Here is a 46,525-nt window from a genome sequence, read left to right as displayed (position 1 = left end):
GGACCAACCGCCGGCGGGCCGCACCCCGCTTTGGAACACCCCCCCCCCCCCCCTTCCCTCCCCCCCCCCCCCCCCCCCCCCCCCCCCCCCCCCGCGGCCCCGGGCTGCGGGTGGTGCGGTCGTGCGCCTGCTGGTCGTACGGTCGTGCCGGTCGTCCGAGCTGAAGCCATCGCGGCCTCCCATCCGGTCCTTCGGTGTCCTGCTACGGCTCCCCCAAAGTCCCGCCCCACTCCAGCGAACAGCGGGTCGGGCCCGGCGTCCAGAGGGGTGCAGGGTGGTGCGCGCGCGTCGCGGTCGTGCGCCCCCTGCGGAGGCGGTGCCCGCGGCCGCGGGTGTGACACCGATTCGAAACCGGAGGGCCGCGCCCCGTACCATTCGGCCCATGGCTAAGGCACCCGTTCTCACCCCGCAGGCGGAGGACTTCCCCCGCTGGTACCAGGACCTCATCAACAAGGCCGAGCTGGCCGACAACGGTCCGGTGCGCGGCACCATGGTCATCCGGCCGTACGGCTACGGCCTGTGGGAGCGGATGCAGCAGGAGATGGACGCGCGCATCAAGAAGGCGGGCGCGCAGAACGCCTACTTCCCGATGTTCATCCCGCAGTCCTACCTGACCAAGGAAGCCGAGCACGTCGAGGGCTTCTCGCCCGAGCTCGCGGTCGTCACCCACGGCGGCGGCAAGCAGTTGGAGGAGCCGGTCGTGGTCCGGCCGACCTCCGAGACGATCATCAACGAGTACTTCTCCAAGTGGGTGCAGAGCCACCGCGACCTGCCCCTGCTGATCAACCAGTGGGCCAACGTGGTCCGCTGGGAGCTGCGCCCGCGCGTCTTCCTGCGCACCACCGAGTTCCTCTGGCAGGAGGGCCACACCGCCCACGCCACCTACGAGGACGCCCGCGCGTACGCGTCGATGATCCACACCCAGGTCTACGGCGACTTCATGACCAACGTGCTCGGCATCGACGTCGTGCTCGGCCGCAAGACCGCCAAGGAGCGCTTCGCCGGCGCCATCAACACCCTCACCCTGGAGGGCATGATGGGCGACGGCAAGGCGCTGCAGATGGGCACCAGCCACGAGCTGGGCCAGAACTTCGCCAAGGCGTTCAACACCACCTACCAGCTGCAGGGCGCCGAGCGCGAGTACGTCTGGCAGACCTCCTGGGGCGTCTCCACCCGCATGGTCGGCGGCCTGATCATGTCCCACGGCGACGACAACGGACTGCGGGTGCCGCCGCGCCTGGCCGCGGTCCAGGCCGTCGTGCTGGCCATCAAGGGCGACGACGCGGTCATCGCCAAGGTCCGCGAGATCGGTGCCGCGCTGGAGGCGGCCGGCATCCGGACCGTCGTCGACGACCGCACCGACACCCCGTTCGGCCGCCGCGCCGTCGACTGGGAGCTCAAGGGCATCCCGCTGCGCATCGAGGTCGGCCCGCGCGACCTCGAGAACGGCACCGCGATGCTGGCCCGCCGGATCCCGGGCGGCAAGGAGCCGGTCTCCATCGACGCCCTGGCGGCGCTCCTGCCGGGCATCCTGGAGGAGGACCAGGCGCTGCTGCTGCGCCAGTCCCGCGAGCGCCGCGAGGCCCGCACGGTGGACGTCAAGACCCTCGACGAGGCCGTCGAGGCCGCCGCGACCGGCTGGGGCCGGATCTCCTGGGCCGACCTCGGCCCCGAGGGCGAGGCCAAGCTCGCCGAGCAGGGAGTCACGGTGCGCTGCATCGTCGCGGCCGACGGTTCGGTGCCGCACGCGGACGACCAGGACGGCAATATCGCGATCGTCGCGCGTGCGTACTGATGCCCGTTAACGGCAAGTGATGACCGTCCGCGGCAACATTCGCCCGGAATGCGGGTGGGTAAGAATCCGGTAACTCTGCCGGACGATCACTGACCGCTCACATCCCTACTGGTCAGTCAACTGCCGGTATTAACGGAATAGCGGTACGGTGTACGGCCCGTGGCCCTGTCAACTTCGGCGGTCCACGGGCCGTACGTCCTGGGGGCGACAGCCCGCCCCCGGGGCGGAATTCAGGAGGCCCGCCGACTCTGCGACGGGCCGAAACCGGCAGGGGGTTGGTCTTGCGTCGGATCCGGAACGCGCAATTCGCGCACAGTCGCGCATTCCTGGGAGTTCCCTGGGAATTCCCGGAGAACAGGAACATGCGGAACATCCGCTCGCTCTGCATCGTTGGTCTAGCGTGAGCACGACACAGCCCCTCGTCCTCGCGGCCGAACTGGCCGCCGCCTGGAGCGACATCCAGGCCTACCACCAGGACCTCCCGGACCTGGCCTCTCCCGAGGCCCTGATCGGCGAGTCCTCCTCGGCCTGTGGCACGCGGCTCGGTTTCGAGCGGCTCCTCCACGAGGCTGCCCACGGCCTGGCCGCGGCCCGGGACATCCGGGACACCTCGCGCGCCGGCCGCTACCACAACCGGCGCTTCCTGATGCTCGCCTCCGAGCTCGGCCTGGCGCACCCGGTCGAGCCGCACGCGAGCAGCGGCTTCTCCCAGGTGACCATGCTCAAGGAGACGCAGGAGCGCTACGCCGAGACCATCGAGCGCCTGGACCGCGCCCTCGGCGCGCACCAGGAGGCGGTGGCCGGCGACGGCGCCAACCGTGCCTTCCGCGGCCCGGCCGCCCGGCACGGGTCCTCCGGTGGCGGCGTCCGGGTCAAGGCCGTCTGCGGCTGCGGCCGCAACGTCCGGGTCGTGCCGTCCGTGCTGGCGCAGGCGTCCATCGTCTGCGGCGCGTGCCAGCAGCCGTTCAAGATCGCGTAACCGGGCGGCCGGGACCGGTCGGCGACTGTGCGGGCAGTCGGCGCGGCCGGGCCGTCTGTGGTGTGAGGCTGTGGCTGACCGGGAGCGGGGGCTCCCGGTCGAGCCTGAGGGTGGTACGCCCCGGGCCCGGGCAGCTCCGTCCTCGGTGGCCGGGTGGCTCTGTCGGCGTCGGCGCTGGCCGAGCGGCTCTGTCGGCGCTGGCCGGGTGGTTCTGTCCGCGCTTGTCGGGCGGCTCTGTCCGCGCTGGTCGGGTGCTGGCCAGGCGCTCGCCGGGTGAAGACCGTTCCCGCCGGTATGGCAGAATGGACAGCTGAGTACTCGGCAGCCGGGCAGGACCCCTCTCTCCTACGGCTGGCGTGTCCCTTGAACGCCCCCGCCCCGCAACCCCACGCGGACGGCGAGGACGCTCACCCACGTCAACACCAGGAGAACCCACTCCCGTGGCAGTCAAGATCAAGCTGAAGCGTCTCGGCAAGATTCGCTCCCCGCACTACCGCATCGTCGTCGCCGACTCCCGCACCAAGCGTGACGGTCGCGCGATCGAGGAGATCGGCATCTACCAGCCGACCTACAACCCCTCGAAGATCGAGGTCGACAGCGACCGCGCCCAGTACTGGCTGTCCGTCGGCGCCCAGCCGACCGAGCCCGTGCTCGCCATCCTCAAGCTGACCGGCGACTGGCAGAAGTTCAAGGGCCTGCCGGCCCCGGCGCCGCTGAAGGTCGCCGAGCCGAAGGTCGAGGACTTCTCGCACCTGTTCGCCAAGGCCGTCGCCGGCTTCGAGGACGCCACCACCGGTGTCGCCATCACCCCGAAGGCCAAGAAGTCGGACAAGGCCGAGGCTGAGGCCGACGCCGCCGCCGAGGCCTGATCGTGATCGAGGACGCCCTCGACCACTTGGTGAAGGGCATCGTCGAGCACCCCGACGAGGTGCAGGTGCGCTCGCGCAACCTGCGTCGGGGCAACACCATCGAGGTGCGCGTGCACCCCGATGACCTCGGCAAGGTGATCGGCCGGGGCGGTCGCACGGCGCGCGCTCTGCGCACCGTGGTCGGCGCCCTCGGCGGTCGCAACGTCCGGGTCGACCTCGTCGACGTGGACAGCATTCGCTGACGCTGCTGCTCGTTCAGTTCAGCCGTCGGGCTTGAGGCCGACCGGGACGCATGTCGTCCCGGTCGGCCTTTTTTGCTGGCCGTCCCGGCTCCGGCCGGCCGTCCCAGCCCACTTCTCTCTGCTTTCCCGCTCAGCAACTCCAGGAGAACGATCACCGTGCAGCTCGTCGTCGGCAGGATCGGCCGCGCCCACGGCATCAGGGGGGACGTCAGTGTCGAGGTCCGCACCGACGAGCCGGAACTCCGGCTCGGCCCCGGTGCCGTCCTGCTCACCGACCCGGCCTCGACCGGACCGCTGACCGTCGAATCCGGCCGGGTGCACAGCGGCCGGCTGCTGCTGCGCTTCGTCGGCGTCAAGGACCGCAACGCGGCGGAGGCCCTGCGGGGCACCCTGCTCATCTCCGAGGTCGACCCGGAGGAGCGGCCCGACGACCCGGAGGAGTACTACGACCACCAGCTGATCGGCCTCGACGTGGTGCTGCTCGACGGCACCCCGGTCGGTGAGCTGACCGAGGTCGTCCACCTCCCGTACCAGGACCTGCTCACGGTGAAGAAGGCCGACGGCACGGAGGTGCTGGTCCCCTTCGTCCACCAGATCGTGCCGACCATCGACCTGGAGAACCAGCGGGCCGTGATCACCCCGCCGGCCGGACTGATCGACCCCGAGCAGGCCGAGGTCGTCGGCACGGCGGCGGAGGAGTCGGACGAGTCGGCTGCGGGGCCGGGGGAGCCGGACGAGTCGGACGGGTCGGCGGGGGAGCCGGGGGATTCGCGGTGACGTTCGAGGAGACCCCTCAGGGGTCCGGCGTGGACGCCGACCGGTACGCCGCTGCGGAGGTGCGGTCCGGGATGCGGATCGACGTCGTCTCGATCTTCCCCGAGTACCTGGAACCGCTGAACATCTCGCTGGTCGGCAAGGCCCGCGCCCGCGGCCAGCTGGACGTGCACGTCCACGACCTGCGCGACTGGACCCACGACGTGCACCGCACGGTGGACGACAGCCCGTACGGCGGCGGCCCCGGCATGGTGATGAAGCCCGAGCCGTGGGGCGAGGCGCTGGACGCGGTGGTGGCCGGCGGGCCCGAGGGTGAGGTGCCCACGCTGGTCGTGCCCACCCCGAGCGGGCGCCCGTTCACCCAGGAACTCGCCCAGGAGCTGGCCGGCCGCCCCTGGCTGGCGTTCACGCCCGCGCGGTACGAGGGCATCGACCGCCGGGTGATCGAGGAGGCGGCCACCCGGATGCCGGTGGTCGAGGCCTCGATCGGCGACTACGTGCTGGCGGGCGGCGAGGTCGCGGTGCTGGTGATGGTCGAAGCGATCGCCCGGCTGCTGCCCGGTGTGCTCGGCAACGCCGAGTCCCACCGGGACGACTCCTTCGCCCCCGGCGCGATGGCCGACCTGTTGGAGGGCCCGGTCTTCACCAAGCCCGCCGAGTGGCGCGGCCGGACCGTGCCCGAGGTGCTGCTCAGCGGCAACCACGGCAAGATCGCCCGCTGGCGCCGGGAGCAGGCCTTCGCCCGCACTCTGGCCAACCGGCCCGACCTGGTCGAGCGCTGGCGGTACGGCTCCTTCGACAAGAAGGACCGCGAGGCGCTCAGCATCCTCGGACTGGCCTGGGACGAGGAACTCGGCCGATTTCGGTCCGTGGCCGGTGGTGTGGAAGAATAGGCGACTGCTGTCTGTCGCTGGCTCCCTCCCGTAGGGGCACGTGGACCGGCGCCCCCGCCACGGGGGGATCGCCGTCAGCCGAAGCGGCCCGCAGCAGACCCCATTGTGACGACATTCCGTGGGCGGCCCGTGGCGCCTGCGATGGAGAGCAACATGAGCAACAAGCTCGCTGCTGTCGACGCGGCCTCGCTGCGCACCGACATCCCGGCCTTCCGCGCCGGTGACACCCTGAAGGTCCACGTCCGGGTCATCGAGGGCAACCGCTCCCGTGTCCAGGTCTTCCAGGGCATCGTCATCCGCCGCCACGGCTCCGGCATCGGTGAGACCTTCACCGTTCGCAAGGTCAGCTTCAACGTCGGCGTGGAGCGCACCTTCCCGGTGCACACCCCGGTCGTCGAGAAGATCGAGGTCGTGACCCGCGGTGCGGTTCGCCGCGCCAAGCTGTACTACCTGCGTGACCTCCGCGGCAAGGCCGCGAAGATCAAGGAGAAGCGCGACCGCTGATCCACCGGCCCCCGGCCACGCCGGGGGATCGGAGCGCTCTGAAGGGCCAGGCGGCCGCAAGGTAAGCTCAGCCCCCGATGAGCACGCACGAACCACCCGCGGACCGCGACGGCAGTCCCGCACCCTCCGGTGCGGACTCGCTGTCGCGGTCCGCGGTCGTTTCCGCGGTCGTTCCCGGGCCCGATCAGGACCGGCCTGCGGTGGCGGCAGCTGGCGCCGGCGCGCTCGTTGCCGTCGGACCGGACGAAGACGAGCAGGCGCACGAGGGCGCGGAGCCCGGCGATGGCGAGGAGCCCGGCGAGGGCGCGGAGCCGGAGGAGCCCGGCCGCTCGCGCTCGCGGGACCTGTTGCTGCTGGTCGGGATCTGCCTCGGGGCCCTGCTGCTGGTGAACGCCTTCGTCGCCCGCCCCTTCACCGTGCCCTCCCGTTCGATGGAGGACACCCTGCGGCCCGGTGACCGGTTGATCGCCAACCAGCTGGCCTACGCCTTCGGCGGCCACCCCCGGCGGGGCGACGTCGTGGTGTTCGACGGGACGGGCTCCTTCCTCCCGGAGGCGGCCGAGCAGCCCGGCTTCTGGGACACCGTGCGGTCGCTCGGCCGGGACCTCGGACTGGCCCCGGCCGGGAACACGGTCTACGTCAAGCGCGTGATCGGCGTCGGTGGGGACCGGGTGACGAGCACCGGCCCCGGCAGGCCGATCACCGTCAACGGCGTCCCGGTGGACGAAGCCTCCTACCTGGCGCCCGGCGACGAGCCGTCCGCGGTGGCCTTCGACATCGTGGTGCCGACCGGCAAGCTGTTCGTGCTGGGCGACCACCGGAGCGCCTCCCGGGACTCGCGCGACCACCTCGGCGAGCCCGGCGGCGGCTTCGTGCCCGAGGACAAGGTGATCGGCCGGGCGGACTGGGTGGTCTTCCCGTTCTCCCGCTGGACCAGCCTCGACCGGCCCGCAGCCTTCACCGCGATTGCGGGGACGGGTGGTCATGGGGACCAGGGGTAGGGGGCGGGTCGCCGACCATCCGGCCCCGGAGCCCGGGGACGGCGGACCGGACGGTGCCGGGTCGGGCCCGGTGGCGCCGGTCCGCGGCCGGGCCGAGCGCCGGCGCAGCGCGCGACGCGCGGCCCGTCGGCGCAAGCGCTCGCTGCTGCGCGAGTTCCCGCTGATCATCCTGGTGGCCCTGCTGGTGGCGCTGGTGTTGAAGACCTTCCTGATCCAGGTGTTCGTGATCCCCTCGGGCTCGATGGAGCAGACCATCCAGGTCGGCGATCGGGTGCTGGTGGACAAGTTGACCCCCTGGTTCGGCAGTGAGCCGCAGCGCGGCGACGTCGTGGTGTTCAAGGACCCGGGCGGCTGGCTCGAGGACGATCGCAAGCCGTCCGACGACGGTCCGGTCCTGGGGACGGCCAAGCGCGTGCTCACCTTCGTCGGGCTGTTGCCGTCCGACAACGAGCAGGACTTGATCAAGCGCGTCATCGGCGTCGGCGGGGACACCGTCGAGTGCTGCGACGCGCAGGGGCGGCTGAGTGTCAACGGCACCGCGGTGGAGGAGCCGTACCTGGCACCGGGCAACCCGCCGTCCCGGCAGCCCTTCAAGGTGACGGTGCCTAAGGGACGGCTGTGGGTCATGGGTGACCACCGGGACGTCTCCGCCGACTCCCGCTTCCACATGGGCAATCCGGGCCAGGGGACCATTCCGCTGAGCGGTGTGGTCGGTCGCGCGTTCGTGATCGCCTGGCCGCTGGACCGCTTCCATCAACTCGATGAGCCGAGTTCACTCTCCTCTCTCGCCGGGGCTCCGCAGCCCGGCGGAACTGCGCCGAAGTCGATGGGTGTTGGGCCGGTTCCTCTGGAACCTCCGCTCGTTATGGGTGTGTTGGGCATCCTTCCGCTCGTCGTTCGCCGACCGGGACGGTCTCCTGAGTGAGCCGCTCCCGACGGTGAACGGCCGGACCGCGCGTGTGGAACCGCGACCCGGATGCCCGGGAGTGATAGAGAAGTGCAGGTGCGGCCGGGATCCCCGGCTGTGCGCCGAGGCCGCGTTGGTGTCGAGGGAGCCCGTTGCGGGCAGCCCTGATGCGTTCATGGTCGTGGCGAGCGTGGTGCCCGCTGTGCGGCACTCTGAGCGCGGGCGCGCGGGCGTCCGCACAGCAGGGAGGAGACGTTGTGGGGGATTTGGTGATCGGCGCCCGCGCGGGCGCCGGGGAACCCGAGGGCTCAGGCGGTGGCCGGGTGACCCGGTCCGCCGACTCCTCGGCGCCGTCGCCCGCGGTCGACGACTCGACCGCCAAGACCGCCGACGGGCATGGCACCGGAGCGGAGGACTCCTCGGAGCCCCAGCGGCCGGGGACCGAGCCGGCGGACGAGTCGGAGGCTCCGGCCAAGCCGCGCAAGCAGCGCTCCTTCCTGAAGGAGTTGCCGATCCTGGTCGGCATCGCGCTGATCCTCGCGCTGGTGATCAAGACCTTCTTCGTCCAGGCGTTCTCCATTCCGTCGGAGTCGATGCAGAACACGCTGCAGGTCGGCGACCGCGTCCTGGTGGACAAGCTGACGCCCTGGTTCGGCGCCGAGCCCGAGCGTGGTGAGGTCGTGGTGTTCCACGACCCGGGCGGCTGGCTGAACGACGAGCCGACCCAGCAGAGCGGCAACTCCTTCGTCCGCGGCGTCCAGGACGTGCTCAGCTTCGTCGGGCTGATGCCCTCCGCCAACGAGAAGGACCTGATCAAGCGGGTCATCGCGGTCGGCGGGGACACCGTCGAGTGCAAGGGTGACGGGCCGGTCAAGGTCAACGGTGTCGCGCTCAACGAGCCGTACGTCTACCAGGGCAACACCCCCTGCGGGACCCAGCCCTTCGGTCCGGTGAAGGTGCCCAAGGGCCGGATCTGGGTGATGGGCGACCACCGCGCCGACTCGCTGGACTCGCGCTTCCACATGGACCAGCCGGGCGGCGGGACGGTGCCGGTGGACAACGTCATCGGGCGCGCCTTCGTGGTGGCCTGGCCGATCGACCACTGGTCCACGCTGCCGGTGCCCGACACCTACGACCAGAAGGGCCTGGCGGCGGCGGCCTTGCCGGCGGCGCCTCCGGTGGCCGGTGCCGTGGGTGCCGTCGCCCTGCTTCCGCTGGTGCGTCGGGTGCGGACCCGGACGGAGCGCCGGAAGGAGTCCTGACCTCCACGGGGTCCTCGCCGGCTCTTGCGCGGGCCGTGGTACCGACGAGTAGTCTGCTCGGACGTGCCACGGCCCGTCGGCGTTCCCGGCCGAGCCACCGGCGTGCCAGTGGTGTCCTCCGGCCGGTTCTCCGGCCGGTCAGAGGTGGACGGTGTCGATGAGCAGTGTCGTGGAACACCCGGCCGACAGCCCGGCCGGGCCCGCCCGCCCCGGCCGAGGGCCCGCCGCGGTGCTGCAGGGCGTCGCGCTCGCGCTCGGGCTGGTGCTGATGATCGGCGGCTTCGCCCTCATCGCGGTCGACTACCGGCCGTACAAGATCCCCACCGCCTCGATGCACCCGACCCTCCGGGTGGGCGACACCGTCCTCGCCCGCAAGGTGGGCGGGGGCTCCATCGGCCGGGGTGACGTGGTGGTCTTCCGCGACCAGGCCTGGGGCGGGGAGCTCATGGTCAAGCGGGTGGTCGCGGTCGGCGGGGACACCGTCGCCAGCACCACCGGCGGCGACCAGCGGCTGACCGTCAACGGACAGCCGGTGGACGAGCCGTACCTCGCGGCCCAGGGCCGCCAGGGCGAGTCGTTCAGCGTGACGGTGCCGGAGGGCCGGCTGTTCCTGCTCGGCGACAACCGGATCGGCTCGCTCGACTCCCGCACCCACCTTGAGGTCGACGGCGGGACCGTCCCGGCCGCCGCGGTCGAGGCCAGGGTCGAGGCCACCCTGCAGCCCTTCGGCCGGATGGGCCTGCTCGACCGCACCACGGCCTTCGACTCCTTCGCGGGCCCGAAGGCCGGCTCGCCCGGGCCGCTGGAGCCGGCCGCCTACGCCAGCGTTGCGGGTGCGGCGCTGATCGTCGTGACCTCCGTGGTGGGCGGGGTGGCGGGCCTGGCCCGCCGGCTCCGCCGGGGGCGCAGCTCCTGAGCGGGGCCGTCGCCGGCCGAGCCGCTCTGGCGAACATCGCCCCGGGCGGACGCGCCGGGTGGCAGGATCGGTAACGCCACCGATGCGTACGGAAGGAGCGTGGAGCGCTGCCATGACAGCACAGCGTCGCAGGGCGGCGCGGATCCTGCTGCTGGACGGGCTGGACCGCATCCTCCTCTTCCTGGGGGCCGATCCGGCCGTGCCCGGAGTGACGTGGTGGTTCACGCCCGGGGGCGGCTTGGAGCCGGGGGAGGACGTGCGCGAGGCCGCCGAGCGGGAGCTCGCGGAGGAGACCGGTCTGCGGGGCGTGGACCTGGGGCCCTTGGTGGCGTACGGCACGGTGTCGTTCTCCTTTCAGGGACAGCGCTACGAGCAGGAGCAGTGGTTCCACCTGGCCCGGACCACGCGGACGGGGCTGGACCACTCGGGCATGGGCGACGACGAACACGCCCAGTTGCTCGCGGCGCGCTGGTGGACGGTCGAGGAACTGAGAGGGACCAGCGAGACGGTCTATCCGGCCGGACTGGCGGACTTCCTCGGGCGACTGCTGGTACAGGGCCCGCCGGTCGAACCGGTACGGCTCTGAGCGGGGGTGCGGTGGTCCACAATGGGTGGACGTGACAAGTTGAGGGGACGCCTGGATGAGTGCCGAAGATCTCGAGAAGTACGAGACCGAGATGGAGCTCAAGCTCTACCGGGAGTACCGGGACGTCGTCGGCCTGTTCAAGTACGTGATCGAGACCGAGCGACGGTTCTACCTCACCAATGACTACGAGCTGCAGGTGCACTCGGTCCAGGGCGAGGTGTTCTTCGAGGTGTCGATGGCGGATGCGTGGGTCTGGGACATGTACCGGCCGGCCCGGTTCGTCCGCAAGGTCCGGGTGCTGACCTTCAAGGACGTGAACATCGAGGAACTCGCGAAGAGCGATCTGGAGCTGCCCTCGGACGAGTCCGGCTTCGGGAACTGACGTTGGACGACTCCGTCCCGCGTTGTCCAGCGGGATTTCGCGCGAAGGGGGCTTCTCACCCCTGCGGGTGACAAAAGTTATCCACAGGCCCGAGTTATCCACAGGGGAACGGAATTCCCCGGCGCCGTCGCCCACGGTGGTGCAGCCTCCTCGGCGGAGGTGGTCACCGTGCAGAACACCATCGTGCAGGACCAGGCCGTACCGAACGCGGCCGCAGCCGGGACGAACACCGGCAGGAGCCCGGCGCGCAGCACCAACAACGGGCTCGGCCGCTACGGGGAGCGGGTCGCCGCCCGCTGGCTCGCGGAGGCCGGGCTCCGCATCCTCGACCGCAACTGGCGCTGTGCCGAGGGCGAGCTGGACATCGTCGCCCTGGACGGCGACACGGTGGCGGTCTGCGAGGTGAAGACCCGCTCCGAGCGGGGCTTCCAACAGCCCAGCGAGGCCATCGACCGGGTCAAGGCCGCCCGGCTCCAGCGCCTGGCCGAGCGGTGGATGGCCGAACGATGGCCCGGTCACTTCGCCCGGCTCGCCGGGCCCGGGTACGACCCCGGGCCGGCCGATCCGCAATGGCCTCCCGCCCCACCGGGCGGGGTGCGGATCGACCTGGTGGCCGTGGTCAACCGGGCACGGGGTGCGGCCCTGGTCGACCACCTGCGGGGAGTGGTCTGAGATGGCCTTCGCCCGAACCTGTTCCGTCGCCCTGGTCGGGGTCGACGGAGTGATCGTCGAGGTGCAGGCCGATCTGGAGCCCGGGGTGGCCGCGTTCACCCTGGTCGGTCTGCCCGACAAGGCACTCAGCGAGGCCCGCGACCGGGTCCGCGCCGCGGTGTGCAACAGCGGCGAGCCCTGGCCGCAGCGCAAGCTGACCGTCGGCCTCAGCCCCGCCTCGGTGCCCAAGAGCGGCAGCGGTTTCGACCTGGCGGTGGCCTGCGCCGTGCTGGCCGCCGCCGAGCGGCTCGACCCGTCGTCCATCGCGGACCTGCTGCTCATCGGCGAGCTGGGGTTGGACGGCCGGGTGCGGCCCGTCCGCGGGGTGCTGCCGTCGGTGCTGGCCGCCGCCGACGCCGGGTACAAGCGGGTCGTGGTCGCCGACCAGACCGCACCCGAGGCCTCGCTCGTCCCCGGAGTGACGGTGATCGGCGTCCGGAGCCTGCGCCAGCTGGTCGCCATCCTGACCGGCGCGACGGAGCCGGAGGAGCCGCCCGACCCCGTCGCAGGCAGGCCGGATCCGCTGATGGCCGGCCTGATGCTGCCCAGCGCCAGCGTGCGGGGCCTGCCGAACGACCGGGCGTTCCGGCTCGACATGGCGGACGTGGCCGGCCAGTACGAGGCCCGGCGGGCGCTGGAGATCGCCGCCGCCGGAGGGCACCACCTCTACTTGAAGGGCCCTCCCGGTGCCGGCAAGACGATGCTGGCGGAGCGGCTGCCCTCGCTGCTCCCGCCACTGACCCAGAAGGAGGCCCTGGAAGTCACCGCCGTCCACTCGGTGGCGGGCCTGCTCCCGGCCGGGCGCCCACTGATCGACACCGCGCCCTACTGCGCCCCGCACCACTCCACCACGATGCCCGCGATCGTCGGCGGCGGCAGCGGCCTGCCGAGACCGGGTGCGGTCTCGCTGGCCCATCGGGGCGTGCTCTTCCTGGACGAGGCGCCGGAATTCCCCGTCCGGGTGCTCGACGCGCTGCGCCAGCCGCTCGAATCGGGCGAGGTGGTGATCGCCCGATCGGCCGGATCGCTCCGCCTCCCGGCCCGCTTCCTCCTCTGCCTGGCCGCCAACCCCTGCCCGTGCGGCCGGTACTCACGGCGAGGCGAAGGCTGCGAGTGCACGCCCGCGATGGTCAGCCGGTACCAGGGGCGGCTCTCCGGCCCGCTGCTGGACCGGGTCGACCTCCAGGTCCAGGTCGCCCCGGTGACCAGGGCCGAGCTGATGGAACGGGACGTCACGGCGGAGAGCACCGAGACCGTCGCGGCCCGGGTGCTGGCCGCGCGGGAGAGGGCGGCCGCCCGACTGGAGCACACGCCCTGGCGGACCAACGCGGAGGTACCGGGCCATGAACTGCGCACCCGGTGGCAGCTCGGACCGGGCGCACTGAACGACGTCGCGCGCCAGTTGGAACGCGGGCTGCTGACCGCCCGGGGCCTGGACCGGGTGCTCCGGGTCGCCTGGACGGTCGCCGATCTGGCCGGCCGTGACCGGCCGGACCGGCAGGACGTGCGAACCGCCCTGGTCATGCGCACCGGGGTCGAGCAGGGGCTGCCACTGGCCGAACGCCCCTTCGGCCGGCTCGGGGGCATCCCGGCCCAGCGCCGGAGCGGCCCGGACGACTGGCCACCCAAACCGGAGCAAGCACCGGCCGACGAGGAGGACGCGGCGTGAACCAGCTGTTGGGGAACCCCCAAAGACCCCGTGCCGACAAGCCCTGCACCGCAGTCGCTCCGGACCCGGCAGGGCTACCGCTCACCGCAGCCTCACCGGACGCGGCAGTCCCACCGGGCACGGCAGAGCAACCGGGCTCCGCAGCCCCGCCGCGTATCGCAGCCCCGCCCGGCGGCACGGCCGCAGCCGATTCCGAGCGCCTCGCCCGGGTCCTGCTCACCCGGCTCAGTGAACCGGGGGACGCCGTGGTCGGCCGCTGGCTCGGGCAACTGCCCGCTGCCGAGGTGGTCCGGGCAATCCGGGCGGGCACCGTTCCCGAGCACCCCGGGCTGGACGCCGCCCGGCTGGCCGCCTACCAGGCACGGCTCCCGGGCCTCGACCCGGCGGACGACCTGAAACGGGTACGAGCCGTCGGTGGGCGCTTCATCATTCCGGGGGATAAGGAGTGGCCGAGTCAACTGGACGACCTGGGCGACGGACGCCCGATCGGGCTGTGGACCACCGGAACCGGTTCGCTCCGGTTGCTCGCCCTGCGCTCGGTCGCGGTGGTGGGCTCACGGGCGTGCACCGCCTACGGCGCCCACGTCGCGGGGGAGCTGTCCGCCCAACTGGCCGAGCGAGGTTGGGTGGTGGTCTCCGGAGCCGCCTACGGGATCGACGCGGCCGCCCACCGCGGGGCGCTCGCCGTCGGTGGGATGACCATCGGTGTTCTCGCCTGCGGGGTCGACGTGGCCTATCCGAAGGGGAACACCGAGCTGATCCGGCGGATCGGTGTCCAGGGCCTGTTGGTCAGCGAACTCCCACCGGGGGAGCACCCGAACCGCTTCCGCTTCGTCCTCCGCAATCGGGTCATCGCGGCCCTCACCCGGGGCACGGTGGTGGTCGAGGCGGCGGTGCGCAGCGGCGCGCTGAGCACCGCCAGACGGGCGCGGGACCTCAACCGCCACACCATGGGCGTCGCCGGTCCGGTCACCTCGGAGCTCTCCGCCGGGGTGCACGCCCTGATCCGCAGCGGCAGCGCCACGCTGGTCACCGACGCGGCCGAGATCACCGAGCTGATCGGTGCGATCGGGGACGACCTGGCGCCGCAGCGCAGCGGGCCGGTGCTGCCACGGGACTTGCTGGAGCCCGCGGTGGCCCGGGTCCTGGAGGCCGTCCCGGCCACGGCGGAGGGGGCCCCGGTCGAGCGGCTGGCCCGCCAGTCCGGCCTGCCGCCCGACGAAGTCCTGCAGCGGCTCTACGAGTTGGGCGCCCTCGGCTACGTGGAGCGGCACGGTGCGCACTGGCGCGTGGTGCGGAGAAGGAGGTGACCGGCAAGGTGGGGAACGCGCGTGCGCCCAGAAAGGGCGTACCGGGACGGACCGGCTGACCTGCTGATCCGGTTCTTCCGTTCGTGTGGCCGGATCCGGTGGACGAACGCCACCGGATCGGGGGACGACCGAGTGGCGGTAGCGCTTTGCAGTGAGTCGGTGACGCTACGCTCCACATGCCTTCCCTATCAGCACATGACTCGGCAGAACGGCGCAGACCAACGTATGCCCACACACATTCCCGGACACAGAGTGACCGGTGGCGCCCGGTCCTCGGGAGGGCCGCGGACCGAGCGGCGACCCGCGACCGAGTTCCCGTCCAAGCCGGCGGGAACGATGGGAGGCCTGTCGCGCCAGGGCGGCCGGCCGGCGGTGGTACCGGGCCAGCCCGCGGACGCGGCCCGCGGCACCGAGCCGACCCACGACGACGGGACGGCCGGTGAGTCGGGCGCGCCGGGCGGCGTACCCGCCGACCGCGAGCCCCGCCCGCCCGACAGCGCTCCCTCCCCGGAGGTCGCGCCCCCGTCGGAGGACGCCACGCCCCCTCCGGACGCCGCGCCCCCACCGGACGCGGCGCCGCCGCCGGGCGCCGCCTCCCCGCCCGGCACCACGGGGCGCAGCGCGCTCGAAGAGCTGTGGCACTCCTACAAGGAGACCGGCGACCAGCGGCTGCGCGAGCAGCTGATCCTGCACTACTCGCCGCTCGTCAAGTACGTCGCCGGCCGGGTCGGGGTCGGTCTGCCCTCCAACGTCGAGCAGGCCGACTTCGTCTCCTCCGGGGTCTTCGGGCTGATCGACGCGATCGAGAAGTTCGACATCGACCGTGCGATCAAGTTCGAGACCTACGCGATCAGCCGCATCCGCGGCGCGATCATCGACGAGCTGCGCGCGCTGGACTGGATCCCGCGCTCGGTGCGGCAGAAGGCGAAGGCCGTCGAACGGACGTACGCGACGCTGGAGGCCCGGCTGCGCCGGACGCCGCACGAGCCCGAGGTCGCGGCCGAGATGGGCATCGCGATCGAGGACCTGCACGCGATCTTCAGCCAGCTGTCGCTCGCCAACGTGGTGGCCCTGGACGAGCTGCTGCACCCCGTGGGCGAGGGCGGCGACCGGCTGAGCCTGATGGACACCCTGGAGGACCACGGCGCGGACGACCCGGTCGAGGTGGCCGAGGACCGCGAGCTGCGCAGACTGCTGGCCCAGGCGGTCAACACCCTCCCGGAGCGGGAGAAGACCGTGGTGACGCTCTACTACTACGAAGGCCTCACCCTCGCCGAGATCGGACAGGTGCTCGGCGTGACGGAGAGCCGGGTGAGCCAGATCCACACCAAGTCCGTCCTCCAACTGCGCGCCAAGCTCTCGGACATCCGGTAACGCACACCGGGACCGGCCGGCGGCCCCGCGCCGCGGTCGAACGCGGCGGCACCGTACCGGCCGCGGGTACGGCTCCGTACAGTTGGTGCGTGCCGAAGATCCGAGCGGCCACGGTGGCCGAACACCGCCAGCTGCAGCGGGCAGCCCTCCTCGACGCTGCCCGCACCCTGCTCACCGAGGGTGGCATGGAGGCGCTGACCTTCCCCGCGCTCGCGTCGCGCACCGGGCTGGCGCGGTCCTCGGTCTACGAGTACTTCCGCTCCCGCGCCGCCGTGGTGGAGGCGCTCTGCGAGGTGGACTTCCCGCTGTGGGCGGCCGAGATCGAGGCTGGGATGGCGAGCTGCGACACCGCCGCCGGGCGGATCGAGGCGTATGTCCGGGGCCAGCTGGCGTTGGCCGCCGACCCGAGGCATCGCGCGGTCGTCACCATCTCGGCCTTGGAACTCGACGAGGCCGCCCGCGAGCGCATCCGAGCGGCGCACGGCCGACTCGTCGGCCTGGTCGTCCAGGCGCTGGAGGAACTCGGTCACGAGCGGCCCCGGCTGGCCGCGGCGCTGCTGCAAGGGGTCGTGGAGGCGGCCGTCCGCCGGGCCGAGCGGCCGGGTGGAGAGCGCCCGGGTTGCCCGGCTGAGGCCATCGAGACCTCCGAGGCCATCGCCGACGCCGCCGTCGCTCTGGCGCTGAACGGCCTCGCCCGGGCCTGAGCCGCTGGCCGCGCCTGAGCCGCGCTGCCCGTGCCTGAGCCGCTACCCGCGCTTGGGCCGCTCCTCGTGCTTCGGCCGCCGCCCGCGCCTGAGCGCTGTCTGCCTGAGCCGCATCCGTGCTCAGGCCCGCCGACGGGCCCGCCGGCCACGGCGGACCGCCGTCCACGCCGCCCAGCGGGAGCAGACGGGCCGCGCCGACGCCGAGCAGGGCCAGTGGATCGAGGTACCGGTGGCCGCGCAGCAGCCCCCAGTGGAGGCAGTCCCTGGCGCCGCAGTGCCGCCCGTCGGCGGTGAGCCGCCCGATCACCTGCCCGGCGGAGACCGCGGTGCCGACCGGGATGGTGCCGGTGACGGGCAGATAGGTGGTGCGGAGCGCGGGAGCCCCCGTGCCCAGATGGGAGACGGTCACCACCGGCCGCCCCGCCACCAGTCCGGAGAACAGGACCACCCCGGCGGCCGCCGCCCGTACCTCGGCCCCGGGGGCGGCGGCCAGGTCCACTCCTCGATGCCCCGCCGCCCAGGGCTTCGCCGGCGGCTCGAACCGCTCCAGCACTCCGCCCGGCCCACCCACCGGCCAGGCCCGAGCCGCGGCGCCGCCACCGGAAGCCGCACCAACGCCCTCACCGCCCCCGCCACCACCCCACCCCCCAGGGCCCCCAGCGCTCCCGGCACCCCCAGCGGCGAGGCCGACCGCCCCCGCACCCCCGGGACACCCGAGCACCATGGTCAGGGCCAGCGCCAGCACCACCGCCACCCCGGCGAGCGCGCCGACCACGGTGGGAACCCTTCGCACTCCCCAGCGCACCCCACCTCGCACCCAACCGCCCATCGCACCGCACGTCCCTCTCCGCACTCCATCGCACCCGGTCATGTCCCGAGGCTCCTGCCGCCCGCCCGCCCCCCACCACCCCGTTTCGGATTCCTGTGGACAAACCACCCCACCCCGTCCGCCGTCCCTCCAGCGGGTGTACGGACGCCGCCATCCGGTGTACGAGCGGCATGGGAGCACCGGTTCGCGGGCAGGCAGTCGGCCGAGAGCCCACCCGGTCCGCATGGCCCGCCCCGACCGTGCCACCGCCACGAACCCGGTTCGCCCGGCCCCTTCCCAGGTTTCTCCCAGGCCCTCCGCAGCCCGTCCACAGGCCCTGCGACGCTCGTGAAGTCGCTCGCCCCTCGGCGCTTCCCGTACACTTCACACGCGACCCGGTCCGCTGGGTCGACTTCGCACGCCCCGCCACCGGTGGTCGGACGCGGTTCTCCCGCAGCCCCGCCAGGTGCGAGTGCCGCTCGGTCCGCCGAGCCCGACCGGTCCCCGGACCGAGCGGGTGGAAGCGGCTCGGCACGTTCGGGGCGTCAGGCGTGGCTGTCACCTGACTGCCACGGACAAAACCGAGCCTGACCCGGCCGTAGGCGGTCGCCCGAGGGAAAACCCCGAGGGAACGCCGCAGCCGGGCCGTAACACCTGAGGAGCACGGCAATGGCCGTCGTCACGATGCGGGAGCTGCTGGAGAGCGGCGTCCACTTCGGTCACCAGACCCGCCGCTGGAACCCGAAGATGAAGCGCTTCATCATCACCGAGCGCAACGGCATCTACATCATCGACCTGCTGCAGTCGCTGAACTACATCGACCGCGCCTTCGAGTTCATCAAGGAGACCGTTGCCCACGGCGGCAGCGTCCTCTTCGTCGGCACGAAGAAGCAGGCCCAGGAGGCCATCGCCGAGCAGGCCACCCGCGTGGGCATGCCCTACGTGAACCAGCGCTGGCTCGGCGGCATGCTGACCAACTTCTCGACCGTCTACAAGCGTCTGCAGCGCCTCAAGGAGCTCGGCGAGCTGGACTTCTCGGACGTGGCCGGCTCCGGCCTCACCAAGAAGGAGCTCCTGGTCCTCCAGCGCGAGCACGACAAGCTGGAGAAGACCCTCGGCGGTATCCGCGACATGCAGCGCGTTCCCAGCGCCGTCTGGATCGTGGACACCAAGAAGGAGCACATCGCGGTCGGCGAGGCCCGGAAGCTCAACATCCCGGTCGTCGCCATCCTCGACACCAACTGTGACCCGGACGAGGTCGACTACAAGATCCCGGGCAACGACGACGCGATCCGCTCCGTCACCCTGCTGACCCGCGTGATCGCCGACGCCGTGGCCGAGGGTCTGAAGGCCCGCGCCGGTGTCGCCAAGGGCGACGCCAAGGCCGAGCCGGGCGCCGACCAGCCGCTGGCCGACTGGGAGAAGGACCTCATCGAGGGCGAGAAGAAGGCCGACGAGGCCGCCCCCGCCGCCGAGGCTGAGGCTCCCGCCGCCGAGGCTGAGGCCCCCGCCGCCGAGGCTGAGGCCGCCCCCGCCGACGAGGCGCCGGCCGAGCAGGCCTGACGTACCAAGGGTGAGGGGCACCGGCCGGTGATCAAGCCGGCGGGTGCCCCTCTCTCCCGCGCCGGGACCGAACCACCGGTCCCGGCGCCACCCCACGCAGACACGCGAGACGCGAGAAGAGATTCACACCATGGCGAACTTCACCGCCGCGGACGTCAAGAAGCTCCGTGAGCTCACCGGCGCCGGCATGATGGACTGCAAGAAGGCCCTGGACGAGGCCGAGGGCAACGTCGAGAAGGCCGTCGAGCTCCTGCGCATCAAGGGCCAGAAGGGCGTTGCCAAGCGCGAGGGCCGCGACGCCTCCAACGGCGCCGTCGCCGCGCTGATCGCCGAGGACAAGAAGTCCGGCGTCCTGGTCGAGCTGAACTGCGAGACCGACTTCGTCGCCAAGGGTGACAACTTCGTCAAGGTCGCCGACGCGATCGCCGCCCACGTCGCCAAGTCCGCCCCGGCCGACCTGGACGCCGCCCTGGCCTCCGAGATCGAGCCCGGCAAGACCGTCCAGCAGTTCGTGGACGAGGCCAACGCGACCCTGGGCGAGAAGATCGTCTTCCGTCGCTTCGCGCAGTTCGACGGTGACGGCTTCGTCGCGGTCTACCTGCACAAGACCAGCCCCGACCTGCCGCCGGCCGTGGGCGTCCTGGTCGAGCTGGACAAGGAGAACGCCGAGGTCGCCAAGGACGTCGCGCAGCACATCGCCGCCTTCGCGCCGAAGTTCCTGTCCCGCGACGAGATCCCGGCCGACGTCCTGGAGAGCGAGGCCCGCGTCGCCGAGGCCACCGCTCGCGAGGAGGGCAAGCCCGAGGCCGCTCTGGAGAAGATCGTCCAGGGCCGCGTCACCGGCTTCGTCAAGGAGAACGCCGCCCTGGAGCAGGCGTTCGCCAAGGACAACAAGAAGACCGTCGCCAAGGTCCTCGAGGAGAACGGCGTCACCCTCAAGCGCTTCGCCCGCTTCCGCGTCGGCGCCTGAGCCACGTTCCACCTGGTCCCCGGCCCCTTTAGGCTGGGAACCGCCCCCGCCCGCTGACCGGGGCGGGCGGAACGCCGAACGGGCTCACCCAGCGCCAACCGTCCATGGGCGGGCCGCTTCGGCACCATGAACGACGAGGAGGCCATTGCCGTGCAGGACACCGAACCGGTTCCCGCGGCAGTGGCCTCCTCGCGTGTACGCGCAGGCCGGGTACCCGCACACCCAGGCCTGTGAGCCAGCAGGTGCAAAAAGGAGAAGTCCATGCAGGAGACGCAGGAGACCGCGCAGGACCCCCAGGCGGGCTCGCGCCGCCGGGTGCTGCTCAAGCTGTCCGGTGAAGCCTTCGCCGGTGGCGGCGGGCTCGGCGTCGACCCGGACGTCGTGCACGCGATCGCCCGGGAGATCGCCACGGTCGTCCGCGCCGGCACCGAGGTCGCGGTGGTCATCGGCGGCGGCAACTTCTTCCGGGGCGCCGAGCTGCAGGTCCGCGGCATGGACCGGGCCCGCTCGGACTACATGGGCATGCTCGGCACCGTCATGAATTGCCTGGCGCTGCAGGACTTCCTGGTCAAGGAAGGCATCGAGACCCGGGTCCAGACCGCCATCACCATGGGCCAGGTCGCCGAGCCGTACCTGCCGCTGCGGGCCGTCCGGCACCTGGAGAAGGGCCGTGTGGTGATCTTCGGCGCCGGTATGGGCATGCCGTACTTCTCCACCGACACCACGGCCGTCCAGCGCGCCCTGGAGATCCACGCCGACGTCCTGCTGATGGGCAAGAACGGCGTGGACGGCGTCTACGACTCCGACCCGCGGACCAACCCCGACGCGGTGAAGTTCGACGCGCTGGAGTACTCCGAGGTCATCGCGCGCGACCTGAAGGTCGCCGACCTCACCGCGATCACGCTGTGCAAGGACAACAACCTCCCGATGCTGGTCTTCGAACTGCTGGCGGAGGGCAATATCGCGCGCGCGGTGAAGAGTGAGAAGATCGGCACACTCATCAGCCAGGATTCCGTCCGGGCCTGAGCAGCAACCAGCCGTACGGGACGGCGTCCGCCGCGACCGGCCCCGATGCCGACACCGGTCGGGACAACAGCAGATGAACCGGACAGGGAGACCACAGTGATCGAAGAGACCCTCCTCGAAGCCGAGGAGAAGATGGAGAAGGCCGTTTCCGTCGCCAAGGACGACCTCGCGGCCATCCGCACCGGCCGTGCGCACCCGGCGATGTTCGCCAAGATCGTCGCCGAGTACTACGGCACCGTGACGCCGATCAACCAGCTGGCCTCGTTCTCGGTGCCGGAGCCCCGGATGGCGGTCGTCTCGCCGTTCGACAAGACCGCCCTGAAGGCCATCGAGCAGGCGATCCGCGACTCCGACCTAGGCGTCAACCCGTCGAACGACGGCTCCATCATCCGGGTGGTGCTGCCCGAGCTGACCGAGGAACGCCGCCGGGAGTTCATCAAGATCGCCCGCACCAAGGGCGAGGACGCCAAGGTCTCGATCCGTTCGGTGCGCCGCAAGGCCAAGGACGCCATCGACAAGCTGGTGAAGGACGGCGAGGTCGGCGAGGACGACGGCCGTCGCGGTGAGAAGGAGCTCGACGACACCACGGCCAAGTACGTGGCCCAGGTCGACGAGCTGCTGAAGCACAAGGAAGCCGAGCTGCTCGAGGTCTGATGAACGACGCCCCTGACGCCCCTGGCTACTGGGGCCCGTCCGACCAGCAGTTCCAGCCCTACCGCCCGGCGCCGCAGCCGCAGGCACCCCGGCCGTCGGCCCAGCCGGCGCCGGGGTACGGCGAGCATCCGGCGCCGGCCCAGGGACAGCCCGTCCCGGGGCACGGCGCTCCCGGCTACAGCGCTCCGGGACACGGCACTCCGGGACACCCCGCCCGGCGACACCCCGGCCAGGCCCCCCACCGGGGCGCGCCGGGTGTGGTCCCGGGTGGCCCCGACCTCCGTTCGGATCACTCGCAGCAGCCTCCGGTGTACTGGGGCGGCGACGCGGAGGAGACTCAGGTCATGCCTCCCGTCCCGGCCGATCCCGGCCCGCACCCCGGTGCGCCCGCCCACGGTCTCGACAGCGGTCCTGGCAGTGGCCCCGACGGCGGTACGGCCCGCCGCCCCGCCCGGGGCCCGTCGGCGCCGTACGGGCCCACGGCCTCCGGGCAGCCCGCGACGCAGGGCCGGTCGGGCGGTGGCCCGCTGTTCCGGGACGAGCAGCCCGGGACGGTCCAGCCGGGTGTGACGGAGACGGTCGTGCTGCGCGCGATAGCCGACGACACCGCCCCTGCCCCCGGCGCCCAGCCGCACCCGGGGACTCCGGTGCATCCCGCGCCGCCGCAGAGTCACCGGCCGGCCGGGCAGCCCCCCTTCGTGCCGTCGTCCCACCCAGGGCAGGAGAGTCCCGTGGCCGCCCAGCCCGCCCCGCAGCCGGAGCCACGCAAGCAGCAGCGCGGTGGCCGTAACCTCCAGGCCGCCATAGGGGTGGGGGTCGGTCTCGGCGCGGTGATCGTCGCCTCGCTGTTCGTGGTGAAGGCACTGTTCCTGGTCGTCGTGATGGCCGCGGTCGCGGTCGGCGTCTGGGAGCTGACCAGCCGGCTCTCCGAGCGCAAGCAGATCAAGGCGCCGCTGGTCCCGCTGGTCGTGGGCGGCGTCGCCATGGTCGCCACCGGCTACTGGGCCGGCGTCCAGTGGGCCGCGGCCTCGCTCGCGCTGACCGGGCTGGCGGTGATGGTCTGGCGGATGGCCGAACCGCCCGAGAACTACCTGCGGGACATAACGGCAGGGGTGTTCACCGCCTTCTACGTGCCGTTCCTGGCCACTTTCGTGGCGATGATGCTGGCGGCCGACGACGGTCCCCAGCGGATCGTGCTCTTCCTGATCGTCACGATCTGCAGCGACACCGGCGCCTACGCCGTGGGCTACAAGTTCGGCCGCAACAAGCTGGCGCCGACGATCAGCCCGGGCAAGACCCGCGAGGGCCTGGCCGGCGGCATCGGCCTGTCGATGCTGGCGGGCGCCGTGCTGATGCAGCTGATCATCGACGACGGCAGCTGGTGGCAGGGCCTGATCCTGGGCGGCTGCGCGGCGGTCACCGCGACCCTGGGCGACCTGGGTGAGTCGATGATCAAGCGCGACCTCGGGATCAAGGACATGGGCACGCTGCTGCCCGGCCACGGCGGCATCATGGACCGGCTGGACTCGCTCCTGCCGACCGCCCCGGTGGTCTGGCTGCTGCTCGCCGCCTTCGTCGGCAGCTAGCACGAGCGCTCACCGTAGGGCCCCGGACGCCCGGCGTCCGGGGCCCTCACGCGTCTGCGACACTGGATGGACCATGCCTAAGCCCGGAGAACTCACGTTTGTCGCGCCGCGCGGCGCCAAGCCCCCGCGACACCTCGCCGACCTCAGCCCCGCCGAGCGCAAGGAGGCCGTCGCCGAGCTGGGCGAGCAGCCGTTCCGCGCCAAGCAGCTCTCCAACCACTACTTCGGCCGGATGTCGAACGACCCGGCGAGCTGGACGGACATCCCGGCCGCCAGCCGGGAGAAGCTCACCGAGAGCCTGCTGCCCGAGCTGATGTCGGTGGTGCGGCACGTCTCCTGCGATGACGACACCACCCGCAAGACGCTCTGGAAGCTCTTCGACGGCACCCTCGTCGAGTCGGTGCTGATGCGCTACCCGGACCGGGTCACCATGTGCATCAGCTCGCAGGCGGGCTGCGGCATGAACTGTCCGTTCTGCGCGACCGGCCAGGCCGGGCTGACCCGCAACCTGTCCACCGCCGAGATCGTCGAGCAGATCGCCGCCGGGATGCGCGCGCTCAAGGACGGCGAGATCCCGGGCGGCGAGGCGCGGCTGTCGAACGTGGTCTTCATGGGCATGGGCGAGCCGCTGGCCAACTACAACCGGGTGCTGGCCGCGATCCGCCGGCTGACCGACCCGGCTCCGGACGGCTTCGGGCTGTCCCAGCGCGGCATCACCGTCTCCACGGTCGGCCTCGTCCCGGCGATGAACCGGCTGGCGGACGAGGGCCTCAGCTGCCGCCTGGCGCTGTCGCTGCACGCCCCGGACGACGAGCTGCGCGACGAGCTGGTGCCGGTGAACACCCGGTGGAAGGTCGACGAGGTGCTGGACGCGGCCTGGAACTACGCGGAGAAGTCCGGTCGCCGGATCTCCATCGAGTACGCACTGATCAAGGACATCAACGACCAGGCCTGGCGCGCCGACCTGCTCGGCCGGCTGATCAAGAACCATCGGGTGCACGTCAACCTGATCCCGCTGAACCCGACCCCGGGCTCGAAGTGGACGGCCTCGCGGCCCGAGGACGAGCGCGAGTTCGTCCGCCGGCTCCAGGCGCACGGCGTGCCGACGACCGTCCGCGACACCCGCGGCCAGGAGATCGACGGCGCCTGCGGCCAGCTCGCCGCGGCCGGCTGAGCCCCACCGCGCGGAAACCCGCTACCGCAGTCCGGCCGCCGCCAGCGCGGCGGTCGCCCCGCCGGTCAGCAGCAGCGTGGTGCCGACCGCCAGGGTGCGCAGCGCGACCGCGCCGAACAGCAGCCGGGGCGAGGTGCCGAGGCGCAGCAGCGCGTCGGTGACCTCGCGGCGGTCGGTGCGGACCTCGGCCAGTCGGGACACCACCGCGGCGGCCGCACAGCCGAGCACCAGGCAGGCCTCGACGGCGGGCAGCGCGTCGGCGCTGTCGGGCGTGCCGATCCAGTAGCGGATGGTGGTGAGCACCAGCGCGACGACGAGGGTGAGGACGGCCAGCGGCGGGCCGAGGCGCCGGGCCTGGGCGGTGAGGCCGCGGCCGGCGAGCAGTCGCAGCGGGGTGGGCCGGCCGAGCGCGAGCAGTCGTCCGGTGCAGGCGAGCAGCGGCCCGGTGAGCAGCGCGAGGCCGAGTGCGCTGGCGGCCCAGCCGCCGAGGGCGGCGGTGCTGGTGCTGCCGAGTCCGGCGGGCAGGTGGATCGGGCGGCCGTCGGCGGCGGCGCCGGGGCGCAGCGCGATGAGTTCGAGCGCGGCGCCGATCACCACCAGGCCGATCGGCAGGGCGATCCGCCAGGCGCCGAAGCCGCTGGGGACATGGGCACGGCAGCCGGGCAGGGAGTCGGGGACGGGTACCGCGCAGGCGGCGGCGATGCCGGCGGTGAGCGGGACCAGGGCGAGCAAGGTGATGGGCGCGGCGGCCGGCAGCGGCACGCCCATGCCGAGGTCGGGGGCGAGCGAGGGCCCGGCGACATCGTTGCGCAGCACCAGGAAGAGCAGCAGGGTGAGCACGCTGCCGAGGGCGCAGGCGAGGGTGACCTCGCCGGCGATCAGGGTGCGGATCCGGCGGGAGCCGGCCCCGGCGGCGGCGAGGCCGGCGATCCTTTCGGGTCGGCGGGCGGGCACCGAGCGGGCGGCGACGGCCGCGAACCAGGCGACGGCGGCCAGCGGGGGCAGGCACCAGAGCAGCCGGACCAGCGCGCCGGTGTCGCCGAGCGGGTCGCTCAGCGCCCGGCCGAGGGAGCGCAGCAGGAAGGCGGCGACGACGGCGGCGGCCAGGGCGGTGAGCAGCCAGCGGCCGAGGTCGGGCACCCGGTAGCCCCGGGCCAGACGGAGGTAGAACACGTCGACTCTTTCAGCGGCTGGGCGTCGTCAGCGGCGGATGGCCGAGACGGCGGACGCGCCGGCCGTCCCCGGGGTGGCGGTGCCACGCGGGACGGGGGCGGCGGGGGCGGTGAGCCGTCCGTCGACGAGGGCGACGGCGCGGTCCGCGAACCGGACGAGCTCGGGGTCGTGGGTGGCCAGGACGAGGGTGAGCTGGTGCGATCGGGCCGCGCTGGTCAGTATCCGCAGGACCTGGTCGGCGGACTCGCGGTGCAGCGGGGCGGTGGGGTCGTCGGCGAAGACGACGGTCGGCAGGGGGGCGAGGGCGCGGGCCACGGCGATCCGCTGGCGCTGGCTCTGGACCAGCCGGTCGGGGCGGTGGCGGCCGATCTCGCCGACGTCGAGGCGCTCCAGCCACTCGTCGGCGGCGGTGTAGGCGGCCTTGTTGCCGGCCCCGGCGAGCAGCAGCGGCAGGGCGACGTTCTCGCGGGCGGTCAGTTCGGGCACGAGGTGCGGTTCCGAGCCGACGAAGCCGAAGCGCTCGCGGCGCAGCCGTTCGCGGCCGGCCCGGCCGAGGGTGTGCACGGGGGCGCTGTTGAACCAGACCTCGCCGTCGTCGACCGGGAGTTGGGCGGAGAGGCAGCCGAGCAGGGTGCTCTTGCCGGAGCCGCGCGGGCCGGTGACGGCGAGCACCTCGCCCTCGCGGACGCCGATCGAGATGCCGCGCAGCGCGGGGGTGCCGTAGTGGGACTTGACGATCCCTCGGGCCCACAGCACGTCGTTGTCAGGCGGTGCCGCTGACATGAGGTTCCATCCTGGGTGGCCGCAGGGATATGACAGTCGTCAGATTAGAACGACTGGGGCCTGGCGCGGTTGCGGCGCACTGGGCCATCACGGGCAAATCACCCGCATTCAGGCATGTTTGGTCCTGCGACTGTGATGTTCGTCGAGGGCGTGGCGGGAGTGGGAACGGCGAAGGGCGGCCCCGCGGGGAGCGGGGCCGCCCTTCGGCGGAGGGTGGGGAAGGAGGCTCAGGGGATCAGAGCTTCGCCCACGCGTCGGTGAGGCTGGTCCGCAGGATCTGCTCGATCTCGTCGAAGGTCGACTGGTCGGAGATCAGCGGCGGGGCCAGCTGGACGACCGGGTCGCCGCGGTCGTCGGCACGGCAGTACAGGCCGTTGTCGAACAGGGCCTTGGAGAGGAAGCCGTAGAGGACGCGCTCGGTCTCGTCCTCGTTGAAGGTCTCCTTGGTGACCTTGTCCTTCACGAGCTCGATGCCGTAGAAGTAGCCGTTGCCGCGGACGTCGCCGACGATCGGCAGGTCGCGCAGCTTGCTCAGGGTGCCCAGGAAGCGCGACTCGTTGTCGAGCACGTGCTGGTTCAGGCCCTCGCGCTCGAAGATGTCGAGGTTGGCGAGCGCCACGGCCGAGGAGACGGGGTGGCCGGCGAAGGTGTAGCCGTGCAGGAAGGTGTTGTCACCCTTGTAGAACGGCTCGGCGATGCGGTCCGAGATGATCGTGGCGCCGATCGGGGAGTAGCCCGAGGTCATGCCCTTGGCGCAGGTGATCATGTCCGGCACGTAGCCGAACTTGTCGGCGCCGAACATGGTGCCGAGGCGGCCGAAGGCGCAGATGACCTCGTCCGAGACCAGCAGCACGTCGTGGCGGTCGCAGATCTCGCGCAGGCGCTGGAAGTAGCCGGGCGGCGGCGGGAAGCAGCCACCGGCGTTCTGCACCGGCTCGACGAAGACGGCGGCGACGGTCTCGGGGCCCTCGAAGAGGATGGCCTCCTCGACCTGGTCGGCGCACCAGCGGCCGTACGCCTCGGGGTCGACGGTGCCGTCGGGGCCCTCGAGGTAGTGCGGGGCGCGGTAGATGTTGGTGTTCGGGGCCTTGTGGGTGCCCGGCACCAGCGGCTCGAACGGGGCCTTCAGGCCCGGCAGGCCGGTGATCGACAGCGCGCCCTGCGGGGTGCCGTGGTAGGCGATGGCGCGCGAGATGACCTTGTACTTGGTCGGCTTGCCGATCAGCTTGAAATACTGCTTGGCGAGCTTCCAGGCGGTCTCGACGGCCTCGCCGCCGCCGGTGGAGAAGAAGACCTTGTTCAGGTCGCCCGGGGCGTAGTTGGCCAGGCGCTCGGCCAGCTCGACGGCCTTGGGGTGCGCGTAGCTCCAGATCGGGAAGAACGCGAGTTCCTTGGCCTGCTTGGCGGCGACCTCGGCGAGCTCGGTGCGGCCGTGACCGGCCTGCACGACGAACAGGCCGGCCAGGCCGTCGATGTACTTCCGGCCCTTGTCGTCCCAGATGTACGTGCCCTCGCCCTTGACGATGGTCGGCACGGGGGAGTTCTCGTACGACGACATGCGGGTGAAGTGCATCCACAGGTGGTCGTAGGCGGTCTTGGAAAGGTCCTTCTGCGCCGGGTCGGCTGTCATCGGGTGCCCCAGGTGTAGGTCTGTTTCCGGAGCTTCAGATAAACGAAGCTCTCGGTGCTCCGCACGCCGGGAAGCGCGCGGATGCGCTTGTTGATCATTTCGAGCAGGTGCTCGTCGTCCTCGCAGACCAGTTCGGCCAGGAGGTCGAACGAGCCTGCGGTGCAGACGACGTAGTCGACCTCGTCGAGGGCGGCCAGCGCGTCGGCGACGGGCTCGATGTCACCCTCGACCCGGATGCCGACCATCGCCTGGCGGGTGAAGCCGACGGTGAGCGGGTCCGTGACGGCGACGATCTGCATCACGCCTTGGTCGAGCAGCTTCTGGACGCGCTGCCGCACGGCCGCCTCCGACAGGCCGACGGCCTTGCCGATGGCGGCGTACGGGCGTCGCCCGTCCTCCTGGAGCTGCTCGATGATCGCCTTGGAGGCGGCGTCGAGGGGAACGCTCGCGTTCCGGTCGCGGTTGGCCACGCCGCCACTGTGCCTGATCGTGCCCTCGTTCGCAAGCCTGGAAACTGCTGATTTCGTCGCGATCTTGGAAATCGCATACGGATTTCATCGTGTATCGCGGCCCAGGCTGTCGATCACGGCAGTCGTGCGGCTACTCTGGCACGGTACGCGCGCGCCCCCGCAGGACGGCGCGCGTTCCGCCACCAGTGGACCGCGCCGCTCCGGGCCCGGCCACTCGGCGCCCTTCGTCGGCCGGACCCGCCGACGTACCATGGCGCCGGAATCTGCAATGCCGCAGGCCCATCCCGAGGAGAGACCCGTGAGCGACCTTCGCACGCTGCGCAACTACATCAACGGTGAGCTCGTCGACGCGGCTGACGGCCGCACGCTCGACATCGTCGACCCGACCACCGGCGAGGTGTACGCGACGTCGCCGCTGTCCGGTGCCGCCGACGTGGACGCGGCCATGGCCGCGGCCGCCGCCGCGTTCCCGATCTGGCGCGACGCCACCCCGAGCACCCGGCAGAAGCTGCTGCTCAAGATCGCCGACGCGGTCGAGGCGCGGGCCGACGAGATCGTCGACGCCGAGGTGCGCAACACCGGCAAGCCCCGCGCGCTGACCCTCTCCGAGGAGATCGGCCCGATGGTGGACCAGATCCGCTTCTTCGCCGGTGCCGCCCGCCTGCTCGAAGGCAAGGCCGCCGGTGAGTACATGGACGGGATGACCTCGATCGTCCGCCGCGAGCCGGTCGGCGTCTGCGCCCAGGTCGCGCCGTGGAACTACCCGATGATGATGGCGGTGTGGAAGTTCGCCCCGGCCATCGCCGCGGGCAACACCGTGGTGCTGAAGCCCTCCGACACCACCCCGGCCTCCACCGTGCTGCTGGCCGAGATCATCGGCGGCATCCTCAAGGACATGGACCTGCCGGCCGGCGTCTTCAACGTCATCTGCGGTGACCGCGAGACCGGCCGCCTGATGGTCGAGCACAAGACCCCGGCGATGGCCTCCATCACCGGTTCGGTCCGGGCCGGCATCCAGGTCGCCGAGTCGGCCTCCAAGGACGTCAAGCGCGTCCACCTGGAGCTGGGCGGCAAGGCCCCGGTCGTGGTCTTCGACGACGCCGACATCGCCGAGGCCGTCGAGGGCATCTCGGTGGCGGGCTACTTCAACGCCGGCCAGGACTGCACCGCCGCCACCCGCGTGCTGGTGCACGAGTCGATCCACGACGCGTTCGTCGAGGCGCTGGCCAAGGCCGCCGCCGAGACCAAGACCGGTGGCGTGGACGACGAGGACGTGCTGTACGGCCCGCTGAACAACGCCAACCAGCTGAAGCAGGTCGCCGGCTTCATCGAGCGGCTGCCCGCCCACGCCAAGGTCGAGGCCGGCGGCCACCAGGTCGGCGACAAGGGCTACTTCTACGCCCCGACCGTCGTCTCGGGCCTGCGCCAGGACGACGAGATCATCCAGAACGAGGTCTTCGGCCCGGTCATCACCGTGCAGAAGTTCACCGACGAGGAGCAGGCCGTCGAGTACGCCAACGGCGTCGAGTACGCGCTGGCCTCCTCGGTGTGGACCAAGGACCACGCCCGCGCCATGCGGATGTCGCGCCGCCTGGACTTCGGCTGCGTCTGGATCAACACCCACATCCCGCTGGTCGCCGAGATGCCGCACGGCGGCTTCAAGAAGTCGGGCTACGGCAAGGACCTGTCGTCGTACGGCTTCGAGGACTACACCCGCGTGAAGCACGTCATGACGGCCATCTGAATCTCTGCCGAGCGCAGCACCACCGAGCGCAGTGCCGCCGAGCGCGGTACGAAGGCGGTCCGACGCTGACTCGGATCGTACGAACCGACCACAGGCCCGGGGCTTCTCCGCCCCGGGCCTCGTGTCTTTGCACCCTGTCGACGGATGGCGCGACCGACTGACAGGATGAACCTGCACTTCGCAGGTGACCCGCCCTAGCCTTACCGCCATGAGCATCCCCACCGCTGACTCAGCCGCCGGCCAGGCCGTCAAGGCCGCCGACCGCGCGCACGTCTTCCACTCGTGGTCCGCCCAGGCGCTGATCGACCCCCTCGCGGTGGCCGGTGCCGAGGGCTCGTACTTCTGGGACTACGACGGCAACCGCTACCTCGACTTCTCCTCGCAGCTGGTCAACACCAACATCGGCCACCAGCACCCGAAGGTGGTCGCCGCGATCCAGGAGCAGGCGGCGAAGCTCTGCACCCTCGCCCCCGGCTTCGCGGTCGAGGCGCGCAGCGAGGCAGCCCGGATGATCGCCGAGCGCACGCCCGGCGACCTGGACAAGATCTTCTTCACCAACGGCGGCGCCGAGGCCAACGAGAACGCCATCCGGCTGGCCCGGCTGCACACCGGCCGGCAGAAGGTCCTGTCCACCTACCGCTCGTACCACGGCGCCACCGCCAACGCGATCGCGCTCACCGGCGACCCCCGGCGCTGGGCCAACGAGACCGGTGTCTCCGGCGTGGTGCACTTCTGGGGCCCGTACCCCTACCGTTCCAACTTCCACGCCGAGAACGAGGCGCAGGAGTGCGAGCGCGCGCTGGAGCACCTGGAGCAGGTGATCGCGTTCGAGGGGCCGGGCACGGTCGCGGCGGTCATCCTGGAGACGGTGGTCGGCACCGCGGGCATCCTGATCCCGCCGGCGGGCTACCTGGCCGGGGTGCGGGAGATCTGCGACCGCTACGGCATCGTGTTCATCCTGGACGAGGTGATGGCCGGCTTCGGGCGCACCGGGGCGTGGTTCGCCGCCGACCACTGGGGCGTCACCCCGGACCTGCTGACCTTCGCCAAGGGCGTCAACTCCGGTTACGTGCCGCTGGGCGGCGTGGCGATCAGCGCCGAGATCGCGGCCACCTTCGCCGAGCGGCCCTTCCCCGGCGGGCTCACCTACTCCGGGCACCCGCTGGCCTGCGCCTCGGCCGTGGCCACCATCACCGCCATGGCGGAGGAGGGCATCGTCGAGAACGCCCGCCACATCGGCGAGACGGTGATCGGCCCCGGTCTGCGCGAGCTGGCCGAGCGGCACCCCTCGATCGGCGAGGTGCGCGGGCTGGGCGTGTTCTGGGCGCTCGACCTGGTGAAGGACCGGACGACCCGGGAGCCGCTCGTCCCGTACAACGCCGCCGGCGCCGCCAACGCGCCGATGGCCGAGCTGGCCGCCGCCTGCAAGCAGCGCGGGCTCTGGCCGTTCGTCAACATGAACCGCTTCCACGTCGTCCCGCCGTGCACCGTCACCGAGGAGGAGGCCAAGACGGGCCTCGCGGTGCTGGACGAGGTGCTGTCGCTCACCGACGCGCACACTGTCTGACGTACCTACCAGGACGGCCCCGGGCACCCGTGTCGTGCGTGCCCGGGGCCGTCCCACGCTCCGGAAGGCCCGCCATGCCCAGCAGCACCACCCAGACCCGCCGTTCGCCCAACCCGCGCTCGCTGCGCCGACGTTCCGTCCTCGGCGGGGCCGCACTGCTCGGGGCCGGCACGCTGACCGGCTGCGGAATCCCGTCCGCGTACGTCGCCGAGGACCGCCGCTCGGCGCCGGACCGCTCGGAGAGCGACAAGCGGCTCGCCTTCTCCAACTGGACGCAGTACATCGACACCGACGACCAGGGCGGACGCCCGACCCTGGACGGGTTCACCGCGAAGACCGGGATCGCGGTCACCTACACCGAGGACATCAACGACAACGACGAGTTCTTCGGCAAGATCAGCCCGGTGCTCACCCAGGGCGCCGACCCGGGCCGGGACCTGATGGTGATCAGCGACTGGATGGCCGGGCGGTACGTCTCGCTCGGCTGGGTGCAGGCCATGGACCGGGCCGACCTGCCCAACGTCACCGCCAACCTGGACCCGCAGCTCGCGAACCCGGCCTTCGACCCCGGGCGCCGGCGCAGTGTGCCCTGGCAGTCCGGGATCACCGGCATCGCGTACAACCGCAAGGCGCTCGGCCGGGAGATCAAGTCCACCGCCGACCTCTGGGCGCCCGACCTCAAGGGCCGGATCACGCTGTTCGCCGGACTGGACGAGGCGCTCGGGCTGCTGATGCTCTCCCAGGGCGCGGACATCGCCACGTTCGGCGACGACGACGCGAACAGGGCGATGGACCTGGTGCAGAAGATGGTCGACACCGGCCACATCCGCCGCTTCACCGGCAACGACTACACCAGCGACCTCGCCTCCGGTGCGGCGCTCGCCTGCCAGGCCTACTCCGGCGACGCCGTGCAACTCACCGCCGAGAACCCGGACATCGCCTTCGTGGTGCCCGAGGAGGGCGGCGAGCTGTGGGCGGAGAGCCTGATGATCCCCAACCGGGCCGTCCACAAGCGCAACGCCGAGCTGCTGATCGACTACTACTACCAGCCGGAGGTGGCCGCCGACCTCGCCGCGGCCGTCCAGTACATCTGCCCGGTGCCGGCCGCCCGTGAGGTGCTGGCGGCCAGCGGCGACAAGGACAAGGCCGAACTCGCCGAGAACCCGCTGGTGTTCCCGACCGAGGAGATGCGCGCCCGGCTGCGCACCATGCGCGACGTCACCTCGGCGGAGCGGCCCGTGCTGCACAAGGTCTGGGGGCGGATCACCGGGGTGTGAGGCCGGTGCCTCAGCGCCGGACGGCGTCCAGGGCGAGCAGGGCGACGTGCAGGGAGAGGCAGGACTCGACCTGGTCGAGGTCGACGCCGAGGATCCGCTCGACCTTGTGCAGCCGGTCGTAGAAGGACGGCCGGGACAGGTGCGCGGCATCGGCCGCCGCCGACTTGTTCCGGCCCTGCTCCAGGTAGATCCGCAGCATCTGCACCAACTGGCCGTTGTGTTCGGCGTCGTGGGCCAGCAGCGGGCCCAGCTCCCGTTCCACGTAGGTCTGCAGCCGGGCGTCGTCGCGCAGCAGGTGCAGCAGGCCGCGCAACCGGACGTCGGGCAGCCGGTAGTAGGAGGCGGTGCGGCCGCCGGGCGCGTCGTGCAGGGCGGCGTCGGCGACCTGGGTGGCCTCCAGCAGGGTGCGCCGGGCGTCGCGGACCGAGCCGACCGAGGAGCCGACCGCGACCACCGGCCCTGGTGCGTCGGCGCCCTCCCGGCCCGCCTCGGCGGACATCCGGCGCAGGGCGGCCGAGAAGGAGTCCAGCGAGGCGTGCTCGTCCTGCTGGGTGCCGAGCGCGATCAGCAGGCCCACGCCCTCGTCGTCCAGCGCGCCGACCAGCGCGGACAGCCGGCAGGCCCGAACGGCGTCGGCGGCCAGCTCGGTGAAGTCGCGCAGCCGGGCCTGGGCTTCCAGGGCGGCCGGGATCGGCCCGCGGCGCTGGCGCAGCACCACGCCGACCAGCCGGCGGCCCTCCAGCGGGACACCGAGCGCCTGGGCGCGCAGCGCCGCCTCGGAGACCGTCAGGGCGTGGGTCAGGATGCCGGAGAGCAAGGTGCGGTGGGTCTGCCGCTCCAGGCTCTCCCGGTCGCGCACCACCAGCCGGTTGAGCGCCAGCGCGGAGGCGCCGCGCTCCAGCAGCATGGCGTGCGGGTGGGGCTCGCCCCCGGGCAGCGGGCCCGGCTCCTGGAGCAGGACCAGCCGGCCCCAGTCCTGGCCCCGCGCGCCGACGGTGGTCACCAGCCAGCCGCTGCGCGGATCGTGGCCGGTGCGGCCGGGCGGGCGGACGCCGCGCGAGCGGCGCTCCCAGTCCTCCAGCAGCTCGGTCTCCGGGCGTCCGGCGGTGTCGTGGGCGAGCACCTGGTGGGCCAGGTTCTCCAGGACCACCGGCGCGCCCGCCATCCGGGCCACCTGGCGGATCACCTCGGGCGGCTCCGCGCCCTCCACGACCAGCTCGTTGAACACCTGGTGGACGGACTCGGAGACGCGCAGCTGCTCCAACTGGGCGTTGACCACCAGGGCGTGCACGGCCTCGGTGACGGCGACGAAGCGCACCTCGCGGCGGAGGGCGATCAGCGGCAGCCCGCGCTGCTCGGCGGCGTTCACCAGGGCGCGCGGCAGCGACTCGAAGTAGCGCCGGCCGAACTCGACCACCAGGCCGGCCACCCCGACCTCGTCCAGCTCCCGGACGTAGCGGGCCAGGCCCTCGCGCTGCTCCGGCAGGGCGATGCCGGTGGTCAGCACGAGCTCGCCGCCCTGGAGCATCCCGGCGACGTCGGGCAGCTCGCTCACGTGGACCCAGCGGACCGGCCGCTCCAGGCGGTCGGCGCCGGCCACCACCTGGGGCAGGCCGCGGCGCATCACCTCCAGGTCGAGTACGCGGGCGACGGTGGGGAGCATCGCGGGCCTCCATGGTCACGAGGGAGAGCTGAGCTGAAGGGAAGCGGGGGCGGTCGAGGGGACCGGATGGTCAGGGCCGCCGTGGCGGTCGAGGTGCCGGGCGAAGTCAAGGTGTCAGGTGAATGATCCATCCTCCCGACGACCTGTCGCCCTGTCGCGGTCCTTGCACCCTGTAAGGCGCTTCCACCGGCCGTTGGCGGAGTGACCCTTGTCACGCCCGGGCAGCAGCGGGCATGGTCAGCGGGTCAGCCGTGGCGGAAAGCCCATCCCGCACAGGAATCCGTCGCGTGACCAGAAAGCAACAGCGGAATCCCTTGCCCAGAACCCGCCGGACTGTCAGGATCGCGCAACCCCCAGTGATCGGCACGGCGGAGTCCGCTACCCGCGGAGCGCGATGTCGCCACGCGCAGTCGTACCACCGGCACTTGGAGGAACAGATGGACCTGACCGATTTCGGGGCGGGCGCGCAGTACATCGCGGGTCGCCTGACCCGGGGCGGCGGCGAGCCCTTCCAGGTCGTCAACCCCGCCGACGGCGGCGTGGTCGAGGAGGTGGCCCTGGCCACCCGCGCCGACGTGGACAGCGCCGTCGCCGCCGCGAAGGCGGCGCTGCCCGGCTGGGCCGGCGCCACCCCGGGTACGCGGTCCGAGGCGCTCACCCGGCTGGCCGCCGTACTGGCCGGGGCGGCGCCGGACCTCGCCCGGGTGGAGACCGCGCAGACGGGCAAGCCGGTCAAGCTGGCCACCGAGTTCGACGTCCCCGGCACCGTCGACAACGCCGCCTTCTTCGCCGGCGCCGCCCGCAACCTCGAGGGCAAGGCGGCCGGCGAGTACTCGGGCGACCACACGTCCTACGTACGGCGCGAGGCGATCGGCGTGGTCGGCTCGATCTCGCCGTGGAACTACCCGCTGCAGATGGCGGCCTGGAAGATCCTCCCGGCCGTCGCGGCGGGCAACACCATCGTCCTCAAGCCGGCCGAGCTGACCCCGCTGACCTCGCTGATGTTCGCCCGGGCCTGTACCGAGGCGGGCATTCCGGACGGTGTGGTCAACGTCGTCACCGGCGCCGGGCGCACGGCGGGCGAGCACCTGGTCGCCCACCCCGACGTCGCGATGGTCTCCTTCACCGGCTCCACCGCCGTCGGCAAGCGGGTCGCCGAGCTCGCCACCGCGAGCGTCAAGCGCACCCACCTCGAACTCGGCGGCAAGGCCCCCTTCGTGGTCTTCGACGACGCCGACCTGGACGCGGCGGTGCACGGCGCCGTCGCCGCCTCGCTGATCAACGGCGGGCAGGACTGCACCGCCGCCACCCGCGCCTATGTCCAGCGCCCGCTGTACGAGGCCTTCGTGGCCGGGGTGGCCGAGCTGTTCGCGGCGATCCGGATCGGCGACCCGCGCGACCCGCGGACCGACCTCGGCCCGCTGGTCTCCCACGCCCACCGGGACCGGGTGGCCGGCTTCGTGCAGCGCGCCCGCTCGTACGCCACCGTCGTCACCGGCGGTTCCGCGCCGGAGAAGGGCCACGACGGCACCGACCTCACCCGCGGCGCCTACTACGCGCCGACCCTGATCACCGGCGCGGCCCAGGACAGCGAGGTGGTCCAGGGCGAGATCTTCGGCCCGGTGCTGGTCGTGCTGCCCTTCGACGGCGACGAGGAGGGCCTGCGGCTGGCCAACGACACCCCCTACGGCCTGGCCGCCTCCGCCTGGACGAGCAACGTGCACCGCTCGCTGCGCGCCACCCGGGAGATCGCCGCCGGCTGCGTCTGGGTCAACGACCACATCCCGATCATCAGCGAGATGCCGCACGGCGGCTACAAGGCGTCCGGCTACGGCAAGGACATGTCCCAGTACTCGCTGGACGAGTACACCCAGGTCAAGCACGTCATGTTCGACACCACCGCGGTGGCCCGCAAGGACTGGCACCGCACCGTCTTCGGAGACAGATAACCCGGACCAGGGCGCTTCCCCCCCGCGCCCTCTTCCCCCAGGAGGCCCGTTCCATGGCGTTCAAGGCGTTCAACGAGCTCACCGACGGCCTGCCCGAACCGGTCCGCAGGGCCTGGGAACGCAGCCTGACCAGCGGCCGGGCCGCACTCGGCCGCCGCGCCCTGCTGCGCGCCGCCGCCCTCACCGCCGGAGCGGGCACCCTGGCCGCCTGCGGTATCCCGGCGGCTTCCCGGGCGACCGGCGATTCCACCGCGAACGCCGCCAAGGACCTCTCGGAGACCGAGAAGGAGGTGAACTTCTCCAACTGGCCGCTCTACGTGGACACCGACGAGAAGGACAAGGAGAAGCACGGCACCCTGGAGGCCTTCACCGCCGCCACCGGCATCAAGGTCAACTACAACGAGGACGTCAACGACAACGTCGAGTTCTTCGGCAAGATCAAGCCGCAGCTCGCCTCCGGCCAGGACACCGGCCGCGACCTGATGGTGCTCACGGACTGGATGGCCGCCCGGCTGATCCGGCTCGGCTGGGTGCAGAAGCTCGACCCGGCGAACGTGACCACCGCGATCACCAACGTCGAGCCGCGCTTCCGCGCCCCCGACTGGGACCCGGGCCGGCTCTACTCCTACCCCTGGGCCGGCATCCAGGTCGTCGTCGCGTACAACCGCAAGGCGACCAAGGGCAAGGAGGTCACCAGCGTCTCCCAGCTGCTGGACGACCCCGAGCTGAAGGGCCGGGTCACCTTCCTGTCGGAGATGCGCGACAGCATCGGGATGGTCCTGCTGGAGATGGGCAAGGACCCGGCGAAGTTCACCGCCGACGACTTCGACGCCGCGATCGCCCGGGTGCAGAAGGCGGTCGACAACAAGCAGATCCGTCGCTTCACCGGCAACGACTACGGCCAGGAGCTGTCCTCCGGTGACATCGCGGCCTGCGTCGCCTGGGGCGGCGACCTGATCCAACTGCGGGTGGACAATCCGGACATCGAATTCGTCATCCCGGGGCACGGCTTCATCACCTCGACCGACAACCTGCTGATTCCGGCGAAGGCCCAGCACAAGACGAACGCGGAAAAGCTGATCGACTTCTACTATCAGCCGAAGATCGCGGCGCAGCTGGTCGCGGGCATCGGCTACGTCTCCGCCGTCACGGGGATGAAGGACGAGCTCGCCTCCCTCGCCCCGGACACCGCGGCCAACCCGCTGGTCGTACCCACCCCCGAGATGGCGGCCAAGGCGCACGTGTTCCGCACGCTCACCGAGAGCGAGGAGAGCGACTTCGAGCAGAAGTTCTCCAAGCTCATCGGCGCCTGACCCCCACTCACGGCAGAGAACCCAGGAAGACACCCCATGACAGACCAGCTGCGCGACGCGGCCGGCGGCGACGTCCGCCTCACCGGCATCGGCAAGACCTACGGCTCCTTCACCGCCGTCCACCCCCTCGACCTGACCGTCCCCCAGGGCTCCTTCTTCGCCCTCCTCGGCGCCTCCGGCTGCGGCAAGACCACCACCCTGCGCATGATCGCCGGCCTGGAGGAGCCCACCAGCGGCACCGTCCTGATCGGCGGCCAGGACGTCACCGCCCTCCCCCCGTACAAGCGGCCGGTGAACACCGTCTTCCAGAGCTACGCGCTCTTCCCGCACCTGGACATCTACGAGAACGTCGCCTTCGGCCTGCGCCGGCGCGGGAAGAAGGACGTCAAGAAGCAGGTCGACGACATGCTGGAACTGGTCGAGCTCGGCCAGTACGCCCGGCGCAAGCCCCACCAGCTCTCCGGAGGTCAGCAGCAGCGCGTCGCGGTCGCCCGCGCGCTGATCAACCACCCCCAGGTGCTGCTGCTGGACGAGCCGCTCGGCGCCCTCGACCTCAAGCTGCGCCGCCAGATGCAGCTGGAGCTCAAGCGGATCCAGACCGAGGTCGGCATCACCTTCGTCCACGTCACCCACGACCAGGAGGAGGCCATGACCATGGCCGACACCATCGCGGTGATGAACGGCGGCCGGGTCGAGCAACTGGGCGCGCCCGCCGAGCTGTACGAGAACCCCGCCAGCACCTTCGTGGCCAACTTCCTCGGCCAGTCCAACCTGCTGCCCGCCGAGGTCACCGGCGGCGCGGGCGAGGACCTGCTGGTCACCGTGGCCGGCACCCGCCTCGCCGTGCCGAAGGCGCGCTGCGACACCGACGCCAAGCGGGTCCACCTGGGCGTGCGCCCGGAGAAGATCACCATCACCCACGGCTCCGAGACGGTGGCCGAAGGCCGCAACGCGCTGGCCGGCACCGTCGTCGACTCCAGCTTCATCGGCGTCTCCACCCAGTACCTGGTGCGCACCGACGGCGGCCAGGAGGTCACCGTCTTCGAGCAGAACATGGAGCGCGACGCCCGGATCGTCCCCGGCGCCGGCGTGCTGCTGCACTGGAACCCGGCGCACTCCTTCGCCCTGGACGCCTCGCAGGCGATCGACGCGGGCACCGCGGAGGAGGCCGCATGACCGCCGCCACCCCGGCCGCGCCGGCCCAGGCCGTACCCCCGGACCGCGCCACGGTGCCCCCGGCGGAGCCGAAGCCGAAGCGCAAGCTCACCCCGTACTGGCTGCTGCTGCCCGGCATCGCCTGGCTGGTCGTCTTCTTCGCCGTGCCGATGGTGTACCAGGCGTCCACCTCGCTGCAGACCGGCTCGCTCGAAGCGGGCTTCAAGGTCACCTGGCACGTCTCGACCTACTGGGACGCCCTGGACGAGTACAAGTGGCACTTCGTCCGCTCGTTCTCCTACGCGGCGATCGCCACCGTGCTCTGCCTGGCCATCGGCTACCCGCTCGCGTACACCATCGCCTTCAAGGCGAGCCGGCGCTGGCGCAACGTCATCCTGATCCTGGTGATCGCGCCGTTCTTCACCAGCTTCCTGATCCGCACGCTGGCCTGGAAGACCATCCTGTCCGACGGCGGCCCGGTGGTCGGCGCGCTCGGCACCCTGCACGTCCTGGACGTCACCAACGCGCTCGGCCTCACCTCGGGGGACCGGGTGCTCGCCACCCCGCTCGCCGTGGTCTGCGGCCTGACCTACAACTTCCTGCCGTTCATGATCCTTCCGCTGTACACCTCGCTGGAGCGGATCGACCCCCGGCTGCACGAGGCGGCCGGAGACCTGTACGCCCGGCCGTTCACCACCTTCCGCAAGGTCACCTTCCCGATCTCGCTGCCGGGCGTGGTCGCGGGCACCCTGCTCACCTTCATCCCGGCGTCCGGCGACTACATCAACGCCCAGCTGCTCGGGTCGCCGAGCGAGCAGATGGTCGGCAACGGCATCCAGAAGCAGTTCCTGAACGTGCTCGACTACCCCACGGCCGCCGCACTGAGCTTCATCCTGATGGCCCTGATCCTGGGCATGGTGACGGTCTACATGCGCAAGGCCGGGACGGAGGAACTGGTCTGATGTCCCGGATTCTGAAGTGGGTCCGCGCCCACCTGGTGGTGCTGGCCGGCCTGCTGGCCCTCGCCTACCTCGTGCTGCCGAACCTGGTCGTGCTGGCCTTCTCGTTCAACAAGCCGGCCGGCAAGTTCAACTACGAGTGGAACGAGTTCTCCACCGACGCCTGGACCAACCCCTGCGGCGTGGCCGACATGTGCCAGTCGCTCTCGCTCAGCCTGCAGATCGCGGTGCTCGCCACCATCGGCGCCACCGTGCTCGGCACCATGGTCGCCTTCGCGCTGGCCCGCTACCGCTTCCGCGGCCGCTCGGCCACCACGGCGATGATCTTCCTGCCGATGGCCATGCCAGAGGTGGTCATGGCCGCCTCGCTGGGCACGCTGTTCCTCAACATGCGCATCCCGTTCGGCTTCACCACCATCCTCATCGCGCACATCATGTTCTGCCTCAGCTTCGTGGTGACGGCCGTCAAGGCGCGCGTGATGAGCATGGACCCCAGGCTCGAACAGGCCGCCCAGGACCTCTACGCGACGCCCACCCAGACCTTCCTGAAGATCACCCTGCCGCTGGCCGCCCCCGGCATCGCGGCCGGCGCGCTGCTCAGCTTCGCGCTGTCCTTCGACGACTTCATCATCACCCAGTTCAACTCGGGCCCGACCACGGTCACCTTCCCGATGTTCGTCTGGGGCGCCTCACAGCGCGGCATCCCGGTGCAGGTGAACGTCATCGGCACCGCGATGTTCATCGCCGCCGTCGCGCTGACCGTCGCCGGACAGTGGCTCGGCAACCGGCGGAAGGCGACCGCCTGACGCACCGCTCGCGCACGACCCGGCGTACGGTCGGCACGTGGTGACTCGCAACTGTCATCTATTCGCAGAAAGTGGCTGATAATGCATGGACTCCGCCCGCGCACTCAGTGACGCCAGGCCCACCCCCTTCTGGCTCGAGGACCCCGGCCGGCCGGCGGCGCAGCCCGCCCTCGTCGGCGACACCACCTGCGACCTGCTGGTCGTCGGCGGCGGCTACTCCGGCCTGTGGACCGCCCTCATCGCGAAGGAACGCGACCCCTCACTGGACGTCGTCCTGGTCGAGGGCCACGAGGTCGGGTGGGCCGCGTCCGGGCGCAACGGCGGATTCTGCGCGGCCAGCCTCACCCACGGATTCGGCAACGGCCTGCAGCGCTGGCCCGCCGAACTCACCCAGCTGGAACGCCTCGGTGCCGCCAACCTCGACGGCATCGAGGCCACCCTCAAGCGCTATGGCATCGACGCCGAGTGGGAGCGCACCGGCGAGATCGACGTCGCCACCCAGCCCCACCAGGTCGAGGAACTGCACGAGATCGCCGAGGCGGCCGCCCGCTACGGCTTCGACATCACCGTCCTGGACGCCGACCAGCTGCGCGCCGAGGTGGACTCGCCGACCTTCCTCGGCGGCCTCTGGGACAAGGAGGGCGTGGCGATGGTCCACCCCGCCAAGCTCGCCTGGGGCCTCAAGGACGCCTGCCTGAGCCAGGGCGTCCGAATCCACGAGCACACCCGGGCCACCGACCTACGCGAGCACGGCAGCGGCATGGCCGTCCGCACCCCCTACGGACGGGTGTTCGCCCGCCGCGTCGCGCTCGGCACCAACGTCTTCCCCTCCCTGCTCAAGCGCGTCCGCCCGTACATCGTCCCGGTGTACGACTACGCGCTGATGACGGAGCCGCTCAGCGCCGAGCAGCTCGCCGCCATCGGCTGGCGCGGCCGGCAGGGCCTCGGCGACAGCGCCAACAAGTTCCACTACTTCCGGCTCTCCGCCGACAACCGGATCCTCTGGGGCGGCTACGACGCCGTCTACCACTACGGCGGCCACGTCCGGCACGAGTACGACCAGCGGCCGGAGACCTTCCGCACCCTGGCGAACCACTTCTTCCGCTGCTTCCCGCAGCTGGAGGGGCTGCGCTTCACCCACGCCTGGGGCGGCGCCATCGACACCTGCAGCCGGTTCTCGGCGTTCTTCGACACCGCCTACCGGGGCAAGGTCGCCCACGCGACCGGATACACCGGGCTCGGCGTCGGCGCGACCCGCTTCGGCGCCGAGGTGATGCTCGACCTGCTCGCGGGCGAGCGCACCGAGCGCACCTCGCTGGACATGGTGCGCTCCAAGCCGCTGCCGTTCCCGCCGGAACCGGTGCGCTGGGCCGGGATCGAGATCACCACCCGCTCGCTGGAGCGGGCCGACCGCAACGGCGGACACCGCAACCTGTGGCTGCGTACGCTCGACCGGCTGGGGCTCGGCTTCGACAGCTGACTTCCGCGCTGTGGGTCCGGCTCGGCGCACCAATCGATCCGAGCCACGAGGCGAGTCACGATCCGAGCCACGACGCGAGTCACGGGATCCGAGTCGCGCGATCCGTGTAAGAGGGACCCGCCGTCCGCCTCTCCATGGTGACGGCGGGTCCCAGTCTGTCCCGCCGCGTCCGACCAGTACGAACGGCGAGAAGCGGGGACACGACATGGAGAGCACCGGACTGCACTGGCTCGCCGAGGTGGCACCCGACCCGGAGGCCTTCCGGGCGGAGTGGGAACGCACCGGGCTGGGCCTGATCCTGCTACCCGCCGGACGCCGTTGGGACGTCCTCGCCGTCCCCGGCCGGCTCGGGCGCCCCGCGCTGGACGTCCTGGGCACCGGCCTCTGCGGCCCCGTGATCACCGACTCCGGGGCCGAGTACGACGAGCACCTCAGCTTCCTGGTGCCGGTCGGCACGGCCGCCCGCTGGGTCGGCACCGGCGTGCGCAGCGCGGGGGAGGGCACCTGGATCGTCGTGCCGCACCCCGAACGCAGCAGCCGGGGCGTGCGCTGGCTGGTCCCGCCCGACGGCTCCGGGCGGCTCAACGACCCGGTGCTGCTGGAACTCGCCCTGCACGAGGCGGCGGCCGGGCTCGCCGGCTGGTAGCGCTCGGGCAGCCCGCCCCGCACGGTGCGGAGCGGGCGCCCGGATGACGCGCCGGGCGGGCGATCGCGTCAGACTGGAGGCGTGACCACCGCCCCGCACACCGTCGATGCCTCGTTTTGGCCGGGCCCCGCCCAGCTGCGGCTGGCCGCGGTGGCCGCCCCCGTCTGCGCCCGCGCCGGGCTGGCACTGGCCGGCGGGCACGCGCTGCGCGCCCACGGCGTCGCGGCCTGCCCGCAGGACGGGCTCACCCTGGTGACCGTCGACGCCGACCTGCCGGAGGCGGCCGCCGAGCTGGCCGAGGCCTACCGCGCGGCCGGCGGCGGTGTCGTCGACCGGCCCGGGACGCCGCGCCTGGAACAGCTGACCGTACGGCTGGCGCTGGGCGGGCGCACGCACTCGGTGGAGCTGCGCAAGGAACCGCTCGGCCACCGGCCGGTCCGGCTCGATCTGGGAGCCCACGCGGCCGACGAGTCGCCGGTGGTGCTGCCGGTGGCTGCCCTGGAGGACGCCGCGGCGCTCACCACCGCACTGCTGGTCGACCGGGGCATGCCGCGCGACCTGATCGACGTGTACGCCCTCACCCGGTTCTACCGGGAGGGCGAGCTGCTCGCGCTGGCGGGAGAACTGGACCCGGAGTTCCAGCCCACCGCGCTCGCCGACCGGCTGGAGACGCTGGCCGAGGCCGCGGACGGCCGGTTCCGCGCCCGTAGTCTCGAAGCCGGAGCGGTGGACGGGCTGAAGCGGTGGGCGCTGGCCTGGGCTCAGGACCTGCGGCTGGACCTGCTGGAAACCCAGGAGGCGGCGGACGGGCTGCACGACCCGTACCTGGAGGACGAGGAACCCGAGGCCTGAGCCCTGCCTTTCACAAGCTATCGGTTGCGGATCACGCGTCCGGCCCAGCAACCGGACGACCTGTAAGGCTGAATCCTCGATCCCCGTCAGCCTGGTCGTTGAGCCTGGCCATGGTGGCCACCAGACTGGGAGACGAGCGCGGTAGCCCCGTGAATTCCGTCGCCCAACCCCTGCGCGGGCGGCGCCAGACCGAACCGGTGGCACGACGCCGCCCGGGACTTCGGAGGCAGACGGACCTTGAGCAAGCACATCATTCACTGGATCGGCGGCAAGCCGGTCGCCACCGCCGGTGCGGCGCCCCGGCGCGGCGACATCTTCGACCCGGCCACTGGTCAGCTCTCCGGCCAGGTCGACTTCGCCGGGATCGCCGAGGTCGACCAGGCCGTGGCCGCCGCCGCCTCGGCCTTCGCCGACTGGCGCACCGCCTCGGTGGCCAAGCGCACCACGGTGCTCTTCGCCTTCCGCGAGCTGCTGAACGCCCGCCGGGACGAGCTGGCCTCGATCATCGTGTCCGAGCATGGCAAGGTGCACTCGGACGCGCTGGGCGAGATCGCCCGCGGCCTGGAGGTCGTCGAGTACGCCTGCGGCATCCCGCAGTTGCTCAAGGGCGGCTTCACCGAGCAGGCCTCCACCGGCATCGACGTCTACTCGATCCGTCAGCCGCTCGGCCCGGTTGCGATCATCTCGCCGTTCAACTTCCCGGCCATGGTGCCGATGTGGTTCTTCCCGATCGCCATCGCGGCCGGCAACACCGTCGTGGTGAAGCCCTCGGAGAAGGACCCGTCGGCCGCCAACTTCCTGGCCGAGCTGTGGAAGGAGGCCGGACTGCCGGACGGCGTCTTCAACGTCGTGCACGGTGACAAGGTGGCCGTCGACCGCCTGCTGGAGCACCCGGACATCAAGTCCGTCAGCTTCGTCGGCTCCACCCCGATCGCCCGCTACGTCTACGAGACCGGCACCCGCTACGGCAAGCGCGTGCAGGCCCTGGGCGGAGCCAAGAACCACATGCTGGTCCTGCCGGACGCCGACCTGGACCTCGCCGCCGACGCCGCCGTCAACGCCGGCTTCGGCGCGGCCGGCGAGCGCTGCATGGCCGTCTCCGTGCTGGTCGCGGTCGACCCGATCGGCGACGAGCTGGTCGACAAGATCAAGCAGCGGATCGCCGGCCTGAAGGTCGGCCCCGGCTGCAACGGCGACTCCGAGATGGGCCCGCTGGTCACCGGCCAGCACCGCGACAAGGTCACCTCCTACGTGGAGTCCGGCCTCGCCGACGGCGCCGAGCTCGCGGTGGACGGCCGCAAGCACCCGGTCACCACCGAGGACGCGAACGGCGCCCCCACGGCGGACGGCTTCTGGCTCGGCCCCACGCTGTTCGACCACGTGAAGCCCGGCATGTCGGTGTACAACGACGAGATCTTCGGCCCGGTCCTGTCGGTCGTGCGCGTCGCCTCCTACGAGGAGGGCCTGGCGCTCATCAACGCCAACCCCTACGGCAACGGAACGGCGCTCTTCACCAATGACGGCGGCGCCGCCCGGCGCTTCCAGTTCGAGGTCGAGGTCGGCATGGTCGGCATCAACGTGCCGATCCCCGTGCCGGTCGCGTACTACTCGTTCGGCGGCTGGAAGGCGTCGCTCTTCGGCGACACCCACGCGTACGGCCCGGACGGCGTGCACTTCTTCACCCGTGGCAAGGCGGTGACCCAGCGCTGGCTGGACCCGTCGCACGGCGGCATCAACCTCGGCTTCCCCACCAACAGCTGAGCCCGGGGCTCCGGGACCAACCGCAGAGCCCCCATCGCCCGTCGGGCCGGCCGGCCTCCGCTCCTCGGAGACCGGCCGGCCCTTTTGCTCGTCGTTTGCATCCGCCCGCCGAAGCGCGTACAGTTCTTCGAGCTGCCTGGCAGGGAGCACCGGACACGCGTCTGCGCGGACGGTCCCGGGGTAGCCAATCCTCTGAAACACCACTTCCGGTTCGTGCCGGTCGTTTCGCTTTGCGCGGTGCGGCTCGGTGCTTATTCGCTGTGCTCGTTTTATCGGATTGCGGCCGATTCGCTTTTCGGAGCGGGGATCGGCTAGAGTTTGAAACGTCGGACGGGGCATCAAACCCGGGAAGACGCCAGCGAGTTGGATGAACGAAGCGCCGGAAACGGAGCGGAAAACATCTGATAAGCTGGGAACACGAAAGAACGAAGCGCCCGGAGGGCCCGCTGGAAGGCGGCCTGAAGGAAGTGTCCGTTCCTTGAGAACTCAACAGCGTGCCAAAAGTCAACGCCAGATATGTTGACATCCCCGGCCTCGGTCTTGTGATCGGGGTTGGAGATTCCTTTTGAAATAACACTAGCGAGGACGCAGTGCGCGGGGCCGCCTTATTCCGGGGGTTGCCGTGCCGCTCAACGCGG

At 71.7% G+C, this 46,525-nt stretch carries 41 protein-coding genes and 1 pseudogene; 36 read left to right on the top strand and 6 right to left on the bottom strand.

Going from position 1 to position 46,525, the window contains the following annotated elements:
- The first annotated feature begins 382 nt into the window (after window positions 1–382).
- The 18 genes from proS (at window position 383) to ACZ4WV_RS03120 (ending at window position 16,878) form a co-directional block, all read left to right on the top strand.
- Window positions 383–1,795, top strand: coding sequence for a proline--tRNA ligase (gene proS, locus ACZ4WV_RS03205; protein ID WP_465742252.1), 1,413 nt, complete (start codon window positions 383–385; stop codon window positions 1,793–1,795).
- Between the two features lie 400 nt (window positions 1,796–2,195).
- Window positions 2,196–2,774, top strand: coding sequence for a hypothetical protein (locus ACZ4WV_RS03200; RefSeq protein ID WP_350741716.1), 579 nt, complete (start codon window positions 2,196–2,198; stop codon window positions 2,772–2,774).
- Between the two features lie 440 nt (window positions 2,775–3,214).
- Entirely contained in the window at window positions 3,215–3,643 is a 429-nt protein-coding gene (gene rpsP / locus ACZ4WV_RS03195; protein WP_097236094.1) for a 30S ribosomal protein S16, read from the top strand.
- 2 nt (window positions 3,644–3,645) lie between these two features.
- On the top strand, window positions 3,646–3,885 hold the full coding sequence (locus ACZ4WV_RS03190; RefSeq protein WP_030306741.1) for an RNA-binding protein: 240 nt from the start codon (window positions 3,646–3,648) through the stop codon (window positions 3,883–3,885).
- A 156-nt stretch (window positions 3,886–4,041) separates the two neighbouring features.
- Window positions 4,042–4,662 (top strand): ribosome maturation factor RimM, encoded by a 621-nt coding sequence (rimM, locus tag ACZ4WV_RS03185; protein ID WP_465742250.1) that lies wholly within the window; start codon window positions 4,042–4,044, stop codon window positions 4,660–4,662.
- Between the two features lie 71 nt (window positions 4,663–4,733).
- Window positions 4,734–5,552, top strand: coding sequence for a tRNA (guanosine(37)-N1)-methyltransferase TrmD (trmD, locus tag ACZ4WV_RS03180; RefSeq protein ID WP_465742665.1), 819 nt, complete (start codon window positions 4,734–4,736; stop codon window positions 5,550–5,552).
- 153 nt (window positions 5,553–5,705) lie between these two features.
- On the top strand, window positions 5,706–6,056 hold the full coding sequence (gene rplS, locus ACZ4WV_RS03175; RefSeq protein WP_207809318.1) for a 50S ribosomal protein L19: 351 nt from the start codon (window positions 5,706–5,708) through the stop codon (window positions 6,054–6,056).
- A 200-nt stretch (window positions 6,057–6,256) separates the two neighbouring features.
- Entirely contained in the window at window positions 6,257–7,057 is an 801-nt protein-coding gene (gene lepB / locus ACZ4WV_RS03170) for a signal peptidase I (RefSeq protein WP_465742247.1), read from the top strand.
- A gap of 70 nt (window positions 7,058–7,127) precedes the next feature.
- On the top strand, window positions 7,128–7,982 hold the full coding sequence (gene lepB, locus ACZ4WV_RS03165; protein WP_465742245.1) for a signal peptidase I: 855 nt from the start codon (window positions 7,128–7,130) through the stop codon (window positions 7,980–7,982).
- Window positions 7,983–8,230: 248 nt separating this feature from the next.
- Window positions 8,231–9,226, top strand: a complete 996-nt coding sequence (gene lepB, locus ACZ4WV_RS03160) for a signal peptidase I (protein WP_465742663.1) — start codon at window positions 8,231–8,233, stop codon at window positions 9,224–9,226.
- A gap of 157 nt (window positions 9,227–9,383) precedes the next feature.
- Complete coding sequence (gene lepB / locus ACZ4WV_RS03155) at window positions 9,384–10,142, top strand: signal peptidase I (protein ID WP_465742243.1); 759 nt, start codon at window positions 9,384–9,386, stop codon at window positions 10,140–10,142.
- Window positions 10,143–10,254: 112 nt separating this feature from the next.
- Window positions 10,255–10,728 carry an NUDIX hydrolase gene (locus tag ACZ4WV_RS03150; RefSeq protein ID WP_465742241.1) on the top strand — a complete coding sequence of 158 codons (474 nt, stop codon included), beginning with the start codon at window positions 10,255–10,257 and terminating at the stop codon, window positions 10,726–10,728.
- 55 nt (window positions 10,729–10,783) lie between these two features.
- On the top strand, window positions 10,784–11,110 hold the full coding sequence (locus tag ACZ4WV_RS03145) for a DUF2469 domain-containing protein (RefSeq protein WP_030056781.1): 327 nt from the start codon (window positions 10,784–10,786) through the stop codon (window positions 11,108–11,110).
- Window positions 11,111–11,278: 168 nt separating this feature from the next.
- Complete coding sequence (locus tag ACZ4WV_RS03140) at window positions 11,279–11,782, top strand: YraN family protein (protein WP_465742239.1); 504 nt, start codon at window positions 11,279–11,281, stop codon at window positions 11,780–11,782.
- Between the two features lies 1 nt (window position 11,783).
- Window positions 11,784–13,490, top strand: a complete 1,707-nt coding sequence (locus ACZ4WV_RS03135) for a YifB family Mg chelatase-like AAA ATPase (RefSeq protein ID WP_465742237.1) — start codon at window positions 11,784–11,786, stop codon at window positions 13,488–13,490.
- Window positions 13,491–13,735: 245 nt separating this feature from the next.
- The gene (gene dprA / locus ACZ4WV_RS03130; protein WP_465742235.1) at window positions 13,736–14,800 is read left to right on the top strand and encodes a DNA-processing protein DprA; all 1,065 of its coding nucleotides are present in this window, start codon (window positions 13,736–13,738) and stop codon (window positions 14,798–14,800) included.
- Window positions 14,801–15,136: 336 nt separating this feature from the next.
- On the top strand, window positions 15,137–16,174 hold the full coding sequence (whiG, locus tag ACZ4WV_RS03125) for an RNA polymerase sigma factor WhiG (RefSeq protein WP_465742233.1): 1,038 nt from the start codon (window positions 15,137–15,139) through the stop codon (window positions 16,172–16,174).
- Between the two features lie 113 nt (window positions 16,175–16,287).
- Entirely contained in the window at window positions 16,288–16,878 is a 591-nt protein-coding gene (locus ACZ4WV_RS03120; protein WP_465742662.1) for a TetR/AcrR family transcriptional regulator, read from the top strand.
- Between the two features lie 226 nt (window positions 16,879–17,104).
- On the opposite strand, the pseudogene ACZ4WV_RS03115 reads toward ACZ4WV_RS03120, so the two are convergent.
- Window positions 17,105–17,602: pseudogene (locus ACZ4WV_RS03115) on the bottom strand (peptidoglycan DD-metalloendopeptidase family protein); the annotation flags it as partial.
- Between the two features lie 753 nt (window positions 17,603–18,355).
- Between ACZ4WV_RS03115 and rpsB the strand changes: the two are divergent.
- The 6 genes from rpsB (at window position 18,356) to rlmN (ending at window position 24,659) form a co-directional block, all read left to right on the top strand.
- On the top strand, window positions 18,356–19,249 hold the full coding sequence (gene rpsB / locus ACZ4WV_RS03110; RefSeq protein WP_465742231.1) for a 30S ribosomal protein S2: 894 nt from the start codon (window positions 18,356–18,358) through the stop codon (window positions 19,247–19,249).
- A gap of 130 nt (window positions 19,250–19,379) precedes the next feature.
- The gene (gene tsf / locus ACZ4WV_RS03105; protein WP_465742229.1) at window positions 19,380–20,219 is read left to right on the top strand and encodes a translation elongation factor Ts; all 840 of its coding nucleotides are present in this window, start codon (window positions 19,380–19,382) and stop codon (window positions 20,217–20,219) included.
- Window positions 20,220–20,480: 261 nt separating this feature from the next.
- Window positions 20,481–21,245, top strand: coding sequence for a UMP kinase (pyrH, locus tag ACZ4WV_RS03100; protein ID WP_148642763.1), 765 nt, complete (start codon window positions 20,481–20,483; stop codon window positions 21,243–21,245).
- A gap of 96 nt (window positions 21,246–21,341) precedes the next feature.
- Window positions 21,342–21,899 (top strand): ribosome recycling factor, encoded by a 558-nt coding sequence (gene frr / locus ACZ4WV_RS03095; RefSeq protein ID WP_465742226.1) that lies wholly within the window; start codon window positions 21,342–21,344, stop codon window positions 21,897–21,899.
- Between the two features lie 344 nt (window positions 21,900–22,243).
- Entirely contained in the window at window positions 22,244–23,485 is a 1,242-nt protein-coding gene (locus tag ACZ4WV_RS03090) for a phosphatidate cytidylyltransferase (protein WP_465742224.1), read from the top strand.
- Window positions 23,486–23,558: 73 nt separating this feature from the next.
- Window positions 23,559–24,659 (top strand): dual-specificity RNA methyltransferase RlmN, encoded by a 1,101-nt coding sequence (gene rlmN, locus ACZ4WV_RS03085; RefSeq protein ID WP_465742222.1) that lies wholly within the window; start codon window positions 23,559–23,561, stop codon window positions 24,657–24,659.
- 21 nt (window positions 24,660–24,680) lie between these two features.
- Here the strand turns inward: rlmN and ACZ4WV_RS03080 are convergent, their stop codons facing one another.
- The 4 genes from ACZ4WV_RS03080 to ACZ4WV_RS03065 form a co-directional block, all read right to left on the bottom strand.
- Window positions 24,681–25,832 (bottom strand): hypothetical protein, encoded by a 1,152-nt coding sequence (locus ACZ4WV_RS03080; RefSeq protein WP_465742220.1) that lies wholly within the window; start codon window positions 25,830–25,832, stop codon window positions 24,681–24,683.
- A 27-nt stretch (window positions 25,833–25,859) separates the two neighbouring features.
- Window positions 25,860–26,615: an ABC transporter ATP-binding protein gene (locus ACZ4WV_RS03075; RefSeq protein ID WP_465742218.1), complete on the bottom strand. Its 756-nt coding sequence runs from the start codon at window positions 26,613–26,615 to the stop codon at window positions 25,860–25,862.
- Window positions 26,616–26,850: 235 nt separating this feature from the next.
- Window positions 26,851–28,245, bottom strand: coding sequence for an aspartate aminotransferase family protein (locus ACZ4WV_RS03070; protein WP_465742216.1), 1,395 nt, complete (start codon window positions 28,243–28,245; stop codon window positions 26,851–26,853).
- Window positions 28,242–28,715: an Lrp/AsnC family transcriptional regulator gene (locus ACZ4WV_RS03065; protein ID WP_030306695.1), complete on the bottom strand. Its 474-nt coding sequence runs from the start codon at window positions 28,713–28,715 to the stop codon at window positions 28,242–28,244. Before ACZ4WV_RS03065 ends, ACZ4WV_RS03070 begins: the two co-directional genes overlap by 4 nt.
- 268 nt (window positions 28,716–28,983) lie before the next feature.
- Here ACZ4WV_RS03065 and ACZ4WV_RS03060 point away from each other — a divergent pair, with 268 nt between their 5' ends.
- From ACZ4WV_RS03060 to ACZ4WV_RS03050, 3 genes are all read left to right on the top strand, one after another.
- Window positions 28,984–30,459, top strand: a complete 1,476-nt coding sequence (locus tag ACZ4WV_RS03060) for a gamma-aminobutyraldehyde dehydrogenase (RefSeq protein ID WP_465742214.1) — start codon at window positions 28,984–28,986, stop codon at window positions 30,457–30,459.
- Window positions 30,460–30,667: 208 nt separating this feature from the next.
- Complete coding sequence (locus ACZ4WV_RS03055) at window positions 30,668–32,026, top strand: aminotransferase class III-fold pyridoxal phosphate-dependent enzyme (protein ID WP_465742212.1); 1,359 nt, start codon at window positions 30,668–30,670, stop codon at window positions 32,024–32,026.
- A gap of 74 nt (window positions 32,027–32,100) precedes the next feature.
- A complete protein-coding gene (locus ACZ4WV_RS03050; protein WP_465742210.1) occupies window positions 32,101–33,303 on the top strand; it encodes a polyamine ABC transporter substrate-binding protein in 1,203 nt (400 codons plus the stop codon).
- 10 nt (window positions 33,304–33,313) lie between these two features.
- On the opposite strand, the gene ACZ4WV_RS03045 is transcribed toward ACZ4WV_RS03050, so the two are convergent.
- The gene (locus ACZ4WV_RS03045) at window positions 33,314–34,966 is read right to left on the bottom strand and encodes a PucR family transcriptional regulator (protein ID WP_465742208.1); all 1,653 of its coding nucleotides are present in this window, start codon (window positions 34,964–34,966) and stop codon (window positions 33,314–33,316) included.
- Between the two features lie 437 nt (window positions 34,967–35,403).
- Between ACZ4WV_RS03045 and ACZ4WV_RS03040 the strand changes: the two genes are divergently transcribed.
- The 9 genes from ACZ4WV_RS03040 to ACZ4WV_RS03000 all read left to right on the top strand — a co-directional run bounded on the left by ACZ4WV_RS03040 (window position 35,404) and on the right by ACZ4WV_RS03000 (window position 45,887).
- The gene (locus tag ACZ4WV_RS03040) at window positions 35,404–36,915 is read left to right on the top strand and encodes a gamma-aminobutyraldehyde dehydrogenase (RefSeq protein ID WP_465742206.1); all 1,512 of its coding nucleotides are present in this window, start codon (window positions 35,404–35,406) and stop codon (window positions 36,913–36,915) included.
- A 53-nt stretch (window positions 36,916–36,968) separates the two neighbouring features.
- Entirely contained in the window at window positions 36,969–38,228 is a 1,260-nt protein-coding gene (locus tag ACZ4WV_RS03035) for a polyamine ABC transporter substrate-binding protein (protein WP_465742204.1), read from the top strand.
- A 36-nt stretch (window positions 38,229–38,264) separates the two neighbouring features.
- Window positions 38,265–39,404 (top strand): ABC transporter ATP-binding protein, encoded by a 1,140-nt coding sequence (locus ACZ4WV_RS03030; RefSeq protein ID WP_465742202.1) that lies wholly within the window; start codon window positions 38,265–38,267, stop codon window positions 39,402–39,404.
- Window positions 39,401–40,345 carry an ABC transporter permease gene (locus ACZ4WV_RS03025; protein ID WP_465742200.1) on the top strand — a complete coding sequence of 315 codons (945 nt, stop codon included), beginning with the start codon at window positions 39,401–39,403 and terminating at the stop codon, window positions 40,343–40,345. Before ACZ4WV_RS03030 ends, ACZ4WV_RS03025 begins: the two co-directional genes overlap by 4 nt.
- Entirely contained in the window at window positions 40,345–41,148 is an 804-nt protein-coding gene (locus ACZ4WV_RS03020; protein ID WP_465742198.1) for an ABC transporter permease, read from the top strand. The genes ACZ4WV_RS03025 and ACZ4WV_RS03020 overlap by 1 nt, the downstream gene beginning before the upstream one ends.
- Window positions 41,149–41,233: 85 nt before the next feature.
- Window positions 41,234–42,628 (top strand): NAD(P)/FAD-dependent oxidoreductase, encoded by a 1,395-nt coding sequence (locus ACZ4WV_RS03015; protein ID WP_465742196.1) that lies wholly within the window; start codon window positions 41,234–41,236, stop codon window positions 42,626–42,628.
- A gap of 205 nt (window positions 42,629–42,833) precedes the next feature.
- Window positions 42,834–43,274 carry a hypothetical protein gene (locus tag ACZ4WV_RS03010; protein WP_465742194.1) on the top strand — a complete coding sequence of 147 codons (441 nt, stop codon included), beginning with the start codon at window positions 42,834–42,836 and terminating at the stop codon, window positions 43,272–43,274.
- A gap of 81 nt (window positions 43,275–43,355) precedes the next feature.
- Window positions 43,356–44,126 carry a nucleotidyl transferase AbiEii/AbiGii toxin family protein gene (locus tag ACZ4WV_RS03005; protein ID WP_465742192.1) on the top strand — a complete coding sequence of 257 codons (771 nt, stop codon included), beginning with the start codon at window positions 43,356–43,358 and terminating at the stop codon, window positions 44,124–44,126.
- Between the two features lie 237 nt (window positions 44,127–44,363).
- Window positions 44,364–45,887 (top strand): CoA-acylating methylmalonate-semialdehyde dehydrogenase, encoded by a 1,524-nt coding sequence (locus ACZ4WV_RS03000; RefSeq protein WP_465742190.1) that lies wholly within the window; start codon window positions 44,364–44,366, stop codon window positions 45,885–45,887.
- Window positions 45,888–46,525: the final 638 nt, after the last annotated feature.

This window comes from Kitasatospora sp. NPDC029312 (assembly GCF_055569215.1).
Note: the sequence above shows the minus strand (reverse complement) of the source record. Positions and strands in the feature narration are given on the sequence as shown.

Coding starts and splice junctions, on each gene's coding strand:
- proS (WP_465742252.1), top strand. CDS start 383: ATGGCTAAGGCACCCGTTCTCACCCCGCAGGCGGAGGACTTCCCCCGC.
- trmD (WP_465742665.1), top strand. CDS start 4,734: ATGCGGATCGACGTCGTCTCGATCTTCCCCGAGTACCTGGAACCGCTG.
- rplS (WP_207809318.1), top strand. CDS start 5,706: ATGAGCAACAAGCTCGCTGCTGTCGACGCGGCCTCGCTGCGCACCGAC.
- lepB (WP_465742243.1), top strand. CDS start 9,384: ATGAGCAGTGTCGTGGAACACCCGGCCGACAGCCCGGCCGGGCCCGCC.
- ACZ4WV_RS03150 (WP_465742241.1), top strand. CDS start 10,255: ATGACAGCACAGCGTCGCAGGGCGGCGCGGATCCTGCTGCTGGACGGG.
- ACZ4WV_RS03145 (WP_030056781.1), top strand. CDS start 10,784: ATGAGTGCCGAAGATCTCGAGAAGTACGAGACCGAGATGGAGCTCAAG.
- ACZ4WV_RS03135 (WP_465742237.1), top strand. CDS start 11,784: ATGGCCTTCGCCCGAACCTGTTCCGTCGCCCTGGTCGGGGTCGACGGA.
- whiG (WP_465742233.1), top strand. CDS start 15,137: ATGGGAGGCCTGTCGCGCCAGGGCGGCCGGCCGGCGGTGGTACCGGGC.
- rpsB (WP_465742231.1), top strand. CDS start 18,356: ATGGCCGTCGTCACGATGCGGGAGCTGCTGGAGAGCGGCGTCCACTTC.
- tsf (WP_465742229.1), top strand. CDS start 19,380: ATGGCGAACTTCACCGCCGCGGACGTCAAGAAGCTCCGTGAGCTCACC.
- pyrH (WP_148642763.1), top strand. CDS start 20,481: ATGCAGGAGACGCAGGAGACCGCGCAGGACCCCCAGGCGGGCTCGCGC.
- ACZ4WV_RS03090 (WP_465742224.1), top strand. CDS start 22,244: ATGCCTCCCGTCCCGGCCGATCCCGGCCCGCACCCCGGTGCGCCCGCC.
- rlmN (WP_465742222.1), top strand. CDS start 23,559: ATGCCTAAGCCCGGAGAACTCACGTTTGTCGCGCCGCGCGGCGCCAAG.
- ACZ4WV_RS03075 (WP_465742218.1), bottom strand. CDS start 26,615: ATGTCAGCGGCACCGCCTGACAACGACGTGCTGTGGGCCCGAGGGATC.
- ACZ4WV_RS03070 (WP_465742216.1), bottom strand. CDS start 28,245: ATGACAGCCGACCCGGCGCAGAAGGACCTTTCCAAGACCGCCTACGAC.
- ACZ4WV_RS03060 (WP_465742214.1), top strand. CDS start 28,984: ATGCCGCAGGCCCATCCCGAGGAGAGACCCGTGAGCGACCTTCGCACG.
- ACZ4WV_RS03055 (WP_465742212.1), top strand. CDS start 30,668: ATGAGCATCCCCACCGCTGACTCAGCCGCCGGCCAGGCCGTCAAGGCC.
- ACZ4WV_RS03050 (WP_465742210.1), top strand. CDS start 32,101: ATGCCCAGCAGCACCACCCAGACCCGCCGTTCGCCCAACCCGCGCTCG.
- ACZ4WV_RS03045 (WP_465742208.1), bottom strand. CDS start 34,966: ATGCTCCCCACCGTCGCCCGCGTACTCGACCTGGAGGTGATGCGCCGC.
- ACZ4WV_RS03040 (WP_465742206.1), top strand. CDS start 35,404: ATGGACCTGACCGATTTCGGGGCGGGCGCGCAGTACATCGCGGGTCGC.
- ACZ4WV_RS03035 (WP_465742204.1), top strand. CDS start 36,969: ATGGCGTTCAAGGCGTTCAACGAGCTCACCGACGGCCTGCCCGAACCG.
- ACZ4WV_RS03030 (WP_465742202.1), top strand. CDS start 38,265: ATGACAGACCAGCTGCGCGACGCGGCCGGCGGCGACGTCCGCCTCACC.
- ACZ4WV_RS03025 (WP_465742200.1), top strand. CDS start 39,401: ATGACCGCCGCCACCCCGGCCGCGCCGGCCCAGGCCGTACCCCCGGAC.
- ACZ4WV_RS03020 (WP_465742198.1), top strand. CDS start 40,345: ATGTCCCGGATTCTGAAGTGGGTCCGCGCCCACCTGGTGGTGCTGGCC.
- ACZ4WV_RS03015 (WP_465742196.1), top strand. CDS start 41,234: ATGGACTCCGCCCGCGCACTCAGTGACGCCAGGCCCACCCCCTTCTGG.
- ACZ4WV_RS03010 (WP_465742194.1), top strand. CDS start 42,834: ATGGAGAGCACCGGACTGCACTGGCTCGCCGAGGTGGCACCCGACCCG.